This is a genomic window from Streptomyces sp. NPDC012466 (genome assembly GCF_042955215.1).
Taxonomy (GTDB): domain Bacteria; phylum Actinomycetota; class Actinomycetes; order Streptomycetales; family Streptomycetaceae; genus Streptomyces.
On the sequence record NZ_JBIBEQ010000017.1, the window covers coordinates 1 to 57,671 of the forward strand.

Sequence of the window (57,671 nt, forward strand, 5' to 3'; positions counted from 1 at the left end):
CCCCGCGGAGCGGGTACCGTATCGCTGCGCGATACGCAAGCGAACACCCGCGCTGCGCGCAGGTGTTGTGCTCCCGCTCCGCGGGAGCGCTCGCGGGACGCTCCGCGTCCCGCTCATCCCGGTTGCTGCGCAACCGGGATGACACTCCGTCCGCTGCGCTCCCGGAGCCACGAGGGCTGCGCCCCCGCAAGGGTCTTCCGCTGCGCTCCAGACCCCGCCCCCCGCAACCACGAGCCAAACTGACCATCAGGACCGGATGACCAGTCAAAGTCACACCACTCCCCGCCACTTCGCTCACCCGTGCCCTCGCTGTTCAAAATCGTGTCGCACTGCCGCACCCTTGATCTTCAACCAGCCCACCCTCATCAGGAAAGTCCAGAACCACCCCACAACGGCTACACAACTTCCCATCCTCAGCCGGCGTGCCACACGCCCTGCAAATCCGGTGGCCCTTCACGTCCTCACTCCCCTGCCTCATGACCCTCCGATGAGCAGCTTGAAAGGGATGGTGGATTAGAAGCGGAGTACCCATGACACCAAAGCCGGTTCACGAAACCGTATGCCTCATTCTTATCCACCGATAAGGTCTGGAACGCGACCTCGCTGGGGGATTCTCACACCTGCCTTCTGGGGCGAGGTCCGCAGGCCCCGGACGGCCCGGTGGCCTCATGGGCGACGGCACCATAGGTTGATCACTCGCCCTGCTCTGTATTTCAGCTGTTCAGGGTGGCTTGGGAGAAAAGTTGAAGAAAGTTGTCGTCGGATGTCGAGGACCTGCTTCCTGCTCCGACTGAAGGGTGACAGCGCGCCAACGGGGTGCGCGAGATGGGGAGGACACCCGAGATGAAGTACGTTGCGATGATCTACGGCAGCCAGGCCAAGTGGGACTCTTTCCCGGCCGAGGCGTGGCCGGAGGCGATCGCCAAGCAGGAGGCGTTCAACACGAAGTACCGCGAAAGCGGCGAGTTGGTGGGTGCCTACGGCCTCGCGGATGCCGCTGCCGCCCAGCTGGTGCGCCGCAAGGACGGGGCCCCCGCCATCACCGACGGGCCTTACCTGGAGACCAAGGAGTACATCGCCAGTTTCTACCTCCTGGATTGCGAAAGCCTTGAGCGGGCGCAGCAGATCGCCGCGGACATGCCGTTCGCCGATGTGGAGCCGGTGGAGTTGTGGCCTGTGCTGCACGAGTCCGCGGCGGACATGTGAGCACCGCGCACCACGGCGTCGAGGACCTGCTGCGCGAACTGGCGCCGCAGGTCCTCGGCACGCTCGTCCGCCGGTACGGCGCCTTCGACGCGTGTGAGGACGCCGTTCAGGAGGCGCTGCTGGCCGCCGCCCTGCAGTGGCCCGAGGCGGGCGTACCGGACAGCCCGCGGAGCTGGCTGGTGACCGTCGCTTCCCGCAGACTGGTCGACCAGGTGCGCAGCGAGGCGGCACGTCGCCGCCGTGAGGACGCCCTTGCACTGGCCACTCCGCAATCCGCACTGCTGGCCTGTGCCGCTGACGACGTGCCGGCATCGGACCGGGACGACTCCCTGGCCCTGCTTTTTCTGTGCTGCCATCCTTCGCTGTCCGCGCCGAGCCAGATCTCGCTTACTTTGCGTGCGGTCGGCGGCTTGAGTACCGCGCAGATCGCCGCGGCCTTCCTGGTGCCTGAGGCGACGATGGCCCAGCGCATCAGCCGGGCCAAGCAGGCCATCAAGACGGCCGGCACCACTCTGTCCCTGCCGGAGGGCTCCGAGGGTGCCGAGCGGCTGGCGGCGGTCCGGCACGTGCTCTACCTGATCTTCAACGAGGGCTACACCACCACCAGCGGCAGCGACTTGACCGCGCCGGGACTGTCCGCCGAGGCCATCCGGCTCACCCGGCTGCTGCACCGTCTCGTGCCCGAGGACACCGAGACCGCGGGGTTGCTCGCGCTGATGCTGCTGACCGACGCGCGCCGCCTGGCACGTACCGGACCCCACGGCGAGATGGTGCCCTTGGCGGAACAGGACCGGGGCCGGTGGGACCGTGGGCTCATCGCGGAAGGTGTGGACCTGATCAGCCGCACCCTGCCCCGCGGGCAGGTCGGCCCTTACCAGCTCCAAGCGGCCATAGCCGCGGTGCATGACGAGGCCGAGCACACCGACGCCACCGACTGGCCGCAGATCCTCGCCCTGTACGACCTCCTGGAACAGTTTGGGTCGAACCCGATGGTCAGCCTCAACCGCGCCATCGCGGTCGCCATGGTCCGAGGACCGAATGCCGGCCTGGACCTGCTGGCGAAGCTGGAGAGCGACAAGCGCCTGACGCACCACCACCGGCTGCTCGCCGCCCGTGCCCACCTGCTGGAGATGCTCGGCCGACACCAACTCGCCGCGCACGCCTACCGGGAGGCTGCCGCCCGCACCACCAGCGCCCCCGAGCGCCGCCATCTCACTCACCGCGCCCACCGCCTGGGAAAGCCGACATGACCTGGACCGAGCGCACGCAGTGCCCAGGGCGCGCATCTCCTGCCGCAATGGGGCGGATCAGGTCCCCGGTCGTCCTGCTCGCGGCACAGACGTGCCCCGTCCCTCGTAGGACGGGGCACGTCTGTGCACAGAGGCTCTGACCGGTCAGCCGGCCCGTTCGGCGGTGTGCTCGGCGAAGGACCGTGCCAGTGCGCTGAGCCGCTCGGGGTTTCGGTCGAGTGCCTTGCGGTTCAAGAGTTCGACGAGTGTGAAGAAGGCGTCGTCGTTTTCCATCCTCACGTCCAGCAGCATCGCGAGTTCACCGGGCCTGTCGAACGGCACGCGGCGGGAGGCCTGTTCCTCGCTCCCCTTGCTGCTCTTTGGTGAACGGGAGTCAGCGCGAGGTTCCGGGATCGCCTCCGCTGCCGGTGAGTCCTTCGACGGTTCCAGGTCGTTGGCCGAGGTCTCCCCCAGGCTGTCGGCTGCCGATGGCCCTTCCGTCGAGCCGGTGATTACGCCGTAATCACCGGCCGGTTGGTCCGTCGTCCCGCCCTTACCCGCATCGGCTGGCCTCTGCGGCGCGCCGCGCTTCGATGAGCGTGACTCCTCTTCCTTGGCCACGCGCTCCGCTTTGAGCTCTTCCAGAGCGGCCGCCTGCTGTTCAACCGGCTTGCCACCGACTGCGCGCAGCAGATCGATGGGCTCCTCACCGATACGGGCCTGGAGTTCCGGAGTCAGCTTCAGTAGGGCCAGGCGCTGGGAGATCCAGCCCTGGGAGCGGTGGAGGCGTTTGGCGAGGGCGCGCTGACTGCCGTGAATGTCCAACAGGCGCTGGAGTGCGCGGGCTTCGTCGAGTTCTTCGAGGTCCTGGCGGTGGATGTTGGCAACGAGAGCGGATTCGAGCAGTTCTTCGGGGGTGGTCCCCTGATCGTCGCTGACCATGACCTTGACCGTGGCCAGGCCGGCCTCCCGGGCAGCAGCGAGGCGGCTGCTGCCGTCGATCACGACATAGGTGGTGTCGGGCTCGAGGTCGGACTCCCGTTCCGGGTTGATCTTGACGTAGGCGTCGCGGTTCATGACCGTGATGGCCTGCTTCTGGCCATGGGTCTTGAGGCTGCCCGCGAGGTCGGTGAGGTCCCCGAGCGTGGAGCGGGGGTTGTCGGGGTTGGGGCTGATCCGATGGACGGGGAGCTCTGTGGGCGGGGCGATGCCCTCAGTGGGGACTCCGGTGGCGGCCGCGACGGCTTGGCGGCGGGCGCTGACCGTACGCGCCGTCCCGCCGAATCGGCCGGAGCCCAACTGGTCGGCCTTGCTCACGAGACCTCCCTTGCCAAGGCGCGCATGCCGACGGCCTGCTGCGACTTGGGCGCGTAGGACAGTAGGGGCTTCTTCACGCGGACTGCTTCCTTCTGCTCCTTGAGGTCGCCGATGAGTCCGACGACTCGCGGATCCTTTATGTCCACCCATCCCTGCAGCGAGGAGGTCGCGATGTATCCGCGGCGGGAGTCGTAGAGGTTGACGACGATGCCGAGATAGTCGATGTCGACTTGGAGGTCGCCGCGCAGGTCGTCGATCTGGGTGGTGAGCAGCTCGTAGGCGTCGGCGGAGCTGTCTTCGGCTTGCACGACGATGAGGGCGCCGGACTGGCCGGGCTTCTCACCGTCGCGTCGGCGGCCGTAGTAGGCGGCGGCGTCCATGCTCAGGCCGAGGCTGGGCGGGCAGTCGACGATGATTACGTCGTAATCAGCCTCCAGCGGGGCAAGGGCCCGCTCGAGCGCGGCTTCTCGGGCGCGTACGGCGGACAGGCGTACGTCGAGCAGGAACGCGTCGTTGCAGGCGGGCAGGAGGTGAAGGCGGCCGCCGAAACTGTCCTCGTCGACGGAGACGATGAGGTCACGCAGGTCGCCCTTGGGGTCGCCCGCCATGTGGTTGGTCAGGCTGTCGCCGTTCAACGGCAGAGGGGTGCCACCGAGTTGGTTGGTGAGGTGGCACTGCGGATCGAAGTCAACGAGGAGAACGCGCAGCCCCAGGCCGGGCAGGTTCTCGATGTCGAGCGGGTCGGATACCGCCTCGGCGTCGTCGTTGTGCGTCTCGCTGGCGCGCAGGGCCTTGGTGAGGGCTTTGGCGACGCGTACGGGATGGAGGGTGTTGGGGTCTTCGGCCAGGGCCTCGCCGAGTCCGGCGGTGACGGCGGTCTTGCCGACTCCCCCCTTTTGGTTGCAGACGATGATGCGTCGGGTGATCGCGGGGCGCTCGATCTCCGGGGCGGGGTTGGCGTCGAGCCACAACTGGACCGACTGGGCGAGGCCCTGGATGAGGGAGACGCGTCGGTCGGCGGCGATCCGACGGAACTCCTCCCACTGGCCGGGGGGGAGGAAGGTGGAGAAGGAGTCGGCGCCGGCGGTGTCGATCGAGGCAGGGGTGGAGGCGAGGCTGCACCAGTCGGTGATGCCCTGCTCAACGGCGGCCTGGATCTCGATGCCGTACTGGGCGGCTCTGATCTTGAGGTTCTGCCGGAGCCATCCCGGCAGTTTGGAGACGACCTTCTCGCGGTCGCTGGAAGTGGCTGGCGAACTCATGGAGGACACCATACTAACGCGCATGATCAAGTGCAGCATTGACACGTTAGTTAGACCAAGTTGATGAGGTGGAGGACTCCAACGGTGATTACGCCGTAATCACTCAGCGGCATCCAGGCGCCCGGGCGGGGCGTCCGTTGCGCGGCGAGCGCCGAGCAGGATGCAGCGGGGCGGGCCCGTGTCCGGGCCGGGAGCAAGTGACACCCACATCGCCGCCGCCAGGTGCGGTGATTACGGCGTAATCACCGCACCTGGCGGCGGACAGCCCGGGATTTGGTCCCGATGGCAAGCCAGGTCGTCCTATGGGTCCTGATCAGCGCGGGGTCTCTGACGCCGAAGCGGTGCAGGCCTCAGGGGACCGCGAAGCCTGCTACATCCAGTACCGCCGCGACGTGGGGGAGTGGTACGGAAGTCGGCGTCCATACGCCCAGGATCGCGCCCGACGCGTCGACGGACGCCTCGTCATCCCCATGAGCCTGGCCAGCAGTGGGTGCCGCCGCAGGAAAGACCGACAGGGCGTGATCCTGCGGAACGTCTTCGGCCAGTGCGGCTTCGTGCGGCGACGCCCATGCCTCAGATCAGGCAGGTGCCAGGCAAGATCAGCTTCCGCGTTCACCACGACGAGCTCGAGCCATCACCGGGGGAGGTCCACGACGGGAACCGGTCCAGACTCGCGGTCGATATGTACGGCTTACGTACGCGAACCGTACGGTTTGCTGCGATAGGGTGATCGCTAGGAGGTGTTTCATGTCCGAGTTGTTCGACGCGGTCGATGCGCTGGTCGCCTCCCGCGCTGCGCTGCCGTCGGTGGAGGAGCGCAAGCGTCTGCGTCAGGCTCACGGTCTGACGCTCGACGAGGTGGCTGCCGCGCTGAAGGTGCGTCGGGCGACGGTTTCCGGCTGGGAGTCGGTCAAGAAGCCGGTCGAGCCGCGTGGGCCGGAGCGGGAAGCGTATGCGCGGCTGCTGAACAAGCTCGCGGAGCTCTACCCCACGCCCGCCGCGGCACCGGCGACGGCCGGCGGCCGGCTCGGCCCGGCGGAGCAGTCTCAAGCCCCGGGTCCGGCTGTGGACGCCGCGCCCACGACGGAACGGGAGATCACTCAGACCGTCCCCGCCCCCGTCCCCCAGCCCGCCTCTCCCGCCGAAGAGGCCGCCCGGCGCCCGGCGCGCGCCGTCAGTGGCGCGTCGACGTCACGCCGCCCTGCCGTTCGGAGCGCCACCCCGGCCAACGCTCTGGCGGGCGGCACCGACGCGCGTTTCGAGAACGGGCCGCTCGCGGTGGTCGACGTCGACGCCGACGGCCAGGTCCTCGCCTACTGCACGGGCGGCCTGGTCCTGGACGTGCCCGCCAAGAGCATCGCCGCCTTGGTGGACTGGACACTGACGGAGGCGAAGCTGGGGCAGCCGAGGTTGTCCGGCCCGGGCAAGGACGCCGACCCGCTGCTCGTGCTCACCGAGGCCGCCCTGGAGCGCTACGGGCTGCCGGTCACCCTGACGGATGAGGAGCGACGCGCCGGGCGGATCCCGGAGAACCACAAGGTCATCAAGCAACTGGCGCGCGCCGACTGGAAGCTCACGAAGCGAGGGTTCGGGCCGTGGGCGCGGATCTACCGCCCGGCCACCGGGTCGGAGCGGGCGTGCGTACAACTGTGCATCCCCTCCTGGCACGCGCTGGACACACGTCACTGGGGCAACGCCGCTGAGCTTCCGCCGGCGGAGCTCGCCCGGGTGCTGGGCGTGTACGCGTCGCGGGTGATGACGCCGCGCGGCTCCACCGCCGTCACCGGCCTGGAGCTGATGACCGCGCTGCACCCGCCGACCCGCGCCTCCGAACCCGACGAGACGGGCAAGCGGCACTCCGAGCACAACCCCGGCTCCCTGGGCAAGGAGCCGGTCGACTGCGCCCCGTGCGAGGCCCCGGACGGACACCCGCTCCTGGCGGACCTGCCGCGCTTCCACGTCCGAGGCCCGGCGGAGAAACTGTTCGAGGAAGCCTGTGACTGGGCTCGGCCGATGACCGACGCCGAATGCACCCTGCGGCACCTGGTCGGCATCGACGTGAACATGGCCTTCGCCGCCGGAGCCAACGGTCTGGTCGTCGGGCTCGGCGCTCCGACTCACGTCAAGCAGCCGATGTTCGACCCGAAGCTGCCCGGCTCATGGCTGGTCGACCTGTCCCACGTGGATCTGTCCCGGGTGAAGATCGGCAAGGACAAGTGGGCCGAGCTGGACGCCGGCTTGCTGCCCAGTCCGTTCACGCCGAAGGGCGAGCGTCCCGAGGGTCCGGCCTGGTACGCGACTCCGACCGTGGCGTACGCGGTGGAGCTGGGTTACGAGGTACGGCCGATCGAGGCGTGGGTGCGTTACGAGAGCGGCCGCTACCTGGACGGCTGGTACCAGCGGCTACGCGACGCCTACTTGGCCACCATGGCCGATCTCGGTGTGCATGCGGACATGGAGCCGGCGGACTTCCTGGCGGCGATGAACGGCTACGGGGAGCACGATCCCGAGTTGGCGATCGTCGTCTCAGCGATCAAGGCGACGGTCAAGGGCGGCCTGGGCAAGTTGCGCGAACGTCCACGCGGTGAGGGCTGGCGGCCGGGCCAGCCGTGGCGGGCGCTGTCGCGCCCGACGTGGCGGCCGGACATCCGGGCAGCGGTCATCTCCCGTACCCGCGTGAACCTGCACCGGAAGATCATCAAGCACGCGGCCTTCACCGGCCAGTACCCCGTGGCAGTCCTGTCCGACTGCGTCGTGTACGCGGCCGGAGGCACCAGCCCGCTGGACTTCCTGCCCTACCGGGACGGCAAGCCGCTGCCCGGCGGCTTCAAGGTCGGCATCAACCCGGGCCTGGTCAAGCACGAGGGCACCCAGACCGTCCTGTGGGGCGAAGAGGTCCGTGAGCGGTTCAACGCTCCGGAGCTCAACCTCGCCCGGTACATCAAGGACGGCACCGTCACCGACGTCGACAACGGAGAGTAGGAGAGGGCGACGATGAGTCTGTTCGGTGACGGCCTGGAAGCCGCGGTACAGAAGGCATTCACCCGCCCGGCGCCCAAGACCGCGCCCGCGCAGATGCGGTACCTGGTCAAGCAACTCAAGAGCACCAGGGCGGTCGCCCAGATGCTGCGCATCTCCCAGCGCACCGTCGAGCGGTACGTGAAAAACCAGATCAAGAAGCCGCGACCGGATCTCGCCGCGCGCCTGGAGCGCGAGGTGAACAGGCGGTGGCAGCCGCAGATCCGGGCCAAGGCCCGGCAGAGGGCGGCGACGACCGGCGGCATCGTCATCGACACCCGTGCCCGCATCGGTTACACGGCGCCGGTGGGCACGACCGACGACGCCCGGATCCGGCACCTGACCGTGGCGTTGCCGCCGCACTACGCCGCCCGTCTCTTCGACGCACAGCAGGCCGGCGCCGGCGACCAGCAGTTGCAGCAGATCGCCGCTGAAGGGCTCAAGGAGATGTACTTCCAGGACGGCGGCCGCCGCGCCGGCTCTCTGGAGGAGGTCCGCTTCACCGACATCGAGCACATCGAGTTCGACCTCTAGCAGCCCTGGTCCGGACAGCCTGTGAGCCCGGACCGATAACCCGGCCTCACTCGACTGCCATCCCACTGCGTCCCCTCCAGCCCGCACCGCCTTCTACGGTGTCGCCCTCGTCACGGTGTACATGGATGCTGCGGGCGAGTTCTCGTACTGGAGCGAGTCTGGCGCAGAAGTCTCCTGCTGGTACAGCAAGGTGCTCGCGTGCGGGTCACCACCGGGCCGCAGCTGCCACAGCCCGTCATGAGACTGCGGGCCGACAACGAGTCCAGGGATGTGGCTGAGCAGCGTGGTACCAGGGGCCTTCGCCGGCCCCTGGACCCCGCTGCCCCGCCACATCCCGGCGCGAATCGGTTTCGTCGTGGCGCAGGCCGTACGCGCCGGGAAGTGGCGGGTACGGGTGGGCAGACGTTCCGTGGGACGAGCACCTTCAGTGGGGGTAGTCCTGCCTGTGACTGCGGACCGGAACGGGGCTCGGCCGTGGGGTGAGGTCGGTTCGTTCCCCGGGAGTGCCATTCGAGGGTGGTGACGACCTGAGCACGCCGTCCGGCCGTGCGGAAGTGCAGGGGTTGCGTGGGCCGTGGGGTGAACGGCGCGGCTCCTGTTGAGGTAAGAGAGCGCGCTCGCCAATCAGCCTCTGACCTGCGCATATACCTCGAACAACCAAGACCGCAGGAACTGGCAGGCAGTTCCTGCGACAGCAGAGGGCGACCGCAGGAACTGAGTGAACAGTTCCTGCGGTCGTGTCACCCAGTTCTGTGAGCCGCACACCACGATCTGAGGGACCGTGACCACGATCCTGAGGTCTGGCACCACGGCTGGAGGATCGTGGTACCCAGATCCTCCAGCCGTGGCAGATTGACGTGACGTACATGAGTGGGCGGCGTCGCGGTCGCATCCGGCAGGCACGAACCCTGAGCGATTCAGCAGGCGACACGGGTCGGCAGGCGGGGTTGATTGACTTCCTGCTCATGTACGTTAAGTTCATCTGGTCGGCCTCGAAGCCGCCTCTCATGAACCGTCAGACAACCCCCGTTCACGGAGGGCCCCGTTGGGAGCAGTACGCAGGCTGGTTGATGCCGAGACGGGCGAGGCGGTGCCCTATGCGCCGTATGCCTTCTCCGGCAGGCACACTCAGGTCGACAAGGCGCGCGTCGAGGCGATCACCGAATCCAAGGCGTTCACGCCCAGTCAGAAGTTCCTCGTCCTGTGGTGGATCGGAGTCTCGCCCGAGGGCATGGAACCGTTGAGGGCCACGGGGGCCGACATCGCCAAGCGGGTGGGGATGTCCACCGACGCTGTCGGGAAAATCAACAGGAAGTTGGCCAAGCACCGCATCCTGATCGTCCGCGGACGCATCGGCAACTACAACTTCTACCGGATCAGCCCGTACATCGCCTTTCACGGAACGGGACTCGAGCAGCGTGAAGCGGTGAAGACGTGCAACCCGCCGGACATCCCCGGATTCGACGAGAACGTGCCTGCACGGTGGGAGGCTCAGTGATCAGTAGCGACGACAAGCAGAAGAACCTTCAGCTGCTTGAGAAGACGGCAGGCATGACCGCCAACCAGCGTCTTGTCGTCATGCTCTACGCCCTGCATCCGACCGACCGGTCCGGAGCCGTACTCGAGACCGCGGCCAACCTGGCCAAACTCGTCGGAATGGCCGCGCCCGTCTTCTCCCGGACGCGCAAGCAGGTCATCGAGGCCGGCTGGCTCGAGGAGACCGAGAGGCTCGGCCACATCAGGTACTACCGGCTCGCCCCCAAGCGCATGGGGGAGAACGTCGTCGTCCACCTCCGCCGCGCAACCTGACGTCCCACAGACCGCTCCTCATTGACGTGGAGTACATGAGGAGCGGTCTGCAGGACCGTTGCCCTTGCCCTTCGGGCAAGGGCAACGGTCCTGCTTGGCCGAACGAGGGTGGTCGCGGGGGATGCGTCCGCGGCTCCGGTCTCGCTCGAGAGTCGCTTGAGTCGCTGGCCAGCCGCGCCTCAGGCCCGGCCGGGGGGATCCGGTCGAGAGCCGTCCGAGTCGCCGGCCGACGATCCGGACAGGGGGGGTGCCTCACCGTGCCGCCTGCGGCAGCGACTGAAGAACAGCGACGGGACGCACGGCCAGTCGCTGCTGACCGTCGCGGAGAATCCCAGGTCAGAGTGGGTTCCAAGACCGGGCAGCGACTGAAGCGACCCAAGGGGCCGATATATGGGGGAGTGGGTGGTGCCCTGTGTGCGCGCGTGGGAGTCATATATAGGGGCTTGAGTCGCTTCAGTCGCTGCCTCGTCTTGCTTGAGGCCTATGACCTGCGGTTTTGCTCAGCAGTGAAGAAGTCATCCGGACAACTCCAGTCGCTGCACCGCTCTCTGAGTCGCTCGCCATCCCGATAACGCGTTGTGTTTCAGTTTCCTCAGGTGTTTCCTTCTGCCATCCCCGTTTCGCTAGTCTGTTCCAGTCGTTCAGTCGCTTGAGTCGCTCATGGGGGATGCGCATGGCTTCTGAGCTGCCCTTTTTACGTAGCGACTCACGGGGATCGGGTGTCGAGCGGACGGGCAACTCTCGTTCACTGGCGATCGCCCGATGGTGCGCCAGTCGGGGGTGGCCGGTTCATCCCCTTGCTCCCGGCCGTAAGACGCCGGCGGGCAACTGTGCCTCCTGTCGGGAATCCGGCCACACCCACGCAGGCTGCGGCTGTCCCGCCGCGGGCCGCTGGTGCCATGGATTTCGTGCCGCCACGCTGGACGTGACCAGGATCGAGCAGTGGTGGGGTGCAAACCCGGGACTGGGCGTGGGAGTCGCCTGCGGCCCCGCGGGGCTGGTGATCATCGATATCGATGCCCACGAGAGGTGCCTGCCTGAGCGGGACCGTTTGCTGCCCGGCATCGGCATCCCGGACGACGTCGACCTGACCGGACTCGCCAACGGGTTCCACACCATAGGTCTGCTGGCCGCACTGCGGGGCGTCACCAGCCCCGCCGACGACGACACGACGCTGCGCGTCCGCACACCGTCCGGTGGTCTCCACGTCTGGTACCGGGCCCATCTCGGGCATCAGTGGCAGTGTTCCACCGGGTCGGGCGGCGGCCGCGCGCTGGCCTGGCAGGCCGACGTACGAGCATGCGGTGGGTACATCGTCGCCCCCGGCACTTCGACCGAGGCGGGAACGTACGAGCCCGTCGGTGCCGTACGTGAGCCCGCGCCCCTGCCCGGCTGGCTCGCCCGCGAGTTGGAGCGCACCGGCCACTTGCCGCCCGCGCGCGTGCCGGCACCCCGGACGGTGCCGCCCCGCGCCCGGCAGGCAGTCATCGCGGCGGGAGGCGGCCGTGGAGCCGCGGCCCGGGCTCTGGCCGTGCTGCTCACCGAAGTGGCCGACTGCGCCGCCGTACCCGAAGGGGCGGCGTTCTCCGAGAAGTTGAACCGCGCTGCTTACACCGCCGGAGGCCTCGTGGCCGCAGGGCACCTGTCGGCGGACGAGGCGGAACGAGCCCTGGCAGAGGCGGCCGAATGCGCCCGCCCCGGCCAGGAGCGGCGCTACAGAGCCATCATCCGCAGTGGCCTGGGCGCCGGCCGGCTCCGTCCACTGTCGCTGGGAGGCCGAAGATGACCTCCGGACCTGACAGCACCCTCTTCGACGCCCAAGCGGTCGCCATGCAGATCCTCGCTCAGCCCGCCCTGGCCCCCCGGCAAGGCGTCGAGAGCGTCCCCACCGCCGTCGCGGGCGGCGGCGAGGCGACCGCCGACGGACTGCTGCCCGACACGCTCAGCGACCGCGGCAACGCCAAACTGTTCGTCAAGCTGTACTCGCACGACTACCGTCATGTGCCCGGCCTCGGCTGGTTCCGCTGGGACCGTACCCGCTGGCAGGCCGACGAGGACGACACTGTCATGTGGGCCGCCGGGGACCTGGCGGAGTCCCTCGCGAGCAGTGACCCGCGCGGGGTGTTCACGCCCGCCGCGCTGCAGCAGCACCGTCGCCGCGCACTCAGCACCAGCGGCATGAACGCGATGCTGACGCAGGCCAGGTCCGCTCCGGGCATGGTGCTCAACGCGTCCATGCTCGACGCGGATCCGTACGCGCTGTGCACCCCGGCCGGCATCGTCGACCTGCGCACCGGACTGATCCGCACTCCGGACCCGGACAAGGACTTCCACTCCCGCTCCACCACCGCGGCCCCGCAGCCGATGCCCACCCCGCGCTGGGACCGGTTCCTCGCCGATACCTTCGGTGGCGGACACGAGGGCGCGGAGATGATCGACTTCCTGCATCTGCTGCTGGGCTACTCCATCACCGGGGACGTCGGCGGGCAGGTCATGCCGTTCCTGTTCGGCTCCGGCAAGAACGGCAAGTCGGTGCTGCTGGACGTACTGATGAAGCTGCTGGGGGACTACGCCGACGCCGCGCCGCCGGGGTTCTTGATGGCCCGGCCCTACGAGGGGCATCCGACCGATCTGGCCGAACTGCACGGCCGGCGCGTGATCGTGTGCAGCGAGGTGAAGCCGGGGGACCGTTTCGACGAGGCACGGGTGAAGCTGCTGACGGGCGGCGACCGGATCAAGGCCCGGCGTATGCGGCAGGACTTCTTCAGCTTCGAGCCGACACACAAGCTGTGGCTGCTGGGCAACCATCGGCCGGAGGTCGGGACCGGCGGTTTCGCGTTCTGGCGGCGTATGCGGCTGATCCCGTTCGAGCGGGTGGTGCCCGACGACCGCAAGATCGACAACCTGGCCGACATCCTCGTCACCGAGGAGGGCCCCGGGATCCTCAACTGGCTGATCCTGGGCGCGCGTCGCTATCTGAGCGGCGAGCGGGACCTCACCGGGCCGGAACGGGTGCGGATCGCCACCACGGCGTACGCCGAGACGGAAGACCACACCGGACGGTTCCTCGCCGAGTCGTGCCGGCTGGAGGGAGACCTGCGGGCGGAACAAGCCCGGCTCTACGCGGCCTACAAGGCGTGGTGCCAGAATGAGGGCGCCCCGGCCATCTCGTCACGCGCCTTCGCAGCCCGGGTCCGCGAAGTGGTGGGACTGGCGTCGCCCAAGGAGATGATCCTGTCCAACCAGCGCAAGTACTACCCGGGTATCGGACTGGTTGCCGACGAGGAGACAGAATGAGCGCTCTCATCGCCGAGCACGAGCTCGTTCACGAGACCGACTTCGTCTGGCTCGAGGACATCGCGCGGCTCGACTACGTCCGCCAGAGCCTGGACCGGCTGCCCACCCGGCGCGGCAGGCCGGCGTACCACCGCGACGGGCGCATGGTCGGGTACGCGCTGCTGGGGCCCGGCGCCAAGCCGTCGCGTTCCTCGGGGACGTTCCGGCGCCGGGTCTTCTGGCTGCTGCCGCACGACCGCGACACGGACCCGCAGGGCCTGTACGCGACCGGGGCGCCCGCCGAGGCCGTCGATCCGCGCACGCTGGCACCCGGCGGCAAGGGCTGCAAGACGGAGCGGTCGGAGGGCGGACCGCCGTCGTTGGCGATGCGGGAGCTGGGGATCACGCGGCCGTTGTGAGAGCACTCCGGCCGCCTGTCCCGGGTGGGCCGGGGACTTCGGTGCTCCACGGGCTTACAAAGAACCGGCCGACCGGTATATTTTCCGGGACTCGGTACTCCTGAGCGAGGAGCGAGTTCGATGTCCCATCCCTGGGCGGGGCCCGGGAGTGGCTGCTGCACGTGTTCGGGTTCCGGTCGATGACAGGGGGAGATCCGGAATGACGGATGGCATACAGGCACAGGTGGTGATCGCCGGCGGCGGGCCGGTGGGGATGGTGCTCGCCTGCGAGCTGGCGGGATACGGCCTGGTCACCGTGGTCGTGGAGGCCGGGAGCGCCGTGTCCCGGCGCCCCAAGGCGACCACCCTGCACGCCCGGACGGTCCAGTGCCTGGTCCGGCGCGGGTACCTGGACGGGCTGTCGCACTCGGGGGACGGGGCGGGGCAGGCGACCAGTCCGTTCCACTTCGCGGGAATCCCGGGGCTCGGCATCTCGGCGCCCGCGGCCGAACCGGAGCCGCTCCTCAAGCGGGCGCAGGAGGAACTGGAACACCACTTCGAGGAACGTGCACGGGCCGCCGGGGCGCTGATCCTGCGCGGGCACCGGGTGACCGGGGTACGGCAGGGCCCGGACGGGGTGCGGGTCACGGCCGCCGGCCCGGACGGCCCGGTGACGTGCACGGCCGAATACCTGGTGGGGGCTGACGGTGCCCGCAGCATTGTGCGCGAGCAGGCCGGGTTCGCCTCCCGGACGTATCCGGCGACCGTGTCCGCGCTGGCGGGCGACGTCCTGCTGGAGGAGCCGGGGGCGCTGGAGGAGGGGTGGCGGCGCACCCCGCGCGGGTGGATCGTCGCCAAGCACCTCCCGGGCGGCGGTACCCGCCTGCGGACGCTGAACTGCGCGGGTGCGCACAGCGAGCGTCACCGGCCGCCGACCCTGCAGGAGCTGCGCGCAGAGGTGTCCCGGATCGTCGGGCGGGACGTGCCGATGCGGGCCCCGAAGTGGCTGAGCAGGTTCAGCGACTTCTCGCGGCTGGCCCAGTCCTACCGCGAGGGGCGGATCCTGCTGGCGGGCGACGCGGCGCACGTGCACTTCCCGATCGGCGGGCAGGGCCTGAGCACGGGGTTGCTGGACGTCGTCGACCTCGGCTGGAAGCTGGCGCTCACGGTGCGCGGCCGGGCGGGGGAGGGGCTGCTCGACAGCTACGACCGCGAACGCCGGCCCGCCGCGCAGCGGGTCATCGACAACACGAGGGCCCAGCTCGCCCTGATGCGTCCCGCCCCCGAACTCGACCCGCTGCGTGCCCTGTTCGGTGAGCTGCTGGGCGGGGAGAGGGAGAGCGGCGTCCTGGCGTCCATGGTCAGTGCCCAGGACACGGTGCTGCCCCGCCGGGCTGCGGACGCCTCACCGTGGGAGGGAAGGTTTCTGCACAATGTCGGCCTGACCACCCGGCAGGGGCGGACGGATGTGATCGACCTGCTGGTGCCGGGCCGGCCGCTCCTGCTGCTCCTGGGCGCGGCGGGCGAGGGTGCCTACGCCGAGCAGGCGCGCGGATGGGCCGGGCTGCTGCGCGTGGTGCATGCCGAGCCGGCTCCCGAACTGCCCTGCGAGGCGCTGCTGGTGCGGCCCGACGGCTACATCGCCTGGGCGGCGGGCGGTGGTGCGCTGGATGCCGCCCTCACCGCGTACTTCGGCGCGGGCGGGGGCGCGGCGGATCGCGCGGCGGGGGGAGACGTGCTCGCCCCGGCCCTCAGCTGACGGGTGCCGCCTCGTGCCGGGCGGCGCGGTCCAGCAGCTCGGCGTGGACCCTGGAGCCCCGGTCCTCGGTGATGTCCACGGAGGCCAGGACGGAGGGGATCACCACGCTGGGCAGGATGTGCCGCAGCAGGGAGCTGACCCGGCCGGGCAGGTCCTGGTACTCGCACACCGCCTGGGACATGGCCTGGATGCCCGCGAAGGATCCCACCAGGACGTCGGCGGTCTCGGCGGTCGAGACATGGTCCAGCAACTCGCCCTGGGCCTGGGCCTTCTCCAGCAGTTCGTTGCCGACCTCGCTCCAGCGCACGAAGGGGCCGCTGCGGTCCAGGTCCTGGGCCTGCTGGTCGAGGGTGAGACGGACGCCGGCGCGGACCATGGGGTCGGTCTGGAGGCGGTGGGCGTGCAGCACCACCGTGTCCACGAGCTGCTGGACCTTGGAGGCACGGTCGGGGATGGGCAGGTTCTGGTCCTGCTCGGTCAGTACCCCCTCGGCCAGGTGCTCCTTGGAGGGGAAGTGAAAGTACAGCGCTCCCTTGGTGACCCCGGCCAGGGCGATGATCTCGTTGATCGTCGCCGCCTGGTAGCCGCGGTCCTCGAAGACCTTCGCCGCCGCCGACAGGATGGTCTGCCGCGTCCGGATCGCCCGGTCCTGCTTCGCCACTTCGGCCTCCTTCATTCGATGAGCCCGGAGACCCCCAATAAAAAACCGCCCAGTATGTATATTACAGATGGTGTGGCTTCGCGCAGCCCCCTGGGCGCCACCATGTTGAAAGAATCCGGGACAGCAGACGTCACGACGAGGGGAACTGCGGTGATCCTGCTGACGGGGGCCACGGGCACGGTGGGGCGGGCGCTGCTGCGCCAGCTCCCCGGCGAGGTGAAGGTTCGGGTCATGGCGAGGGATCCCGGGCGCGTCACCGGGACGCGACCGGGCGTGGAGACGGTCGCCGGGGACTACGAGGACGCCCGGTCGCTGGACCGGGCGCTGGCCGGGGTGCGGACGGCGTTCCTCGTCACCACCGCGGTCGGGGGGCGGGACGACGAGCGTTTCCTGCGGGCGGCGAGCGGCGCAGGGGTGGGGCGGGTGGTGAAGCTGTCCGCGGCGGCCGTCCTCGACGACCGCGCCCAGGACCTCATCACCCGGTGGCAGCGGGCCAGCGAGGAGGCGCTGCGCGGCTCCGGCCTGGAGTGGACCCTGCTGCGGCCGCGGGCGTTCATGTCCAACTCCCTGTCCTGGGCGGCGTCCGTCCGTTCCGAGGGGGTCGTGCGCGCGCTGAACGGGACGTCCGCCAACTCCTGTGTGGATCCCCGGGACATCGCCCGGGCCGCCGTGCGCGTGCTGACCGAGGAGGGGCACGGCGGGCGCGCCTATACGCTGACCGGCCCCGAGGCGGTCACCCCGGTGGAGCAGACGCGGCAGCTCGGCCGGCTGCTCGGCTTCCCGCTCAGGTTCGAGGAGCTGAGCCGGGAGGAGGCCCGGGCCGGTCTGGGCCGGCGCTATCCGGAGCCGGTCGTCGAGGCGCTGCTGGCGAGCGCGGAACGGCAGCGTGCGGGTGCCAAGGCCCGGGTGGACGGGGCGGTGTCCACGCTGATGGGGCGTCCGGCGGGGACGTTCCGCCAGTGGGCCCGGGACCACCTGGAGGCCTTCGCCCCGGTCACCGGATGAGTCGGTGTGAAGGCCTCCAGGTGGCGCGGGGCCGTGCTCACCGGCCGTCGCGCGGCAGGGCGGTCACCCGGTGACCGACGGCAGGGAGACGGTGCAGCGGAACACCAGCGCGTCGTTCTGGTGGGCGGTCACCAGAACGGACTCCTTGTGCCCCGACGCGGGCAGGCGCTGCGCCTCGACGACGCAGGGGGCGTCCAGCTCGACGTAGCGTGTGAACTCGCTGATGACGTCCAGGGGCAGGGACGCGCGGCCGAGGGTCGCGGTCGCCGCCTGGCGGGCCGCCTCCATCAGCACCATGCCGGGCACGTGGTCGACCATGTGGTCGAACAGCACGGGGTGGCGGGTGTCCACGCGAAGCTGCCAGCGGTTCGGCTGCCCGATCGGCGACAGGACGACGTCCGTGGGTGAGATGCGCCCGACGACCTGCGGGGCCTCCGGCGCGGTGAGCTGGATGACCTGCGGCATGCCGTCCTTGCCGAGGCGGCCGGCGCGCAGCCGCTGGTAGACCCGGGGCGTGACGCAGGTGAGCGAGCCGCCGCCGGTCGCGGCGAGCCGGCCGTCGCGGCGGATCTCCACCGCGATGCGGAACCCCAGCAGGTCCTTGCCGCGCAGCTTCACCTCCGAGCAGGTCACCTGGAGTTCCAGCGTCGCGGGGGTCCAGTCGACGCGGACGTGCCGGGGGTCGACGTGGACGCTCAGGTCGCTCACCAAGAAGTGGTGGCCGAGGGGGACGCCGAACTCGGCGTGCGCCAGGAGGATTCCGGCCTGCCGGATGGTTTCGGCGGCGATCAGCGGGTCGTGGCAGCCGTCCACATTGGTGAAGAAGCTGTGTCCGCGCGGCCACTGGGCGGCGAGCGTGTAGTGCTCGTCGTCGACGCGCGCCCAGTCGGTGAGCATCACCTCGGAGACACTGGCGCGGTGCACCAGTTCCTTGGGAACGGTGGTGGTCAGAGACGGGAAGCGCGGGACGAAGGCGCGCACCGGCGTCGTGTCGTTCTCCTCGGCGTGACGCGTGCCGGGTATCGGGCGTGCCACGCGGAACGTGCTCGCAGACATGTCTCTTCCCCCTGGGGCGCTGATGTGACGTCGATGCGGAGGGCCGCTCAGGTCTGTGAAGATACATACCACCCGGTTTAATTTCTAGCGGTACGAACCATTCCGGCTACGGGGCCCTGTCGAACGGCTTGTTCTCCCCGGATGACACTTCCGCCTCGTGTGTCCACCGAGTGGGGCCTACCAGGCCTTTCGTCGGGCCGAGTGGGGCGGGCGATGGATGCCGCGCAGTCGCGCACCGCATGTTTCGGCCGCGCGGCGGGTTTGTGGCGGCAGGGGAGAGTGCTCTCAAGCGGATCCGGAGCTGTTCTTGAGTGCCTGGGCCCACCCTTTCCTCAAACCCTGGAAGGGGGCGGCCGGATGGAGCGGGCAGAGGTGCTGCTTCGGGTGGAGCGCGGACATGCGAGCGAGGAGGAACTGGCCGCCCTAGCAGCGGTGTTGGGTGCGTTGCGCAGGAGTGGCCGAGAGGTGGACGAGGAGCCCGTGGCCCTCCCCGCGGCCTGGTGGGAGCGGCCGGCGGGCTATGTGGCGCCCGGTAGCTGGCGCTGAGGCCGGGGCCAGGCCGGAGAATTCCTTCCGGCTAGATAAACCGCGCATTCGGTTTGTTATTATTCCCATGGGCCGGGCGGGGGCCGCTTCGGCCTGTCCCGGGGAGGGACCAGATATGTCGATGACGACTGCCCCCGTACCGAGCAGGGCGGGGTCGACCGGCGCTCGCGGGCGCGTGGCCGAGCTCAACGAGATCCGTGAGCGGGCGCTGGCCGGGCCGGGCGAGAAGGCGACCGCGGCGCAGCACGCCAAGGGCAAGCTGACCGCGCGGGAGCGGATCGAACTCCTCCTGGACGCGGGCTCGTTCCGGGAGGTCGAGCAGCTGCGCCGGCACCGGGCCACGGGCTTCGGCCTGGAGGCCAGGAAGCCGTACACCGACGGTGTGATCACCGGCTGGGGCACGGTGGAGGGCCGCACGGTCTTCGTCTACGCCCACGACTTCCGCATCTTCGGCGGCGCCCTGGGCGAGGCCCACGCCACGAAGATCCACAAAATCATGGACATGGCCATCGCGGCCGGTGCCCCGCTGGTGTCGCTGAACGACGGCGCGGGCGCCCGTATCCAGGAGGGCGTCTCGGCGCTCGCCGGCTACGGCGGCATCTTCCAGCGCAACACCAAGGCCTCGGGCGTCATCCCGCAGATCAGCGTGATGCTCGGCCCGTGCGCGGGCGGCGCCGCCTACAGCCCGGCCTTGACGGACTTCGTGTTCATGGTCCGCGAGACCTCGCAGATGTTCATCACCGGCCCCGACGTCGTCAAGGCCGTCACCGGCGAGGAGATCACCCAGAACGGCCTCGGCGGCGCGGACGTGCACGCGGAGACGTCCGGCGTGTGCCACTTCGCCTACGACGACGAGGAGACCTGCATCGCCGAGGTCCGCTACCTCCTGTCGCTGCTGCCGCAGAACAACCGCGAGACCCCGCCCCGGCTGAGCAGCTCGGACCCCGCGGACCGGCGCTCGGACGCCCTGCTCGACATGGTGCCGGCGGACGGCGCCCGGCCGTACGACATGGCCAAGGTCATCGAGGAGATCGTCGACGACGGCGAGTACCTGGAGGTCCACGAGCACTGGGCGCGCAACGTCATCTGCGCGCTGGCCCGCCTGGACGGCCAGGTCGTCGGCATCGTCGCCAACCAGCCCCAGGCGCTCGCCGGTGTGCTGGACATCGAGGCCTCCGAGAAGGCGGCCCGCTTCGTCCAGATGTGCGACGCCTTCAACATCCCGCTCGTGACGCTGGTGGACGTGCCGGGCTTCCTGCCGGGTGTGGACCAGGAGCACGGCGGGGTCATCCGGCACGGGGCGAAGCTGTTGTACGCGTACTGCAACGCGACCGTGCCGCGCATCTCGCTGATCCTCAGGAAGGCGTACGGCGGTGCCTACATCGTCATGGACAGCCAGTCGATCGGGGCGGACCTCACGTACGCCTGGCCGACGAACGAGATCGCCGTGATGGGCGCCGAGGGCGCGGCCAACGTCGTCTTCCGCCGGCAGATCGCTGAGGCGGACGACCCCGAGGCCACGCGGGCGCGCATGGTGAAGGAGTACAAGTCCGAGCTCATGCACCCCTACTACGCGGCCGAGCGCGGCCTGGTCGACGACGTCATCGACCCCGCCGAGACCCGCGAGGTGCTCGTCAAGTCGCTGGCGATGCTGCGCACCAAGCACGCCGACCTGCCGTCCCGCAAGCACGGCAACCCGCCGCAGTAACGGAGCACCGTGATGGTCAAACAGGAACGTGCCCTGCGCACGCGCGAGGCACTGATCGAGTCGGCCGCCGAGGTCTTCGACCGCGAGGGCTTCAGCGTGGCGTCCCTCACCGCGATCAGCAGCCGGGCCGGTGTGAGTAACGGGGCACTGCACTTCCACTTCGCCAGCAAGGCGGCGCTCGCGGGAGCCGTCGAGGAGATCGCCGAGAACCGGCTGGACGGTGTCACCCAGCGTTGCGCCGACAAGCCCAACGCCCTGCAGACCCTGGTGGACGCCACCCACGAACTGGCCCGCGCGCTGCGCGAGGACGTGGTCCTGAGAGCCGGCTTCGGCCTGAGCGGTGAGCCTTTCCACGCGGACGGGCGGAATCTGAGACTCGTGTGGAGCCAGTGGGTCGAGGGCACCGTCAAGCGGGCCGACGCCGAGGGCGTGCTGGCTGACGTGCCCTCGCAGGACGTGATGATGGCCGTCGTGGCCGCGACCGTGGGGTTCGAGGTGCTGGGGGCGCGGGACGGAGAGTGGCTCTCGCGCCGCACCCTCACCCGATTCTGGCAGCTGCTCCTGCCGTTGCTCGCCGCCCCGGCGACGCTCGGGACGCTCACGGCGGAGGGCGCCCACCATGCGCGAACCAAGGACGCCGCCCGCAGCGGAGCGGCGGATCAGAAGGCCTGACGCCCGGCCGGCCCGGAACACCGGGCCACAGGTCCGGTCGCACCCATCCACCACGGACCCGTGCCGACCGGCGAACCCCCCATCCCCCCAGGAGGTATTTCCTTGCACAGCACCCAGCCGGAGACATCGGCACAACGTGACCCGAGGCGCTGGGTCATCCTGGGGGTGATCTGCCTGGCCCAACTCGTCGTCCTGCTCGACAACACCGTCCTCAACGTCGCCATCCCGGTGCTCACCGAGGACCTGGGCGCGAGCACGGCCGACGTCCAGTGGATGGTCAACGCCTACGCCCTGGTGCAGTCCGGACTCCTGCTCACCGCGGGCAGCATCGCCGACCGCTACGGCCGCAGGCTGATGCTGCTCGCCGGACTCGTCCTGTTCGGCCTCGCGTCCGCCGTGGCGGCCTTCGCCCAGAACTCCGGGCAGCTCATCGCAGCCCGCGCCGGGATGGGCATCGGCGGCGCGCTGCTCGCGACCACCACCCTCGCGGTGATCATGCAGGTGTTCGACGACGAGGAGCGGCCGCGGGCCATCGGCCTGTGGGGCGCGGTCAGTTCGCTCGGCTTCGCCGCCGGGCCCCTGATCGGCGGGGCCCTTCTCGACCACTTCTGGTGGGGCTCCATCTTCCTCATCAACATCCCCGTCGCGCTGTTCGGCCTGCTGGCCGCCGCCCGGCTCGTGCCGGAGACCAAGAACCCGCAGGGCGACCGGCCCGACCTCGCCGGCGCGCTGCTGTCCACGCTCGGCATGGTGGGCGTGGTGTACGCGATCATCTCCGGGCCCGAGCACGGCTGGGGCTCCACTCGGGTCCTGGTGCCCGCGGCGGTGGGGGTGCTCGCGCTGCTCGCCTTCGTGCGCTGGGAGTTGAGGGTGCCCCACCCGATGCTGGACATGAGCTTCTTCCGCAGCCGCCGCTTCAACGGGGCGATGGCGGGCGGGCTGCTCGTGGCGCTCGGCATGGCCGGTTCGCTGTTCCTGCTCACCCAGCACCTCCAGCTCGTGCTCGGTTACGACGCCCTCCAGGCCGGTCTGCGGACCGCGCCGCTCGCCCTGACCATCGTCTGCCTCAACCTCGCGGGGATCGGCGCCAAGCTGCTCGCCAAGCTGGGCGCGGCGCGCTCGATCGCACTCGGGATGACACTGCTCGCGGCCGGGCTGAGCGCAGTGGCGGTGCTCGGTTCGGGCTCCGACGCGGGCTACGGCGGGATGCTCGTCGGCCTCGTCCTGATGGGCTGCGGCATCGCCCTGGCCATGCCCGCGATGGCCGTCTCGATCATGTCGTCGATTCCGCCCGCCAAGGCCGGTGTCGGGGCGGGCGTGCAGGGCACGCTGACCGAGTTCGGCGGCGGGCTCGGGGTGGCGGTGCTCGGTGCCGTCCTGGGCTCCCGGTTCGCGGCGCTGCTCCCGGCGGGCGTGGGCGCGTCGGGGTCGCTGGCCGTGGCGCTCGCGGACGCCGGGGACGACCCCCGGCTCGTCGGGCAGGTCCACGACGCGTTCGCTGACGCGGTGAGCACCAGTCAGCTCATCGGCGCGGCGGCGGTGTTCGCAGGTGGCCTGCTGGCCGGCGCCCTGCTGCACGTGGCCGACCGGGCCGCCGGCCGGCACGACGCGGCAAAGACCCCGGCCGCTGTCGGATAGCCGCACCGGCCGGGCACGACCGACGCGCGAGGCCCCGGGGTCCATCACCCCGGGGCCCTAGCCGCGCGCCGGGTGCCCGGCTCGCGCCGGATGCTACGTCCCCGGCTTCCCCGCGATGCCCCAGCGCTGCGCGGGGATCCCGGTGAGCGTGATCCAGGTCTGCTCGCGCACCTCCTCGCCCAGGACGTCCACCGTGGCCTGCGTGAGCCGCTCGATCAGGGCGCGCTCGGACTCGGGCGTCAGTCGGCGGTCGTAGATCTTGACATCGATGAAGGGCATGTCCGGCTGCTTTCCTCTCGCTCGGAGGTCTCGTCGGGGCGGACGTGGCCGGGTCACGCGATCCGGGCCAGGCCCGCCTTCTCGTACGCCTCCCGCAGCGCCCGCGTCACCGACTCGACCACGTACTCGACCTGGTCGTCGGTCAGACCCGGGTGGCACGGCAGGTTCATGTGCTCCTCGAACCACACGCGTTCGGCTTGCGGGCACTCGCCCGGGCCGTGCCCGCGCAGCCGCCACTCCGGCGACAGGTGGAGCGGGAAGTAGCGCAGCTGGATCTCCACACCCAGCAGGTCAACGGCCCGCACGAAGTGCTCGCGCACCTCCCGCCCGCCGGACAGGAAGAACGTGTACAGGTGGTAGGCGTGCCTGCTGTCCGGCTCCGCGCGGTGCAGGCGCACACCGGGGAACGCCGACAGCGCCTCGTCGAAGCGGCTCGCGATCCACCGGCGCCGGGCCACGAAGCGGTCCAGCGAGCCCAGTTGCACCACCCCCACGGCGGCCGCGGCCTCGGACATGGTGGCGTTGGTGCCGGCACCGCGGATACCGACCGCCGTGTGCCGGTACACGGAGTCGGCGAACTTCATCCACGGCAGCAGCGCGGGACGCTCGCCCTCCGCCGTGGTGCGGGGCGTGTAGACGCCGTCCACCTCGTTGTCGCGGATGCGCAGCACTCGCTCGGCCCACTCGTCGCGAGCCAGAGTGATCATGCCGCCCTCGCCGAGCGTGGTGATGTTCTTGGTGGAGTGGAAGCTGAAGCAGCCGATGTCGGCGAGGGCGCCCGGGTGGCGCCCCTTGTACAGGGCGCCCAGGCCGTGGGCGCTGTCCTCCACCACGATCGCCCCGTGCCGCCGGGCGATCGCCGTGATCCGGTCCATGTCGGCCGGGTTGCCGCCGTAGTGGACCAGGAAGATCGCGCGGGTGCGCTCGGTGACCAGCGTCTCCAGGACGTCGGGGTCCATGTTCAGGGTGTCGGGGTCCACGTCGCAGAAGCGGACCCGTACGTCATGGTCCAGCAGGGGCTGGATCGTGGCCTGGAAGGTCTGCGGGGTCACGATCACCTCGTCGCCCGGGGCGAGGTCCAGGAGGCGGGTGGCCAGTTCCAGGGCGACCGTCCCGCTGGTGACGGTCAGTGCGTGCCGGGCGCCGATCCGCTCGCGGAAGCGCTCCTCGAACCGGTCGCGCCACACACCGGACGTCAACGTCCCCTCGGCGTGAACCAGTTGCGTCAGGGCCGCGAGATCGGCCTCGCCGAGGACGCTGCCCCGGCGGGCGAAGGGCACGCGGTAGCTGCCCCCCTGCAGGGCCACGGCGCTCATGCCGCCACCCCGGCGCGCCGCCCCAGCTTGTCCGCGATACGGGCCCGCAGCACCTTCTTGTCGACCTTGTGCAGGCCGGTCAGCGGGAAGGAGCCGACGACCTCGACGCGGTCCGGCAGCTTGTACGCGGCCAGGCCCCGGGATCGCAGCAGTTCACGCAGCACCGGCAGCCGCGGCGCCGGCCGTCCCGGCGCCGCGATCACGTACGCGCACACCTTCTCGCCCAGGACCGGATCGGGCATCGCCACCACCGCCGCCTGCTGTACGTCCGGGTGAGCCGTGAGATGACCTTCGACCTCGGTGGCCGAGACCTTGTCGCCGCCCCGGATGACGACGTCCTTGACCCGGCCCTCGATCACGATGTCCCCGCCGCGGGTGCGCCGCACCAGGTCGCCGGAGCGGTAGAAGCCGTCCTCGGTGAAGGCCCGGGCGTTGTGCTCGGGTGCCCGGTAGTAGCCGCGCAGCGTGTACGGGCCCCGGGTGAGCAGTTCTCCGATCCCGCCGTCAGGGACGTCCGCGCCGTCCGGATCCACCACGCGGATCTCGTCGGCGGGGGAGACCGGGCGGCCCTGCGTCGTCAGGATCGTCTGCTGCGGGTCGTCGTACCGGGTGAACGTCAGCAGGCCCTCGGCCATGCCGAAGACCTGCTGGAGCCGCACCCCCAGCAGCGGCTCGATGCGGGCCGCCACCTCGTCCTGCAGCTTGGCGCTGCCCACCTGGAGAACTTGCAGGCTGCCGAGGTCGTGGTCGTGTCCCTCCTCGACGGCGGCCAGCCACAGATGGACGATCGTGGGGATCACCGAGGTGAGCGTGACGCGCTCCCGCTCGATCAACGGGAAACAGGCCAGTGGCTGGGGCGTCTCGGCGAAGACGACCCGCCCGCCGGCCCCCAGCGTCCCGATGACGCCGGGGCAGCCCCAGGGGAAGTTGAAGGCGACCGGCAGGACCGCCAGATAGACGGTGTCACCGTCCAGGCCGCAGATCTCGCGAGTGATCCGCGTCTGGTACGCGTAGTCGTCGTGGGTGCGCGGGATCAGCTTCGGCAGCGCTGTCGTCCCCCCGGACAGCAGGAAGAACGCGACGTCCGAGGCGTCCGGCTCGGGAAGGTCCATCGGCTCGGCGTCCACGTCGGCCAAGGCGACGCAGCCCTCGACCCCGCCCGGGTCGCCGGCGACGAACACCTGGGAGATCTGCGGGAGTCCGCTGCGGACCGAGCGGGCCAGTTCCCGGTGGTCGAAACCGTTGCAGGTGTCCGGCACGATGTACGCGCTCGCGCCGGACAGCTCGGCCAGGTGCCGGATCTCGTTGTCGCGGTACGCGGGCAGCGCGAACACCGGGAGGGCTCCCAGGCGGAACAGCGCGAAGCAGACCGCCACGAAGTCAGGGGTGTTGGGCAGTTGCACCAGGACCCGGTCGCCGGGGGCGATGCCACGGGCTGCGAACCCCGCGGCGAGGCGGTCGCACCACTCGTCCAGGGCGCGATAGGTGATACGGCGCCGTCCGTCCGCGCCTACCAGGGCCTCCCGGTCGCGGTACTCATGGGCCCACCGCCGCAGCAGCGCACCGAGCGTCTCGCCCCGCCAGTACCCGGCCTCGCGATAACGCGAGGCCAGCTCCTCGGGCCAGGGCACGCATCCGTCCAGCATCGTCCGTCCTTCCGCCGTTCGGGTCTCGGCCAGTCTCCGCAGGGGCGTTGACACGCCGCTGATGCGCGGGTGCCGTGGCGGCCCGGCGCGTCAGGCGGCGATCAGCCCGGCGTCAGCCCGTACGGCCACGATGCGGACGTACGGGCTGAGGGAAAAGCCATGCCGAGCGCGCGGGAAGAGGGAAGCACCCCATGGAGACCTGGGTCCTGAGCAGGCACGACATCGCGGAGATCGTGGGCGCGGTCGGACGCGACGCCCTGATGGTCCGGGTCATCGACCGGCTCGCCGAGGGCTTCGCGGAGATCGGCCGCGGCGTCCGTGAACTGTCACCCCCGCGGGACGGGTTCGAGCGCACGGAGCCGGTTCCCGGCATCTTCGAGTGGATGCCGCACCGCGATCCGGGCGACAGCATCACCCTCAAGACCGTCGGCTACAGCCCCGGCAACCCCGGGCACTTCGGCCTGCCCACCATCATCGGCACCGTGGCCCGCTACGACGACAGCACCGGTGCCCTCACCGCCCTGATGGACGGCGTGCTGCTCACCGCGATCCGTACCGGCGCCGCCTCGGCCGTCGCCAGCCGGCTGCTGGCCCTTCCCGAGAGCCGGACCCTCGGCCTCATCGGCGCCGGTGCCCAGGCGGTCACCCAGCTCCACGCGCTGTCGCTGGTGTTTCCGCTGGAGCGGGTCCTGGTGTGGGACACGGACCCGGCACACCGCGAGAGTTTCGCGCGCCGCGCCGCGTTCACCGGCCTCGCGGTGGAGTGCGCCGACCCCGCAACTATCGCTGCCGAGGCGGACATCATCTCCACCGCCACCGCGGTCCCCGTCGGCTGCGGTCCGGTGCTGCCCGAGGGGCGCTACCGCGAGCATCTGCACGTCAACGCCGTCGGCGCCGACCTCGTGGGCAAGACCGAACTGCCGCTGTCCCTGCTGCGCCGGGCCTTCGTCACCGCCGACCACCCCGAACAGGCCCACCGGGAAGGCGAATGCCAGCAGCTCGCCACGCACCAGACCGGCCCGGGCCTGACCCGGCTGGTGGCCGAGCCGGCCCTCGCCCACGAGCACCGCTGCGCGCTGACCGTGTTCGATTCGACCGGATTCGCCTTCGAGGACGCGCTCGCCATGGAGGTGTTCCTGGAGGCGGCGGCCGAGCACGGCCTCGGCCGCCGTCTCCAGATCGAGCACCACCCGGCCGACGCCCTCGACCCGTACGCGCTGCACTCGCTGCCCGTCGCCGCCCCGGTCGGGCACTGAACCGGACCCCGCCCGCACCACGACCGACTCCCCCCGCGAAGGAAACCGCTCGATGGCCCAGAAGACCCTCCCCGCCCCCCGGCCGACCATCGAGGACGGCGGACACCGACTCTTCGGCTGGCTGCGCCGGATGCGCGACGAACACCCCGTTCACGAGGATGAATACGGGGTCTTCCACGTCTACCGGCACGCCGACGTGCTCGGCGTCGCCTCTGACCCGGAGGTCTTCTCCTCCGAGCTGCACCGGCTGCGCCCCGGCTCCGAGGCGCTGACCGAGGAGATCCTCTCGGTGATCGACCCGCCGGTGCACCGCACGCTGCGCCAGCTGGTCAGCAAGGCGTTCACGCCCCGCACGGTCGCGGAACTGGAGCCGCGGATCGTGGAACTCGCCGGGCAGCTCCTCGACGGGATCGAGGGCGACTCGTTCGACCTGGTGGCGGACTTCGCGTACCCCCTGCCGGTCATCGTGATCGCCGAGCTGCTCGGCGTACCGGCCGAGGACCGCGCCCTGTTCCGTTCCTGGTCGGACCGGATGCTGTCGATGCAGGTCGACGACCCGGCGGACATGCAGTTCGGCGACGGGGCGGGCGAGGACTACGAGAAGCTCGTCAAGGAACCGATGAAGGCGATGCACGAGTATCTGCTCGGGCACGTCGAGGACCGCAGGAGGAACCCGGGCGACGACCTGATCTCCAAGCTGGTCGCCGCCGAGGTCGACGGGACCACTCTGACGGATCGTCAGATCATCGAGTTCGGCGGCCTGCTGCTGATGGCCGGGCACGTCTCGACGTCCATGATGCTGGGCAACACGGTGCTGTGCCTGGAGGAGAACCCGCAGGTCGCCGCCCAGGTGCGGGCCGACCGCACACTCGTCCCCGCCGTCATCGAGGAGGTCATGCGGCTTCGCCCGCCGATCACCGTCATGGCCCGCGTCACCACCCGCGAGACCGAGATCGCGGGCGTCACCGTCCCAGCCGGCCGCATGGTCGTCCCCTCGCTCCTGTCGGCCAACCACGACGAGCGCTTCTTCCCGGAGCCCGAGCGCTTCGACCCCGCACGCGACGCCCGACGGCAGATCGCCTTCGGCCACGGCATCCACTACTGCCTCGGCGCCCCGCTCGCCCGCCTGGAGGGCCGGATCGCGCTGGAGGCACTGCTCGACCGCTTCGCCGACGTGCGCGTCACCGAGGGCGCGCACCTGCGCTACCACCGCGACGGGCTGCTCGGTGTGCGGAACCTCCCGCTGACCGTACGCCGAGCCTGAGACCGAGGGGGCAGCCGTGCGCACCGTACGAACCCTGCTGATCGACAACTACGACTCGTTCACCTACAACCTCTTCCAGATGCTGGCCGAGGTGAACGCCTGCCCGCCCGTGGTCGTCAAGAACGACGACCATGCCGGATTCACGGCGCTCGACCCGCGGGACTTCGACAACGTGGTCGTCTCGCCCGGCCCCGGCCACCCCGGCACCGACACCGACCTCGGACTCAGCCGGCGCGTCATAGAGGCCTGGGACCTGCCGCTGCTCGGCGTGTGCCTCGGGCACCAGGCGCTGTGCCTGCTCGGCGGCGGCGAGGTCGGACACGCCCCCGAACCCGTGCACGGCCGGACCAGCATGATCGAGCACGACGGGCGTGAACTGTTCGCTGAGATCCCCTCGCCGCTGCGCGTGGTGCGTTACCACTCGCTCACCGTCCACGCCCCACCCGCGGAACTGGAGGCCACCGCCACCACACGGGACGGCCTGCTGATGGCGGTACGGCATCGCCGGGCGCCGCGCTGGGGCGTGCAGTTCCACCCGGAATCCATCAGCAGCGAGTACGGCCACCGGCTGCTCGCGAACTTCCGCGACCTGAGCCTGCGAGCCCGCGGACGGGCGCCGCTGGACGTGGAGGTGCCCGGCGTGACCGGTGCGCCCGCGGCCCCCGGCCGGGACATGACCGGTGGCCCGGCGGGACTGCGTCTGCACGTACGGGAGTTGCCGGAGGTTCCGGACGCCGACGCCGCGTTCGAGGAACTGTTCGGTGACGCTCCGGCCCGCTTCTGGCTGGACAGCAGTCGTGTCGACCCGGGCCTGTCCCGCTTCACCTTCCTGGGCGCGCCCCGGGGCCCCCTCGGCGAGACGCTCACCTACGACGTGGCCGACGGGCTCGTACGGGTACGCGACCACGCGGGCGCGGTGCGGCGCCGAACCGGCACGCTCTTCGAGTACCTCGAGCGGGAGCTGGCGGCGCGCCGCACCCCGGCACCGGACCTGCCCTTCGAGTTCAACCTCGGATACGTCGGCTACCTGGGGTACGAGGCCAAGGCCGACGCCGGCGGCGACCACGTCCACTCGGCCGAACTGCCCGACGGGGCCTTTGTGTTCGCGGACCGGATGGTCGCCATTGACCACGCCGACGACCGGGCTTGGCTGCTCGCGTTGAGCGGCCCGGGGCACCCGGCGAGCGCCCGCGCGGCCGAGGACTGGCTCGCCGACGCGGCCGGTGCCCTCGCCACCGCCGTGCCCCGCCCGCCCGTCCGGCTGCTGCCCGACGAGGAACTGCTGCCCCTGGACGTTGAGTTCCGGCACGAGCCGGCCGAGTACCGGGAGCTGGTCGAGGAATGCCGGCGCCTCATCCGCGACGGCGAGACCTACGAGGTGTGTCTGACCAATCTGCTGCGCGTGCCCGGCCGGGTCGACCCGCTCACCGCCTACCGGGCGCTGCGTGCCATCAGCCCGGCGCCGTACGCCGCGTACCTCCAGTTCCCCGAGGGCACCGTGCTCTCCTCCTCGCCCGAGCGGTTCCTGCGCATCGACGCGGCGGGCACCGCGGAGTCCAAGCCGATCAAGGGCACCCGGCCCCGTGGGGCGACCCCGGCCGAGGACGAGGCCGTCGCTCGGGGACTGGCCACGGCGGAGAAGGACCGCTCGGAGAACCTGATGATCGTGGACCTGGTCCGCAACGACCTCGGGCAGGTCTGCGAGATCGGCAGCGTCCGTGTGCCCAAGCTGTTCGACGTCGAGTCGTACGCGTCCGTGCACCAGCTGGTGAGCACCGTACGAGGGCGACTGGCGGCCGGGGTGTCACGGCCCGCGGCCGTGCGCGCCGCGTTCCCCGGCGGGTCGATGACCGGGGCACCGAAGGTGCGCACCATGCAGTTCATCGACCGCCTCGAAGGCGGGCCGCGCGGCGTCTACTCCGGGGCGCTGGGCTACTTCGCCCTGAGTGGGGCGGTCGACCTCAGCATCGTCATCCGGACGATCGTCGCCACCGAGGAAGCCGCCACGATCGGCGTCGGCGGGGCGGTCATCGCGCTGTCCGACCCGGACGACGAGGTTCAGGAAATGCTGCTCAAGGCCCGCACCACGCTGCGCGCGCTGCGCCAGGCACAGGCCGCCGCCCCGGCCGGGGCGCGGGAGCTGCTGGCCGGCAGCGTGCGGTGACCGCTTCCGGGGCGCGGGCCCGGCCGCCCTCGCGCTCACCGCGGCCCGGCGAAGGCCTCGGCGCAGGCCTCGGCCAGTTCGGTCCGATGCCGATCCCCGAGCGTGGCCCGCAGCTCCTCGAACAGGGTCTCGAACGCCGCCGCGTCGCCGCTCGCCACGGCCCGCCCCAGCCGCTCCAGGCCGTGGCCCACCGCCTCACGGGCGGCCAGCGCGTGCGGATTGCCCGCCTGGACGTCCCAGTACACCTCCGGAGAGCCCGACGAGATGCGGGCGAGGAGCTGGAGCAGCGTGCGGTGCGGGGGCGGCGCAGTGGCGCGCAGCGCCCCGACGTCGACGCCCAGCCCGCCCAGCGCCAGACCGAAGGCGAGGACGGCCGCGTGCGTCGCCGCCTGCTGCGCCGCGGTCAGCCTGTCGTGCTCCGGCGCCGACATCTCCACCACCCGGGCGCCCCACCGGGCGATGAGCGCCAGCAACGCCCGCACGGCCGGCCCCTCGGTGACGACGGTTGCGGCCACCGGCCGGCCCGGCAGGGGCAGCGACGGAGCGAACATCGGGTTGAGGCTCACCGCCTGCGTGCGGGGCGCACGGGCCCGCAGGCGTTCCGCGATGCCGCCCTTGACCGACAGGGTGTCCGCGAACAGCGCGTCGGTCCGCATCAGCCGGGTCACGGGACCTACGGCGTCCAGAGCCACCGACTCCGGTACCGCCAACAACACCAGGTCGGCCGCGGCCAGAGCCCGGGCGGCGGCGGGACCCGGCGCGCGGATGTCGTCGGTCAGGGCGCCCGGACCCGCCCCGGCCGGGTCGACGCGCAGCACCGCCGCGCCCGACTCCGCCAGCCGGTCGGCGAACATCCGCCCCACCGCGCCGGTACCACCCGCCACCACACAGTGCTCGAACACCTTGCCTCCCAGCCCGTCACTCGATGATCGAAGGAGTAGTCATGTCACTACGCGTCGGACCCGTGGACGCTTCCGAGGACCTGGAGTCGCTGCGCGCCCGCCTCGACGCGGTCGACGCCGGCCTGCTCGACGCGGTGCGCGAGCGCCTGGAGGTCTGCCTGCGCATCGGCGAGTACAAGCGCGTGCACGGCGTGGCGATGATGCAGCCGCACCGCATCGCCACCGTGCAGGGCCGTGCCGCGCGGTACGCCGAGGAACACGGCATCGAGCCGGCGTTCCTGCGGCGCCTGTACGACACGATCATCGCCGAGACGTGCCGCCTGGAGGACGAGTGGATCGCGACGGGTGGCCCGGACGCCGGCGTGCCGCAGCGGAGCGCCTCGTGAGCGCCGGCGTCCGCCCGGCCGGGGCCGCGCCGGACACCCTTGCCGTCGCGCTGGACACGGCGGCCGGGCGCCTCGTCGAGGCGGGCATCGGGCAGGAGGCGGCCCGCGAGGACGTCCGGCTCCTGGCGGCCCACGCGCTGCGGGTGGTCCCCGCCGAGCTCGACGGACACCTGGCGGGGCCGGTCCCCGACGGCTTCTGGACGTACGTGGAGCGCCGGACCGCCCGGGAGCCCGCCGAACGCATCGTCGGCCATGCCTGGTTCATGGGGCACCGCTTCGAACTGGCCCCGGGGGTGTTCGTGCCCAAGCCGGAGACCGCGGAGATAGTTGAGGACGCGATAAGCAGACTGGACAGTCTGTTTCAGCAGGGTTCGCCCTCGCCTCTGGTGGTCGATCTCTGTGCGGGGCCCGGCACCATGGCGGTCACGATCGCTCGTCGCTTCCCTCGTGCGAGGGTGTACGGAGTGGAGCTGTCGGAGGCCGCGGCACGCGTTGCGATCCGAAACGCGCGCGGCACCGGCGCGCGGATCGTGCAGGGTGACGCGCGGGACGCCTTTCCCGAGCTGGACGGCACCGCCGATCTGGTCGTGAGCAATCCGCCCTATATCCCCATCGGGCTGCGCACCAGCTCCCCCGAGGTCCTCAACTACGATCCTCCGCTGGCTCTTTGGGCTGGTGAGGGCGGTCTCCAGATGATCCGGGCGATGGAACGGACGGCGAGCCGGCTGCTGCGGCCGGGTGGGGTCCTGCTGCTGGAGCACGGGCGGTACCAGTTGGATTCGGTCCCCGCGCTGTTTGCCGCGACGGGCCGCTGGAGGACCGCAGAGTCGCTTCCCACCTGCAATGACGGATGCTTGACGGCGGTCCGTGGCGAGACGGTTGCGGAGGCGGCCCGACGGGCGCTCCAGGGGGGTGCGCGAACTCATGAGGGACGAGATTACAGCCTGGACGATTGACAAACCAACCGCGCTGTTTTTTTATTCATCAGGGCCCTGATGCCGCAGCACGCTGAGTCCGTGGCGAGGCGGGCGGCCCCGTACGTGCTGACCTGCCTGCACCGACCAGGGGAGAAACGATGGACATCGAAGTACTGGGCCCGTTGTCGGTGCGGGAGCATGGCATCTCGATCGCGCCCACCGCACCCAAGCCCCGCCAGGTCCTGGCCCTGCTCGCGCTCAACGCGGACCGCGTCGTACCGGTGGCCATGCTCACCGAGGAGCTGTGGGACGAGCACCCGCCGCGCAGCGCACGCACCACGCTGCAGACCTACATCCTGCAACTGCGGGAACTCATCGGGGAGGCGCTGCGCCGGGGCGGCGACGAGCGGACCAACGCCAAGGACATCCTCGTCACCCTGCCGGGCGGATACCGGCTGGAGACCCGCGGCGGCTCCCTCGACTTCAAGGAGCTGGAGCGGCGGGCGGGCGCCGGGTACCGCTGCATGGACACGGAGGACTACTCCGGTGCAGCCCGGCGGCTGCGCGAGGCGCTGTCCCTGTGGACGGGAGCCGCGCTCGCCGACGTCCAGGCCGGCAGCCAGATCGCCCTGGAGGTCAGGCGCCTGGAGGAGACCCGCCTGTGCGCCCTCGACCAGCGCATCGAGGCGGACCTGCGGCTCGGCCACCACCGTGAGCTGCTGTCCGAACTGACGGTGCTGGTCAACCGGTACCCGATGCACGAGAGCCTGCACGGGCAGTTCATGCTCGCACTGCACCGCTCGGGCCGTCGCGGTGAGGCCCTCAACGTCTACCAGCGGCTGCGCACCACCCTCGTACGGGAGCTGGGCCTGGAGCCGTCGACCTCGCTGGGCCGGCTCCAGCGGTCCATACTCATGGCGCATCCGGAGCCGATCGTCGCGGTCGGACCGGAGGCCGTCGGTGAGCGCCTCGTCGCCCGGTGAGCCGTCCCGCCCACCGGGCCGGCCCGCACATCCGCCCCGCCCAGGACACCCCTCCCTCCCAGGACACCGATTCCGGGTGCCCCCCCTTCCCGGGAGGGAGGGGTCACTATTTTCCCGTAGCCGAATCAACCGGCACTCCCTCTTACGAGGGATCACGATGGTGCGAATGGTTGGTCGTTGGGGGCGATGCGGCGACCATGGCGACAGGGCAGCATTCGGTTGTGACGAAACGGAAGAAAGAATCCGGGCTTTCCGGGATACCCGCCGACCGACGGGTTGACTTCCTCGAACTGATGCTGCTGTCCCGTGAATGCGACCGCAGATCGGGCCTCGTGCTGCGTCAGGGCCACGCCTGGTTCCACATCTCCTCCGCCGGGCACGAGGCGTTGGCCGCCCTCTGTGAGCTGCTGGGACCCGAGGACCTGATCGTCCCTCACTACCGTGACCGCACGCTGCTGCTGGCCCGTGGAATGGACCCCGAGGCACAAGCCCGCGATCTGATGGCCAAGGCCGGTTCACATTCCGGCGGACGCAATATGAGCGCCCATTTCGGCCATCGCGAAGGGAATGTCTTCTCGGTCGCGAGCCCGACCGGAAGCCAGTGCCTGCCGGCCGTTGGAGCAGCCTGGGCCGCGCAATTGCAGAACCGGCAGCAGGTCGTCGTCTGCTCCATCGGCGACGCCTCCACCCGGCAGGGCGAGTTCTTCGAAGCGGTCGCCTTCGCGGTGGAGCGCGGCCTGCCCGTCCTCTTCCTGGTCGCCGACAACGGCTACGGGATCTCCACGCCGACCGAGCACATGTCACCGCAGGCCCTGGGACTGCTGCCGCGCTCGCGTACCACCGTCGTCGACGGAGCGGACCCCGACGCCGTGCACGCCGCCGCCCGGAGCGCCCTGGGCGCCGTGCGGGCCGGCGAGGGCCCCCGCGTCCTGTGGTGCGAACTCGACCGGCTCGACTCGCACACGTCCTCCGACGACCACCGCGTCTACCGCAGCCAGGAGGACCTGAGCGCCCTGCGCGACCCCGTGGACATCTTCACCACGCGGCTGCTCGCGGAGGGAGCCGTCGACGAGGCATGGCTGGACCACACCCGGGCACGGCACGCCGAGGAGATCGAGGCCGTCTACGAGAGGGTCGCCGCGGAACCGGCCGCCGACCCCAAGACGATCATGGAGCATCTGTTCGCGCCGGCCGGGCAGCCCGAGCCGTCCGCCCTCGAGGCGGACACGGCCGGCGCGCCGCTCACCGAGCCGTGCGGCGGCACCATGGTGTCCGCGGTCAACCGGGCCCTGGCGACCGGACTGGCCCGCCACCCCGACCTCGTCCTGTTCGGTGAGGACATCGATGATCCCAAGGGCGGCGTCTTCGGCTTCACCAAGGGACTGGGCGAGGTGGCCGGCGACCGCATGACCAACGCGCCGCTCGCCGAGGCCACCATCGTCGGCGCCGCCGTGGGGCTCGCCGCCGCAGGGCTGCGGCCCGTCGTGGAACTCCAGTTCGTCGACTTCGCCGGACCCGCCTGGAACCAGATCGCCGCCCAGCTCACCACGCTGCGCTGGCGCACCGTCTCCGCGTGGCAGTGCCCGGTCGTCATCTACGCGCCCTGGGGCGGCTACCTGCCCGGCGGCGGGATCTGGCACAGCCAGAGCAACGAGAGCCTGTTCACCCACCTGCCAGGCCTGCGGGTGGTCGTCCCCTCCACTCCCGAGGACACCGAGGCCGCCTTCCTGGAGTCGTTCACCGCCCCCGACCCGACGCTCATCCTGCTGCCCAAGCACCTGATGCGGCAGCGCCGCGAACCGGCCGCGGGGCCCACGCCGGCCCTGGGCGCCCGCACCCTGCGGCCCGGTGCCGACGTCACCGTCGTCAGCTGGGGCAACGGCACCGAACTCGCCCTGGACGCCGCCGACGCCCTCGCGGCCGACGGGGTCACCGCCGACGTCATCGACCTGCGCTGGCTGGTGCCCCTGGACCGGGAGACCGTCGCCTCCTCCGTGCGCCGCACCGGGCGCCTGGTCGTGGTGCAGGAGGACAACCGCACGAGCAGCTTCGGCGCCGGACTGATCAGCGAACTCCTCTCACACGACGACGAGTTCTACTCGCTGCTCGCACCGCCGCGGCTGGTGACCCGCGAGGACGTGCACGTCCCGTTCCACCCCGACCTCGAGCGCGCCGTGCTGCCCGCCGCCGACGACGTGGTCGCGGCCGTCCGTTCCGTACTGGCCTGACCGCAGAGAGAAGGAAGCGCAGATGACCACGGAAACGGTGCTGTCCGTTCCGCGCCTCGGCGAAGGGATCGTCGAGGTGCGCATCGTCCGCTTCCTCAAGCGGCCGGGCGACGCGGTCGCCAAGGACGAGGTCGTCTACGAGATGGAGCACGACAAGGCCGCCGTCGAGATCGAGTCCCCGGTGGCCGGGTTCCTCGACGACTGGCTCGTGCAGACCGGAGACACCGTGCCGATCGGCGGCGCCGTGGGCCGCATCGTGGCGGATCGGCGGCAGCCCGGCCCGGCCGGGCCGATCGCGTCCGACGAACCTGCGGCTTGCGGGGCGTCCGTGCGGGGCGTGCCCGGGCGGCAGCCCGCCGGGACCCGGCGCATTCCTCCGCGCACCCGGGCCCACGCCCGCCGGCTCGGCATCGACGAGGACCTGCTGCCGACGATTCCGGCGGCGGGCACCAGCCTGATGCCGGCCGATCTGCAGCGCTACGTCGCCCAGCGGGACGAGGGAGGGGCGGAGGAGGGATTCACCGACGTCACCCAGTCCGACCGGCAGCGCGCACTGAACCGTGCCCTGCTCGGGGCCCGCGACCAGGTGGTCCCCGCGGTCGTCGCCGCGCTCGTCGACGAGGAAACGCTGCAACGTGCCCTGCGACAGCACCGCGGCGCCCGCTTCTCGACCCTCTTCCAGGCCTTCGCCCATCACGCGGCACGCTGCGCGGCGGCCCCCGAAGCGGCCCGGCTGCGCTCACGGCGGCTCGACGAGAGCACCCTGCGGGTGTACGAGCACGTGGACCTCGGGATCGCCGTGGCCACCGACGACGCGGACCTCACCGTCGCCGTGGTGCGCCAGGCCGACGCGCTCCCGGCCGAGGACTTCGACGCGCACTACGCGCGGGCGGTCGAGGACGCGCTCGACGGCCGGTCGCAGGCCGACGGCCGGGTCACTCTGATGCTCTCCCACTTGGGGGACCGGGGGCCGACCCTCGCTGTCCCGGTGGTCGTGCCGCCGGCCGTGGCGACGCTGTTCCTGGGGGCGGTCGAGGACACCGGTTCGGGCGCCGCGCGCAGGATGGTGCTCGCCTTCGACCACACGGTGCTCAACGGGCGTGACGCCTCCGCCTACCTGGACGCCGTGACCGATTCCCTGACGGCGGCCGGGCACGGCACGGGCCGGCCCGCGACCGCCCCCGAGGTGCCGGCGCACGCCGCGGCGGCCGAGCCCGGCGACGAGGAACGGACCCCTGCACCCGGTGTGCTGGACCGGCTCGTCGCCCTGGCGTCCGAGGTCCTCGGGCATCCCGCAGACCCCGCCCGCCCGCTCGGCGAGCAGGGACTCGACTCCGCCCTGGCCCTGCGCCTGATCCGCGAGGCCCGGGACGCCTTCGGTGCACAGCTGCCGGCCACCGCCGTCTGGCGCCATCCGACGCTCGAGGAACTGGCGGCGCAGCTGCCCGGCCGGCCGCGGGATGAGCAACCCGTTCCCGCGTCGGCGCCGGCCCTTGCCGCGCCGGCCCTTGCCGCGCCGGGGCCGCTTGCCGCACCGGCCCCGGCCGTGTCTGCTCCGGCCGTGTCTGCCCCAGCGCCCGTGTCTGCCCCGGCGCCCGTGTCTGCTCCGGCGGCCGTGTCTGCTCCGGCGCCCGCCTCCGTATCCGCGCCCGCCTCCGCGTCCGGTGCGGCCACGGACGACGCCACGGCCACGGGCGTCGCGGCCGGCGACGCAGACGCCGTCGCCGTCATCGGCATGGCTTGCAAGGTGCCGGGGGCGGTGGACGTCGAGGCCTTCTGGCGGCTGCTGAGCGCGGGGGAGTGCCACATCAGGGCCGTGCGGGACGGACGGCTCGCAGGTGAGGTGCCCGAAGGGTTCCGGGCCGGACTGCTCGACCGCATCGACCAGTTCGACGCGCCCTTCTTCGACGTGACTCCCCGCCAGGCCGCCTCGATGGACCCCCAGCAGCGCGCCCTGCTGGAACTCAGCTGGCACGCCCTGGAACACGCCGGGCTCGCCCCCGACACCCTCGCGGGCACCCCCGTCGGTGTGTACGCCGCCGCGTGCAGCTACGACTACCGCGAGCGACTGGTGGAGCGGGCCGCCTCGGCCGACGGATACGCCACCACCGGCACGTTCCCCGCCTTCCTCGCCAACCGGATCTCCCACCTGTACGACTTCACCGGGCCCAGCATCACCGTCGACACCGCCTGCTCCGGTGCGCTCACCGCGCTGGCCCTCGCCGAAGCCGCGGTGCGTTCCGGCGAGTGCGAGGTCGCGCTCGCCGGTGCCGCCAACCTGCTCAGCAACGGATTCAACGCCCGCGCCTACCGCCGGGCGGGCATGCTCTCGCCTGCGGGGGACAGCCGGGTGTTCGACGCGGACGCCGACGGGTTCGTGCGGGGCGAGGGTGCGGGCTGGCTCGTCCTCAAGTCGCTGCGCCGCGCCGTCGCCGACGGCGACCCCGTGCTCGCCGTCATCCGGGGCACCGCCGTCAACCACGGGGGTCGCGCCGCCGCCTTGACCGCCCCCAACCCCCGCGCGCAGAGCCGGCTGATCCGCACCGCGCTCGACCGGGCCGGCCTGCGCGCCGCCGACCTCGGTTTCCTCGAGGCGCACGGCACCGGCACCCCGCTCGGCGACCCGATCGAGCTGGACGCCTTCCGCGAGGTGCTCACCGCCGGCGGGCAGGACACGCCCCCGCGCGCCGCGGGGCCCGAGGGCCGGGTGTGGGTGGGCTCGGCAAAGGCCAACATCGGCCACCTGGAGGGCGCTTCGGGACTGGCCGGCGTCGTCAAGGCGGTCCAGGTGCTGCGGCACGGGCTGATACCGGGTACGCCGGGCTTCACCCGCCTCAACCCGCACATCGAACTGGAGGGGACCCCGGCCCGGGTCGCCACGCGGCCGGTGCCCTGGCCGGCCGGGACCGCAGCCGCGCCGCGCCGGGCGGCCGTGAGCGCGTTCGGGTTCGGTGGCAGCAACGCGCACGTCGTCCTGGAGGAGGCACCGCCGCTTCCCGGGACGCACGTCCCCGGGGACGGGCCGTTCGCCGTGCCGCTGTCGGCCGCGACGCCCGGCTCGCTGACCCGGCTGGCCGCCCGTCTCGCCGAACTCGTCGCCGCGCCCGCCGCGCCCTCGCTCGACGAGATCGCCTGGACTTTGCAGTCCGGCCGCCGTCATCTGCCGCACCGGGCCCTGTTCGTCGTCGCGGACCTGCCCGAACTGGTCCGTCTCGCAGAGGATTTCGTCACCCACGGCACCCAGGCGGAGCCTGACGACCCGTGGCTGCGCGACTGGCTCGACGGCGCCGCCACGAGCGCCGCGGACTGGGCGGCGCGACTGCCCGAAGGTCCGCTCCCGCGGCGCGTGCCGCTCGTTCCCTACCCCTTCGAGCGCCACTCGTACTGGCTGCCCGGCACCGAGGCCGCCGCCCCGGGTGACGGCTACGTCGTCGGCCACGGCGACCCGCTGGCCGAACACCGTGTCGGTGGTCTGACCACGCTGCCGGGCGCCGCCCTGATCGACGCGCTCGCCGACGGCGGCCCCGTCGCCCTGAAGCAGGTGCGCTTCCAGCGGCCGGTGGCCGTGCCCGAAGGCGGCTCGGTGCGTCTGCTGCGCACGACCGAGGACACGGGCGGCACCGTGCGGGTGAGCATCGAGCACGAGGGCACCGTCGTCGCCCTCGCCGTGCGCGCGAGCGGCCCGGCGGCACCGATGTCCGCCGAGCCGCCTCAGGGCCCGGCGCGGGACGTCGACCTCGCCGCCGCCCTCGCACGCAACGGCGTCGTGACCGGGCCCGTGTACGACGTCGTACGCGAGGTGCGCCGCCAGGGCGCGCAGGCCGTCGCCCGGCTCGTCGCCCCGGCCACCACGGACGCGCGGACCCGGCGGGTGGCATGGCTGGACGCGGCGCTGCAGACCTCCTGCGCCCTGCTGGACCATTCCGGTTCCCAGGTCGCCGCGGCGGCCGAGCACGTGGAGTGGTCCGGCCTCGTCCCGGACCAGGCGGACCTGAGGGTCCGCCGCACCGCGCAGGGCGCCTCGTACACCGTCGTGGATCTGGAGGCGGAGACCGACGGCCGCCCCGTCCTGCGCGTCCGCGGGCTACGCCTGCACGCCGCGACGCCCACGTCCCTTCCCGCCCCCGTGCCGCAAGAGCCGCACGACGCGTCCGCCCCGCAAGCGGACGGCGTCCGGGTGCTCGTGCCCGAGTGGCGCCCGGAGCCGCGGGGGCCGCTCCCGCCCGGGGCGGGAGCGGGCGGCGGGGTCGTGCTCGTGCACGACACGGCCGGCACGCACCGCGTCGAGGGCGTCGGCGTGCGGACCGTGAGCAGTGACGCACCCGGTCTCGCCGAGGCCGTGCGCGGCGCCGACCACGTCGCCTTCCTCGTGGACGGTTCCCGCTGGGGCGAGGACACGGCGGGGATCCGCGAGCTGCGCGGCCGGCTCGAAGCCCTGCTGACCGTGGCACGAACACTCGACGCCGCGCGCCTCACCCTCGTCACCGTCGGCCTCACCGACCCGGACGGCGGCGCCCCGGCGCCCGGCGCGGCGCTCCAGGGCGCCCTGCTCGGCGCCGTCCGCACACTGCCCGGCGAGATCGAGGGCCTCACCGCCGCCGCCGTCGACCTCGACGCCACCGCCGGGCCGTCCGAGGTCACCGCGGCCCTGGCCGAACCCTGCGCCCGGTCCGTGCCGCTCATCGCCCTGCGCGGCGGGCGGCGCCTGCGCCAGGTCTACGCCGACCGCCCCGCCCCTGCCCCCGCCGCCACCGGCGACGGTTTCGTCACGGGCGGGACGTACCTGCTGTTCGGCGGCGCCGGAGGCATCGGTGCGGAAGTGGCCCGGCACCTCGCGCGCCGGTACCGCGCACGGCTGCTGCTGGTCGGACGCTCACCCGCGGACGAACGCACGACCGCCCTGCTCGGCGAGCTCACGGAACGGGGCGCACAGGCCCGGTACCTGAGCGCCGACATCACCGAACCCACCGCCGTGGAGAGGGCCCTGGCCGCCTGCCGAGCCGCGTTCGGCGAACCGGACGGCGTGGTGCACAGCGTCGGTTCGATCAGCCCCGCGCGGCTCGCCGAACTCCGCCCGGAGGACCTCGACCAGGTCCTCGCGACCAAGGTGACCGCCGTCCTGGCCCTGCGCCGCGCCCTGCGCGCCCGCCCGGCAGGCCGGCCCGCAACGCTCGTTCTGTTCTCCTCCGCCGCCGGTCTCTTCGGCAGCGTCGGCGGCCTCAACTACGCCGCCGCCAACGCCTTCCTCGACCACTACGCCACCGCCGTGGACGGCGACCCCCACCTCGCCGTCCGCACCTTCGACTGGGGCCTGTGGCAGGGCACCGGTCTGGCCCGTCGCTACAGCGCGCACGTCGCACGCGAATATCCCGGCATCACCGCATTCGTACCGGAAAGGGGAGTGGCCGCCTTGGAAGCGGGCATGTCCGGCAACCGACCGCAGTCCCTCGTGCTCGGCGGTGACCCCGAGCCGCTGCGCCCGCTCACCGCGCCCCCCACGCCCGCCGCCCCGCAGGACGACCGGGACGCAGCACACCGGCTCGAGGCGTACGCGCGGGGCGCGCTCGCCCATCGGATGACGGAGCTGGGTCTCGCACCGGCACTCGCCGCCCGGCCCGGCACCGGCACGGAGGAGGCGTCCGCGCTGCTCGCGGTGGTACCGGAGCACCGCAGACTGCTCGCCGCGATCCTCGAACTCCTCGCGGAGCACGCCGCGGCGGGTCTCGGCGTCCCCACGCGGGCCGAGCTGGACCGGATCCGCGACACCCTGCTCGCCGACCACCCCGACCTGGCCGGGCACCTCACCCTCCTCGACCGGGTCATGGAGTCCTACGGGCCCGTCCTGCGGGGCGAACTCCCCGTCACCGCCGTCCTGTTCCCGGGCGGCGACCTGAGCGGCGTCACCGCCGTCTACAGCGGCAACCAGCTCTTCGACCCGGTCAACGCAGACGCCGCCGCAGCCCTTGCCGCCGCCGCCGCGACGCTCAGCGCACCGCGTGTCCTGGAGATCGGCGCGGGCGTCGGCGGCACCACCGGCGCCGCGCTCGCCGCGCTGGACGCCCGCGGCGTGCGGGGCACCGCATACACGTACACCGACGTCTCCCCGGCCTTCCTCCAGCACGGACGCCGCCGCTTCGGCGATCGCGTCCGGCCGCGCCTCCTCGACATCGAGAAGAACCCCGAGGCCCAGGGCTTCCCCGCCGCCGCCGCCGACCTCATCGTCGCGAGCAACGTGATCCACGCGACCCGCGACCTGTCCCGCACGCTCGACCACATCGGGCGGCTGCTCGCCCCGGGCGGACGGCTGCTGCTGGTCGAGATGGTGGCCCCGGCCGCCGTCTACACCCTCACCTTCGGCCTGACGGACGGCTGGTGGCGCTACGTCGACACCGACCGGCGCATGCCGCACGGCCCGCTCCTCGACGTGCCGCGCTGGCGCTCGCTGCTGGAGGAGCACGGCTGGCGCCTCACCGACGTCGGCCGTCTGCACGACGCCCCGGGGTGCGTGGCGCTGCTGACCTGCCTGCCGCCCGGCGCCCCCACCGCCGGCGACGAGGCCGCCGCGGCCGGCTCCTCGGCCGAGGACATCGCCGAGGGACTGCGGGCCGTCGTACGCGACCTGCTCGGTGACGCCGATGCCGAGGTGCCCGGCTATCTGCCCTGGCAGGAACTCGGCGTGGACTCGCTGCTCAACATGGAGCTGGTCCAGGCGGTGTCGCGCCGGTACGGACCGGTGGGCGCGACCGCGCTGTTCGAGCACCGGACCGTCGACGAGCTGGCCGCGATGCTGGCCGGGCGCGGTGCCACGGGTCCGACCGCCGCCGCGCCGGCCCATGCCGCCGCGCCGGCCCACGCCGCCGAGCCTTCGCCCGGAGCCGACGACGACACCGGTCCCCTGACGGACGTGCTGCGGCTGGTCGCCGAACTGACCGCCCGTGACGACGCGTGGCTCGACCCGGACACCGACTTCCCCGCACTCGGCGTGGACTCTCTCCTCAACGAGGAGTTCTGCGAGCGGCTGCGCGGCATGTTCCCCGAGCGGGCCGTCGTCTCGACCCTGCTCTTCGAGCACCCGACCCCCAGGGCGCTGGCACGCCATCTCGCACCGGTCCGGCTGCTGCCCGCGCCGGCCGGGACCGGCCGCGGTGAAGCCGTACCGAGCGAGTCGGCCACGCGCCCCGTCGCGCAGCCGCGCGTGGCACCGGCGGCGCCCGTCCCGGCGCACCCCGACCGGGCCACCCGCGCCGACGCCATCGCCGTCGTCGGGCTCGCCGGACGCTATCCCGGAGCCCGCGACCTCGACGCGTTCTGGGAGCTTCTGAACGCCGGGCGCACCCCCGTACGCGAGGTGCCCGCCGAGCGGTGGGACTGGCGCACAGCGCGCACCCTGGGCGGCGGATACGCCCGCTGGGGCTGCTTCGTCGACGGCATCGACGCGTTCGACCCGGCGATGTTCCGCCTCACCCCACGGGACGCCGCCCTGATGGACCCGCAGGAGCGGCTGTTCCTGGAGATCGCCAAGGAGGCCTTCGAGAACGCCGGTTACGCCCGGCACACCCTCGCGGGCACCCAGGGCGGGCCGCGCGTCGGGGTTTTCGCCGGCGTCACCGCCAACAGCCACCTGCTCGCCCAGCGCGATGCCCGCGCCGCGGGCGCCGACAACCCGGAGTACGCCGTCACGGCCGCCGCGTCCGTCGCCAACCGTGTCTCGCACGTCTTCGACCTCAGCGGCCCCAGCCTCACCGTCGACACGATGTGCTCGTCATCGCTGACCGCCCTGCACCTGGCCTGCCGGGCACTGGAGAGCGACGAGGCGGACCTGGCGCTCGCCGGTGGCGTCAACCTGTATCTGCATCCCGACCGGTTCGCCGGCCTGTGCGCCCTCGGCATGCCCTCGCGCGGTGAGCACACCCGGGCCTTCGGCGCGGGCGGCGACGGCTTCGTGCCCGGTGAGGGCGCGGGCGCCGTCGTTCTCAAGCGCCTCGACCGGGCTGAGGCGGACGGCGACACGATCCACGCCGTGATCCGCGGCACCGGCCTCAACCACGGCGGCGGCACCGGCGGTTACACCGTCCCCAACCCGCGCGCCCAGGCCGCCCTCATCGGCGCCACGCTGCGCCGCGCCGGCGTCGACCCGTCGAGCGTCGGCTATCTGGAGGCGCACGGCACGGGCACCGAACTCGGCGACCCGGTCGAACTGCGCGCCCTCGCCCTGGCCTTCGAGGAATCGGGCACCCACGGCCCGCTGCGGGTCGGCTCCGTCAAGTCCAACATCGGCCACGCCGAGGCGGCCGCCGGCATCGCCGGACTGACCAAGACCATCCTCCAACTGCGGCGCGCGCACCTGGTGCCGACCCTGCACGCCGAGCGGCCCAACCCCAAGCTCGGCCTGGACGGCACCGCACTGCGCATCCAGACTGCCGCCGAGCCCTGGGACCCCGGCAGCGGCGTCCCGCGCCGCGCGGCCGTCAGTTCCTTCGGCGCGGGCGGCTCCAACGCCCATGTCGTCCTCGAGGAGTACGCCGGGCGGCACACCGCCCCGCCGACGACGCCCCGGCCCTCCGGCCCGGTCCTGATCCCGCTCGCGGCGCCGGACGCCGGGCGACTGGCCGACACGGCCCGCGCGCTCGCCGCCGCAGTCGAGGGCCTCGACCTCGCCGACATCGCCCACACCCTGCACATGGGCCGCGACCACGGCCCCTGCCGGGCCGCCGTCACCGCCCACGACCCGGCCGAGCTGCGCGCCGCGCTGCGGGCGCTGGCCGAAGGGGCCGCTCACCCGGCGCTGCTGACCGCGCCGGCGGCACCCGGCGCGGACGCCGCCGCCCGGGCCTGGGTCGCCGACGGCACCTACACCGGACGGGCCGGCGGGCGGCGCGTTCCTCTGCCCGGCACGCCGTTCGCCCGGGTCCGCTGCACCCTGCCCGAGGCCGCCACCTCCCCGATGCCGCTCACCGACACCCTGACGGTGCCCGCCTCCCGTACCGTGACCGCCCGCCTGGGCGGCGCCTCGCACTGGGTCGCCGACCACGTCGTGGACGGTGAACCGCTGCTGCCCGGGGCGTTCCACCCCCAGCTGGTGCACGAGGCGCTGCTCGGCGCGGGCGAGGACCCGTACCGCACCGTCCTGCGCGACCTCGTCTGGCCCCGGCCGGCCAAGGGCCTGCCGATGACGGTCAGCACCGTCCTGGAGGAGCCCGACGAACGCGGCTCACGACGCTTCCGTACGGTGGTCGCCGACACCGTGGTCGCCCAGGGCTGGGCCGACCCGGCGCCCGGGCCGGTGCGGCAGGTCCTGGTCTACCGGACCAAGGAGCTCGACGCCCACCTGGGCGACGTCGGCCAGGAGGACTTCTACCGGCTGTTCGCGTCCCAGGGATTCGCCTACGGCCCCCTGTACCGCACCGTGCGGCGCGCCGTCGCGCAGGGCGAGGAGGTCACCGCGGAGCTGCGGCTCACCGACGGCGAGGACCCGGACGGCCGTCACGTCGTGCATCCCGCCCTGCTGGACGGGGCGTGCCAGACGGCCGCGTATCTGCTGTTCGCCGAGGAGCCCGGAAGCGCACGCACGCTGCGGCCGCTGTCCTTGGGCCTGCTGACGGTCCACCAGCCGGTCACCGGCCGCGCCTATGTGCACGCACGCCGGGTGCGTCGCGACGACGCGGCCGGGATCCACGTCTTCGACATGAACCTCATCGACCCGGACAGCGGCGACGTGCTCGCCGAGGTGACCGGCTTCCGCATCCGGGTGGCGGCGGGCTCCCGGCCGACCGCCCCGCGGGCCGGGACCACGGCCGACGACGTGCCGGCCCCGGTACCCGTCGCCGGTTACCGGATGGACTGGCGGCCGGCACCGGTCGACGACGACGCCCAGGCCCCGCCGGGGACACCGCTGTGGATCGTCGGCGACGCGGCGCCCGGGTGGGGTGAAGGGGCCGCGGCCACCCTCGGGTGGGGGCCGGCCTGCGATGAGGAGACCCTCGCGGCGACGGCCCGGCGCACCGGGACCCCCGGGGTGGTCCTGGTCGACCTCGCACACGGCGCTGCGGCGAGCCGACTGGGCATCGCGCCGCTGTCCCCGGACGACGTGACGGGGGAGTGGACCCGCTTCGCCGACGGAACGCTGGCCCCCGTGTTCGGTCTGCTGCGGGCGTTCGTCCGCAGCCGCGCCCTGGACGGCGCCCGGGTCCTGCTGGTGACCCGGGCCGAACCGGACGGCGGCATCGCGCCGCTGGTGCACGGTCTGCACAGCCTGGCGCGGACCGTCGCCGGCGAGACCGGCCGCTTCGCGCTGCGGCTGGTCACCCTCGACGAGGGCGGGGCCGGCACGGACGTCGCGGATCTGGTGGCCGAGGCGATGCTGCCCGCCGAAGGCGCCGACTGGGTGCGCCTGGGGGCCGCGGGGCGCCGGGTGTCGGTGCTGAGCCCGCTCGGGGCCTCGGCCCCGGCTGAGCCCGACACGGCGTGCCCCCCGCTCCGCCCCGAGGCGACGTACCTGGTCACCGGCGGACTCGGCGGGCTGGGCCGGCACGTCGCCGCCGACATCCTGGCACGTGTCCCAGGGGCACGCCTGGTGCTGGTGGGGCGTTCGGAGCCGGACGACGCGGCGCTGCGGGAGCTGCGCCGGGCCGGTTCGGTCACCTACCGGCGCTGCGACGTCGCCGACGCGGACCATGTCGCGGGTCTGGTGCGGTGGCTGGCACAGGAGGGCGTGCGGCTGCGGGGCGTCGTGCACACGGCCGGCGTGCTGCGCGACGGGTTCCTGCGCTGCAAGACGCCCGAGGCGGTGGAGGAGGTGTGCCGGGCCAAGGTGCTGGGCGCCCTGCGCCTGGACGCGGCGCTCGCCGGACACCCGCTGGATTTCTTCGTCGTGGCCTCGTCGCTGGCCGCGCTGGTCGGCAACCAGGGGCAGTCGGACTACGCCTTCGCCAACGGGTTCCTCGACGGCTTCGCGGCCTGCCGCACAGCGGCGGGCCGGCCCGGCCGCACCCTGTCCGTCGGCTGGCCGGTCCTCGCGGACGCGGGCATGGCGCCGGAGCCGGAGACCCTGGCCTACCTGGCCGGCGACTACGGACTGCGACCGGTCGCCACCCGCGCGGCCCTGCGCTCGGTATGGCCTCTGCTGGACGAGGCCGCTCCACACGCCCCGGTGCCGTACGCGGCGTTGGTGGCAGGCGACGCCACGGTGTGGGACCGGGCCCTGCGCGTACGTCACGACGTACACCACGAGGCGCCCCCCGCTCCCGCCCCCGCACCCAGTCCCACCCCGGCTGCCGGCGGGCTGCCGGAGGCGGCGCTGCGCTGGATCACCGGACGCGTCGCGCACACCGTCGGCCGTCAGGCCGGCGAACTCGATCCGGACACACCCCTCGCCGACTACGGAGTCGACTCCATCGCCCTGATGCGCCTGGCCCGGCTCCTGGAGGACGACCTCGGCCGGGTACCGCTGTCCGTGCTCCTGGACAGCAACGGCCTGCGCGACCTGACCGAACGACTGCTCCTCTCGCACAGCGCCCGGTTGACGGCAGTCGTCGCAGCCGGGGCCGCCACCGCGCCCGCGACCGGGCCTTCGGCCGAACCTCCGGCCGAACCTCCGGCCGAACCCTCGGCCGCCGACACCTTCCCGGTCGCCCTGCCCGACCGTCTGGTGGGCATGTGGGCCGCGGACCAGGCCGCCGCGCCGCACGCGCCGTACAACATCTCGCTGTCCTGGCGGCTGCCCGCCGGCGCCGACCGCGAGGCAGCGCGGGCCGCCGTCGCGGATCTGGTGCGGCGTCACCCCGTGCTGGGCTGCTGCGTGCGTACCCACCACGCGAGCCCCGCCTTCGTGCCCGCCCCCGACACCCCGGAACTCGTCACCCGGACCGTCGACGCCGACTCGCTGGACCGCGCCCTCGCCGAGGAGGCCGACCGCCGGCTGCGCGTCTCCGCCGAGCCGCTGCTGCGGGCCGTTCTCTGGGACGTCGCGGGGGAGCGGCGCCCCGTGCTCCAGCTGACCACGCACCACATCGCCGTGGACGGGCGCTCCGCCGACCTGCTGGGCCGCGACCTCGCCGCCCTGTACGCGGCGCACAGCCAGGGGGTGCCGGCCCCGCTGCCCGTCCCCGGCTCGCCGGCCGCGGCGCTGCGCCGCGAACGGGACGGTGCCGCGGCCGCCGAATGCGCCGAAGCCGAACGCCACTGGCGCGCACGACTGGCCGAGGGCGGCACCCCCGCCGGCGTGCTCTTCCCCGGGGGCGGCGAGCGGGCCGGCGCGGCCGGCGCCCACCGCGAATACGGTCTGCCCAGCGCCCTGTCCCGCGCGCTCGCCGACATCGCGCGCGCCGCCGGCGTACCTGCGTTCACCGCGCTGCTCGGCACGTTCGCCGTGGCCCTGGCGCGGGCCACCGGCCACCACTCGTTCCTGGTGGCCGTCCCCACCTACGGGCGCGGCTCCGCGCACGACGAGGCCACCGTCGGCTGCTTCGTCAACACGGTGCCGGTGCGGATCGACCTCGACCCCGCACGCCCGCTCGCCGACTGGCTGAAGGACCTGGGCCGCGGTGTGCGCGACGCCCTCCGGCACGCCGCACTGCCCTACCCGCGCTTCGCCGCGCTGTGCCGCGCCGCACACGGCGACGACGCCCTGCCGACCGTCACCCTCGCCTACCAGAACTGGGAGCACGACGGCGCGGGAACCCCCGACGGATGGGAGCCGGTGCACCGGCGCGGCCAGCGCGGCCACTTCGATCTCGGCCTGGAGGTCACCGACACCCCCGACGGTGTCGAGATCCTCGCCAACCACCGCACCGCCGTCCTCGATGGCGCCGCCGTGGACCGCTTCGTGGACGACCTGCGCCGCACCGTCGTCGAACTGGCGGGCGGTGTCCGGGCCACGGCCGGCGGCCGGGTCGGCGACCTGCTCGACCCGGCCGCGGGCACCCTCGTGACGCGCTTCGCCGCCACCGCGCGGCGGTGCCCGGACGCGACCGCCGTCGAGGACCACCACGAGCGCCTCAGCTACGCCGAACTCGACGCCCTCTCCGACGCCGTGGCCCGCCGCGTCGAGGCGACGGCGGAACCGGGCCGGCCCGTCGCCGTCCTGATGCACCGCTCCGCGCGGCTGCCCGCCGTGCTCCTCGGCATCCTCAAGAGCGGCCGCCCCTACGTCCCGCTGGACGACTCCTACCCCAGCGAGCGGCTGGCCATGGTCGTCGAGGGAGCCGGCTGCGAAGTCGCCCTCGCCGACCGGGACCTGGCCGGGCTGCTGCCGCGGCGACTCACGATCGTCGACCCGGCGGACGTCCACGGCGACCCCACCGCGCCGGCCGGCACCCCTGCCGCGCCCACCGATCTCGCGTACCTGATGTTCACCTCCGGCAGCACCGGCACGCCCAAGGGGGTCGGTGTCACGCACGGCAACGTCGTCCACACCCTGGAGGCCATCGCGGCGACCGTCGGCATCGACGAGCACGCGCCCGGCAGGCTCCTCGCCGTCACCACGGTGTGCTTCGACATCTCGGTCCTGGAGCTGTTCCTGCCGCTCCTGGTGGGCGGCACCGTCGTCGTCGCCGAACGCGCCGACGTCGTCGACGCCCGGCGACTGGCCCGGCTCGTCGAAACCCGGGGGATCACCGCCATGCAGGCCACCCCGGCCGGCTGGCAGCTGCTCGTCGAGGGCGGCTGGAGCGGTGCGAGCGGACTGATCGCGCTGTGCGGCGGCGAGGCCCTGCCGCGCAACCTCGCCACCGCCCTCGTCGAACGCACCGGCACCCTGTGGAACGTCTACGGCCCCACCGAGGCGACCATCTGGTCCACCATCGCGCGCGTCACCGAAGCGGGGCCCGTGCACCTGGGCGAGCCGATCGGCGCGACGGAGCTGGTCCTCACCGAGGTCGACGGGCACCGCGCCCCGGCGCCGGGGGAGCCGGGCGAACTGTGGATCGGCGGGGCGGGCGTGGCCCACGGTTACTGGCGGCAGCCCGGCCTCACCGCCGAGCGCTTCACCGGACACCCGGTCCGCGCGGCCGGCGGCGGACGCTGGTTCCGCACCGGGGACCTGGTGCGCCGCGACGAGGAGGGGCGGCTGCTCTTCCTCGGCCGGGCCGACAGCCAGGTCAAGATCCGTGGCCACCGGGTCGAACTGGGCGAGATCGAGGCGGTGCTGAGCGCGCACCCCGCGCTCGCCCGCGCGGTCCTGGCCGTACACGGCGAGGGTTCCTCGGCCCGTCTCCTGGTGATCGCCGTGCCCCGGGCCGGCACGCCCCTGCCCAGCCTCGCCGAACTGCGTGACTTCGCCTCCGCGACACTGCCGCTGTGGATGCTGCCCGACCGGCTCGAGGCGGCCGAGACACTGCCGCTCACGCCCAACGGCAAGGTCGACCGCAGGGAAGCCGTCCGGCGGGCCACCCAGGACCTCCCACCGAGGAGGCACCCCGAGGCGCTCCGGACGCCCGCCCCCGACGCGCCTGCCGCGCCCACCGACGCGCCCGCCGGCGCCCCGGCCGTGCACACGGCCCGGCTGCGGGACCACGTCCTCGCCCTGTGGCGCGAGGTACTGGAAACCGACGACGTTCCGAGCGACCGCAGATTCTTCGACATCGGCGGCAACTCCCTGCTGCTCGGGAAGCTGTTCGCGCGCCTCGACGAGGCGTACCCGGACACCCGCATCGAACTCGCCGACCTGTTCGCCCGGCCGACCGTCGACGACATCGCCGGCCTCCTCGCCGCACGGCTCGGCGCCGGCCCGCCCGGGCCCGTCGAGGTCGCCGCCGCACCCGACCGACCCTCCCGCCGTGAGCTGCGGCGCGCGTTCCGACTCGGAGACGAACGATGACCCACGACGCCCCCGGTATCGACCCCAACGCCATCGCCGTCGTCGGCATGGCCTGCCGGTTCGGGCCCGCGACCTCCGTCAGCCGGCTCTGGCGGCTGCTCGAGGAGGGCCGGTCCGGCATCCGCCGCTACAGCGAGGCCGAGCTGATCGGTCTGGGGCACGACCCCGACACCGTGGCACGCGAGGAGTTCGTGCCCGCCGGGGTCGTCCTGGCCGACGCGGACGCCTTCGACGCCGAGTTCTTCGGCTACAGCGCCCAGCACGCGGAGTGGCTGGACCCGCAGCAGCGACTGCTCCTGGAGGTGGCCTGGCACGGCCTGGAGGACGCGGGCTTCGCCCCCGACCGCACCGGGCTGCGCACAGCCGCCTACGTCTCCGTGGGCCAGCCGGTGCAGCCGCCCGTGGGCATCACCGAACTCGACGCGGCCGGCATGATCCGTTTCTCCTCCTCCGACAAGGACTTCGCCGCCACCCGCCTCTCCTACAAGCTCGGCCTCACCGGCCCCAGCCTCACCGTGCAGACCGCCTGCTCCAGCGGGCTCGTCGGGGTGCACCTGGCCGCCGAGGGCCTGCTCGGCCACGAGTGCGACCTCGCCGTGGTGGCCGCCGCCTCCCTGCACTTCCCGCAGGCCGGATACCTGGCCGCACCCGGCATGATCCTCTCGCCGAGCGGTGAGTGCCGCCCCTTCGACGACACCGCCGACGGCACCCTCTTCGGCAACGGCGGCGGGGCCCTGGTCCTGCGCCGCCTCGCCGACGCGGTGCGCGACGGCGACCCGGTGCGCGCCGTGCTGCGGGGCAGCGCCGTCAACAACGACGGCGGCCGCAAGATGGACTACCACGCGCCGTCCCCCGAAGGGCAGGAGGCCGTGATCCGCGAGGCCCTGGCCGTCGCGGGCACCGACCCGCACTCGGTCGGCTACCTGGAGACCCACGGCACCGGCACGCACCTCGGTGACCCGGTGGAATTCGCCGCGCTGGAACGGGTCTACGGGGGCGAGCGCCCGCACCCCGCCGCCGTCGGCTCGGTCAAGGCGGTCCTCGGCCACCTCAACACCGCCGCCGGGATCGCGGGCGTCGTCAAGGCGGTCCTCGCGCTCGAGCACGGCACCGTGCCGCGCCAGACCCCGTTCTCGGAGCCCAACCGCGCGCTGCGCGGCGCCGGCGGACTGCGCATCGCCGACGGCGACGTCGTGGCCGGCGGCTGGCCCGTCCCCCACGGGCCCCGGCGCGCCGCCGTCAGCTCCTTCGGCATCGGCGGCACCAACGCCCACGTCGTCCTCGAACAGGCCCCGCCGGCCCCGGGGACCGGGGCGAAGGACACCGACGGCGACGCGGACGGCCCGCGGTGGTTCGTGCTGTCCGCCCACACCGAGGCCGCGCTGCGCGACATCGCCGGTGACCTCGCCGACGCCGTGCCGGCGCACTCGCTCGCCGACGTGGCGTACACCCTGCGCACGGGCCGGAGCCGGCGCCGGGTCCGTGCGGTGCTCGGCGCCACCTCCGTGACCGAACTGGCCGGTGCGCTCAGGGAGATCGCGGCCGGAGCGGAACTGGTCGCCCCCGCCGCGCCGGAGGAGTACCGGGCGTGGGCAGCGGGCGCGGGTGACCTGCCGGAACAGCACGCACCGCAGGCCCGGCGGGTGCGACTGCCCGGCTACCCGTTCGCCCGCACCCTCTGGCCCCGGCCCGGCGCCGCCCCCGCCCGCACCGTGCGCCCGCAGGACCCGGTCGCCGCCGACCACGTCGTGGCGGGCCGGCCCGTACTGCCCGCCGCCGCCCAGCTCGACCTCGCCCTCACCGCCGCCCGGCGCACCGCCCCCGCCACGGCCGGTCTCGCCGACATCGCCTTCCACCGGCCGGTCGAGGTCACCGAACCGGTGACCCTGCGCGCCGCCGTCACCGGCGACACCGTCCGCGTCCTGTCCGACACCGCGCACACCGAGGCACGCCTCATGGGCGACGCCCCGGCCGCCCCGGAGCGACTCGACCCCGCCGCACTGCGCGCCGCCTACCCGGATACGGCCGAACCGGCCGCGCTGTACCGGTACTTCGCCGACCACGGTGTCGTCTACGGCCCCGCCTTCCAGGTGCTGCGCGAACTGCGCCACGGCAGCGAGGGCGCGCTCGCCCGGGTCGAGGCCGACGGCCCGTCCGGCGGTGACACCCTGTGCCCGTACGTCCTGGACGGCGCGCTGCAGACCGTCATCGGATGTGTGCTGCGCGAGGACCTGGGCGGCGAGACGTTCATCCCGTTCGCCGTCGACACACTGACGCTGCACGGCCCGCTGCCGCGCGAGGCATGGGTACGGGTCCGTCCCGCCCGGCTCGCCGGCGGCGGGCGACGGGTGCGCAAGTACGACGTCACGGTCGCGGGCCCGAACGGCGCCGTGGTGCTCACCCTGGCCGGCCTGGCGCTGCGCCCGGTCCCGCGCGAGACCACCGCGCCGGCCGCCGCCACCAGCCCCGCGGCCGCCGGACACCTGGCGGAGGGCGAGGCGCAACGGACCCCGGACGAGATGCCCGCGAGCTCCGAACTCCCCGCCGGGGTGCACCTCTTCGCGCCCGCGAGCGTCCCGTTCGACGTCGCCGACGGGCACGAGAGCGAAACCGCCTCGCTCGTCGTCATCGGCGACGCCCCCCTCGAAGGGGCCGCCGTGCGGCTGGCCGACCCCGAGGACGCCGAGCGGGCCGCCGCCGCCGGCGAGGAACTCGTCGCGCGCCTCGGCGAAGGCACCACCCCGCCCGTCGTGGTCTGGCCGCTCACCCAGGGCGCCCTCGGTTCCGCGGCCGACGCCCTGCGCCTGCTCGCCCTCCTCCGTGCCCTGCTGCGCCCGCTGTCCCGGCGCGGGGCCCGGATCCTCGTCCCCTTCCCGGCCAACGCCCTCGACGACGCGGCGGCCGTCACCGGCCACGGCGTCGCCGCCCTGGGCCGCTCGCTCGCCGGGGAGAACCCGCGATTCGAACTGACGGCCCTCGCCCTCGACGCGGAAGCCGGGCCGGACGCCCTCGCGTCCGCCGTGCGCGCGGCCGTCACCCGGCCCCCGGCGGCGCGTTGGCTCGGCGTGGCCCGCGACGGCACGCTCACCACGTCCGTCCTGCGCCGCACCGACGCCCCGGCTCCCGGCCGCGCCGCGTTCCGCAGCGGCGGGCGGTACTGGATCAACGGCATGGGCGGACTGGCCACGCTCCTCGCTCGCCACCTGCTCGACACCCGTGCCGCCCACATCGTCCTGACCGGCCGCTCCGCGGCCGAGGGGGAGCGCGGCGCTGAGATCGCCCGGCTCGCGGAACACGCCGCACGCAGTGGCGGATCGGTCACGTACCACCGGCTCGACAGCACCGACCCCGCGGCCGTGCGCGCCCTCGCCGACCGGCTGCACGCCGAAGGACCCGTCCACGGTGTCCTGCACTGCGCAGGGACCCTGCGCGACGCCTACGTGCTGCGCAAGGAGACCGCCGACGCCGCCGCCGTGGTGGCGGCCAAGCTGATCGCGGCCACCGCGCTCGACGCGGCCACCGCCCACTGGGCCCTCGACTTCTTCGTCGTCTACTCCTCGGTCTCCGGGGCCCTCGGCAGCCCCGGCCAAGCCGACTACGCCTTCGCCAACTCGGCCGTGGACGCGTTCGTCGCCCGCCGGGCCCGCCGCGTCAAGTCCGCCTCCCGCACCGGCCGCTCGCTCTCCGTCAGCTGGCCGTACTGGGCCGGGGGCGGCATGCGGACCGGTGCGGACGCGGAGCAGCAACTGCATGAGCTCGGTATGCGTCCGATGCCCTCCGCCACCGGGATCGCCGTGCTGGAAGCGCTGCTCGGCGCACCCGAGCGGGACGGGGAGGAGAGCGCACCCGTCGTGCTCTACGGGGATCTGGACCGGCTGCGGGAGTCGTTCCCGCTCCTCGAACGGCGGCCCGCCGCCGGCCCCCTGCCCCCGGCGGCCGCCGAGCCCGAGCCCGCCCACGCCCCAGCCGTCGCCGCCCCGGCCACCGAACCCGCCCGCGGCCTGCTGGAGGAGAGGCTTCGGGCCGTCGTCGCCGAGGCCACCCGCACCCCCCTCGAACAGATCACGCCGGAGCGGCCCTTCGACGACCTCGGCATCGACTCGCTCCTCGCCATCCGGGTCGTGGAACTCCTGGCACCCGACTTCGGCCGGCTCTCCAAAACACTGCTGTTCGAGTGCCGCACGGTCGCCGAACTCGCCGAACACCTCGTCGAGGAGTTCCCCGAGCGGTGCGCCGACCTCACCGGCACCACCGGCACCGCGCCCGCCACGGTCAGCGCCGAGCCGCCCGCCTCGTCCACCGCGCCGCTCGACGCCGGCCACCGCGACGAGCCGGCGCCGGCCGAGCGGACGCCCGCCCCGCACACCGGCATCGACGCCCGCGCGGTGGCCATCATCGGCGTGGCCGGACGCTTCCCGCAGGCGGACGGCCTCGACGAGCTGTGGGCCAACCTCCTCGCCGGCCGCGACAGCATCACCGAGGTGCCACCCGAACGCTGGGACGCCGAGGCCCTGTACGACCAGGACAAGTCCCGCGTCGACCGCACGTACACCAAGTGGGGCGGCTTCGTGAAGGGGGTCGAGAACTTCGACGCGCCGCTGTTCAGCATCTCCCCGCGCGAGGCCGGTACCGTCGACCCGCAGGCCCGCCTGTTCCTCGAGGCCTGCTGGGCAGCCCTCGACGACGCCGGCTACACCCCGGACACCCTCGTCACCGCCGCCGACCCCGTGCACCGCAAGGACGTCGGGGTCTTCGTGGGCGCCATGTACGGCGAGTACCAGCTGCACGAGGCGGAGGAACGGCTGCGCGGCAACCACGTGCTCGCCAACAGCGCCTACTGGTCCATCGCCAACCGCGTCTCGTACTACTTCGACTTCCAGGGCCCGAGCACCGCCGTCGACACGGCGTGCTCGTCCGCGCTGACCGCCATCCATCTCGCGGTCGAGTCGCTGCGCGCGGGCAGTTCGAAGGTGGCCATCGCGGGCGGCGTCAACGTCCTGATCCACCCCAACAAGTACTTCATGCTGGGCCAGGGCCGGTTCGCGGCGAGCGACGGCCGCTGCCGCAGCTTCGGCGCGGGCGGTGACGGCTATGTGCCGGGCGAGGGCGTCGGCGCGTTCGTCCTCAAACCGCTCGCCGACGCGGTGCGGGACGGCGACCACATCCACGGGGTGATCCGGGGGACCGCCGCGAACCACGGAGGACGGACCAACGGCTACACCGTCCCCAACCCGCGGGCCCAGGCCGACCTCGTCACCAAGGCGCTGCGCGACGCCGGCCTGAGCGCCGGCGACCTCGACTACGTCGAGACCCACGGGACCGGCACCGCGCTCGGCGACCCCATCGAGATCCGTGGCCTGACCGCCGCGTTCTCCCGGGACGGCGTCAAGGGCGCGGGTGAGGTGCCGATCGGCTCCGTGAAGTCGAACGTCGGGCACCTCGAATCGGCGGCCGGCGCGGTCGCGCTCGCCAAGGTGCTGCTGCAGATGCGACACCGCACACTCGTCCCGTCGCTGCACGCCACCCCCGCGAACCCGGAGATCGACTTCGACCGGGTGCCGTTCTCGGTCCAGCAGGAGGTCGCGCCCTGGACCACCCGCGACGGCGTCGACCGGCCGCTGCGCGCCGGCATCAGCTCCTTCGGCGCGGGCGGCGGCAACGCCCATGTCGTCGTCGAGGGACCGCCGCCGCAGGGCCCCCGCCCCGCCGAGGAACCAGGACGCTTCGTGGTGTTCCTGTCCGCGCGCACCGACACGGCCCTGGCGGCCTACGCCTCCGCGCTGCGTGAAGACCTGACCGCGGCAGCGGAGCGCGGCACGCCGGTCCGGATCGCCGACGTCGCGTACACCTTCGCGGCGGGGCGCGCCGACCTGGAGCGCAGGGCCGCCGTGGCGGCGGGCTCGATGCCGGAACTGCTGTCCGGCCTCGCCGCGGTCGCGGCGGGCCGGCCCCGCCCGTGGCGCCGCACCGAGGTCACCGCCGACGATCCGGTACGGGTGTGGCTCGACGGCGGCCGGATCGACCGGGTCGAGGTCTGCGGCGCCGGGAGGCGGGCACGGCGCGTACCGCTGCCGCACTACCCCTTCGAACGCGTCCGCTGCTGGTACGACCTCCAGATCGAACGGCTGCACCGCCAAGGCCTCGGCACGGCTCGCCCCGAACCGGTGCCGGACCGCGGACACTTGCGCGACTTCGGCCGCACGCCGCCCACTCCCGCCCCGCCGCCGACGGGTGCGGCACTCGCTCCGCCTCCGGCAAAGACGGCCCCTGTGCTCACCCCCGCGCCCGCGTCCGTGCTCCGTCAGCTGAACGCGGCGGTGCCCGTGACGAACACGACCATGCCCCAGGAGACGCCCTCCATGACTCGTGACCGCAAGATCACTCTCAGGCCGCTGGACGCGGCCCCGGCCCCGGCTCCCGT

The 57,671-nt window shown here is 72.7% G+C and carries 32 protein-coding genes (1 of these 32 running past the window's edge); 24 read left to right on the top strand and 8 right to left on the bottom strand.

The genetic code is table 11. The features are described from left to right. Positions 1–843 precede the first annotated feature (843 nt). Positions 844–1,206, top strand: coding sequence for a YciI family protein (locus ACFY9E_RS38610; RefSeq protein ID WP_390993007.1), 363 nt, complete (start codon positions 844–846; stop codon positions 1,204–1,206). Further along, positions 1,203–2,456 carry a DUF6596 domain-containing protein gene (locus tag ACFY9E_RS38615; protein WP_390993009.1) on the top strand — a complete coding sequence of 418 codons (1,254 nt, stop codon included), beginning with the start codon at positions 1,203–1,205 and terminating at the stop codon, positions 2,454–2,456. Before ACFY9E_RS38610 ends, ACFY9E_RS38615 begins: the two co-directional genes overlap by 4 nt. A gap of 144 nt (positions 2,457–2,600) precedes the next feature. On the opposite strand, the gene ACFY9E_RS38620 is transcribed toward ACFY9E_RS38615, so the two are convergent. Then, positions 2,601–3,752, bottom strand: a complete 1,152-nt coding sequence (locus ACFY9E_RS38620; protein WP_390993012.1) for a ParB/RepB/Spo0J family partition protein — start codon at positions 3,750–3,752, stop codon at positions 2,601–2,603. Further along, entirely contained in the window at positions 3,749–5,014 is a 1,266-nt protein-coding gene (locus tag ACFY9E_RS38625; RefSeq protein ID WP_390993015.1) for an AAA family ATPase, read from the bottom strand. The genes ACFY9E_RS38620 and ACFY9E_RS38625 overlap by 4 nt, the downstream gene beginning before the upstream one ends. Before the next feature lie 747 nt (positions 5,015–5,761). On the opposite strand from ACFY9E_RS38625, the gene tap reads away from it, so the two are divergent. From tap to ACFY9E_RS38665, 8 genes are all read left to right on the top strand, one after another. Further along, positions 5,762–7,996: a telomere-associated protein Tap gene (tap, locus tag ACFY9E_RS38630; RefSeq protein ID WP_390993018.1), complete on the top strand. Its 2,235-nt coding sequence runs from the start codon at positions 5,762–5,764 to the stop codon at positions 7,994–7,996. A gap of 12 nt (positions 7,997–8,008) precedes the next feature. Beyond that, the gene (gene tpg / locus ACFY9E_RS38635; RefSeq protein ID WP_390993021.1) at positions 8,009–8,566 is read left to right on the top strand and encodes a telomere-protecting terminal protein Tpg; all 558 of its coding nucleotides are present in this window, start codon (positions 8,009–8,011) and stop codon (positions 8,564–8,566) included. A 1,045-nt stretch (positions 8,567–9,611) separates the two neighbouring features. After that, positions 9,612–10,064, top strand: a complete 453-nt coding sequence (locus ACFY9E_RS38640; RefSeq protein WP_390993024.1) for a MarR family transcriptional regulator — start codon at positions 9,612–9,614, stop codon at positions 10,062–10,064. After that, positions 10,064–10,375: a replication initiation protein, RepL2 gene (locus ACFY9E_RS38645; protein WP_361311843.1), complete on the top strand. Its 312-nt coding sequence runs from the start codon at positions 10,064–10,066 to the stop codon at positions 10,373–10,375. Before ACFY9E_RS38640 ends, ACFY9E_RS38645 begins: the two co-directional genes overlap by 1 nt. A gap of 754 nt (positions 10,376–11,129) precedes the next feature. Beyond that, positions 11,130–12,161, top strand: coding sequence for a bifunctional DNA primase/polymerase (locus ACFY9E_RS38650; RefSeq protein ID WP_390993201.1), 1,032 nt, complete (start codon positions 11,130–11,132; stop codon positions 12,159–12,161). Continuing rightward, positions 12,158–13,672: a phage/plasmid primase, P4 family gene (locus ACFY9E_RS38655; RefSeq protein ID WP_390993027.1), complete on the top strand. Its 1,515-nt coding sequence runs from the start codon at positions 12,158–12,160 to the stop codon at positions 13,670–13,672. The genes ACFY9E_RS38650 and ACFY9E_RS38655 overlap by 4 nt, the downstream gene beginning before the upstream one ends. After that, positions 13,669–14,070 carry a DUF6009 family protein gene (locus ACFY9E_RS38660; RefSeq protein ID WP_390993030.1) on the top strand — a complete coding sequence of 134 codons (402 nt, stop codon included), beginning with the start codon at positions 13,669–13,671 and terminating at the stop codon, positions 14,068–14,070. Before ACFY9E_RS38655 ends, ACFY9E_RS38660 begins: the two co-directional genes overlap by 4 nt. Before the next feature lie 199 nt (positions 14,071–14,269). Further along, complete coding sequence (locus tag ACFY9E_RS38665; protein WP_390993033.1) at positions 14,270–15,808, top strand: FAD-dependent monooxygenase; 1,539 nt, start codon at positions 14,270–14,272, stop codon at positions 15,806–15,808. On the opposite strand, the gene ACFY9E_RS38670 is transcribed toward ACFY9E_RS38665, so the two are convergent. Next, on the bottom strand, positions 15,801–16,469 hold the full coding sequence (locus tag ACFY9E_RS38670) for a ScbR family autoregulator-binding transcription factor (protein WP_390993036.1): 669 nt from the start codon (positions 16,467–16,469) through the stop codon (positions 15,801–15,803). The genes ACFY9E_RS38665 and ACFY9E_RS38670 overlap by 8 nt on opposite strands. 150 nt (positions 16,470–16,619) lie before the next feature. Between ACFY9E_RS38670 and ACFY9E_RS38675 the strand changes: the two genes are divergently transcribed. Further along, positions 16,620–17,474, top strand: coding sequence for an NAD(P)H-binding protein (locus ACFY9E_RS38675; RefSeq protein ID WP_390993039.1), 855 nt, complete (start codon positions 16,620–16,622; stop codon positions 17,472–17,474). A gap of 63 nt (positions 17,475–17,537) precedes the next feature. On the opposite strand, the gene ACFY9E_RS38680 is transcribed toward ACFY9E_RS38675, so the two are convergent. Continuing rightward, complete coding sequence (locus ACFY9E_RS38680; RefSeq protein ID WP_390993042.1) at positions 17,538–18,530, bottom strand: ScbA/BarX family gamma-butyrolactone biosynthesis protein; 993 nt, start codon at positions 18,528–18,530, stop codon at positions 17,538–17,540. Between the two features lie 357 nt (positions 18,531–18,887). On the opposite strand from ACFY9E_RS38680, the gene ACFY9E_RS38685 reads away from it, so the two are divergent. The 4 genes from ACFY9E_RS38685 to ACFY9E_RS38700 all read left to right on the top strand — a co-directional run bounded on the left by ACFY9E_RS38685 (position 18,888) and on the right by ACFY9E_RS38700 (position 23,094). Then, a complete protein-coding gene (locus ACFY9E_RS38685) occupies positions 18,888–19,076 on the top strand; it encodes an acyl-CoA carboxylase epsilon subunit (RefSeq protein ID WP_390993045.1) in 189 nt (62 codons plus the stop codon). 115 nt (positions 19,077–19,191) lie between these two features. Continuing rightward, entirely contained in the window at positions 19,192–20,784 is a 1,593-nt protein-coding gene (locus ACFY9E_RS38690) for a carboxyl transferase domain-containing protein (protein WP_390993048.1), read from the top strand. Positions 20,785–20,796: 12 nt separating this feature from the next. Then, a complete protein-coding gene (locus ACFY9E_RS38695; RefSeq protein WP_390993051.1) occupies positions 20,797–21,456 on the top strand; it encodes a ScbR family autoregulator-binding transcription factor in 660 nt (219 codons plus the stop codon). 102 nt (positions 21,457–21,558) lie between these two features. Beyond that, a complete protein-coding gene (locus ACFY9E_RS38700; protein ID WP_390993054.1) occupies positions 21,559–23,094 on the top strand; it encodes a DHA2 family efflux MFS transporter permease subunit in 1,536 nt (511 codons plus the stop codon). Between the two features lie 93 nt (positions 23,095–23,187). Here ACFY9E_RS38700 and ACFY9E_RS38705 read toward each other — a convergent pair whose 3' ends face one another. The 3 genes from ACFY9E_RS38705 to ACFY9E_RS38715 are packed head-to-tail and all read right to left on the bottom strand — an operon-like array spanning position 23,188 to position 26,335. Further along, a complete protein-coding gene (locus ACFY9E_RS38705) occupies positions 23,188–23,373 on the bottom strand; it encodes a tautomerase family protein (protein WP_390993057.1) in 186 nt (61 codons plus the stop codon). Positions 23,374–23,426: 53 nt separating this feature from the next. Continuing rightward, positions 23,427–24,689: an aminotransferase class V-fold PLP-dependent enzyme gene (locus ACFY9E_RS38710; RefSeq protein ID WP_390993060.1), complete on the bottom strand. Its 1,263-nt coding sequence runs from the start codon at positions 24,687–24,689 to the stop codon at positions 23,427–23,429. Further along, complete coding sequence (locus ACFY9E_RS38715) at positions 24,686–26,335, bottom strand: AMP-binding protein (RefSeq protein ID WP_390993062.1); 1,650 nt, start codon at positions 26,333–26,335, stop codon at positions 24,686–24,688. Before ACFY9E_RS38715 ends, ACFY9E_RS38710 begins: the two co-directional genes overlap by 4 nt. A gap of 191 nt (positions 26,336–26,526) precedes the next feature. Here ACFY9E_RS38715 and ACFY9E_RS38720 point away from each other — a divergent pair, with 191 nt between their 5' ends. Genes ACFY9E_RS38720 through pabB form a run of 3 tightly spaced genes read left to right on the top strand, consistent with a single transcriptional unit; the run spans position 26,527 to position 31,019 of the window. Further along, complete coding sequence (locus ACFY9E_RS38720) at positions 26,527–27,591, top strand: ornithine cyclodeaminase family protein (RefSeq protein WP_390993065.1); 1,065 nt, start codon at positions 26,527–26,529, stop codon at positions 27,589–27,591. Positions 27,592–27,643: 52 nt separating this feature from the next. Next, positions 27,644–28,855: a cytochrome P450 gene (locus ACFY9E_RS38725; protein ID WP_390993067.1), complete on the top strand. Its 1,212-nt coding sequence runs from the start codon at positions 27,644–27,646 to the stop codon at positions 28,853–28,855. 16 nt (positions 28,856–28,871) lie between these two features. Continuing rightward, positions 28,872–31,019 carry an aminodeoxychorismate synthase component I gene (gene pabB / locus ACFY9E_RS38730; RefSeq protein ID WP_390993070.1) on the top strand — a complete coding sequence of 716 codons (2,148 nt, stop codon included), beginning with the start codon at positions 28,872–28,874 and terminating at the stop codon, positions 31,017–31,019. 35 nt (positions 31,020–31,054) lie between these two features. Here the strand turns inward: pabB and ACFY9E_RS38735 are convergent, their stop codons facing one another. Next, positions 31,055–31,921, bottom strand: coding sequence for a prephenate dehydrogenase/arogenate dehydrogenase family protein (locus tag ACFY9E_RS38735; protein WP_390993072.1), 867 nt, complete (start codon positions 31,919–31,921; stop codon positions 31,055–31,057). A 41-nt stretch (positions 31,922–31,962) separates the two neighbouring features. On the opposite strand from ACFY9E_RS38735, the gene ACFY9E_RS38740 reads away from it, so the two are divergent. The 6 genes from ACFY9E_RS38740 to ACFY9E_RS38765 all read left to right on the top strand — a co-directional run. After that, a complete protein-coding gene (locus tag ACFY9E_RS38740; protein WP_390993075.1) occupies positions 31,963–32,307 on the top strand; it encodes a chorismate mutase family protein in 345 nt (114 codons plus the stop codon). Next, positions 32,304–33,263 carry a HemK family protein methyltransferase gene (locus ACFY9E_RS38745; protein WP_390993077.1) on the top strand — a complete coding sequence of 320 codons (960 nt, stop codon included), beginning with the start codon at positions 32,304–32,306 and terminating at the stop codon, positions 33,261–33,263. Before ACFY9E_RS38740 ends, ACFY9E_RS38745 begins: the two co-directional genes overlap by 4 nt. 119 nt (positions 33,264–33,382) lie before the next feature. Then, entirely contained in the window at positions 33,383–34,207 is an 825-nt protein-coding gene (locus ACFY9E_RS38750) for a BTAD domain-containing putative transcriptional regulator (protein ID WP_390993079.1), read from the top strand. Between the two features lie 293 nt (positions 34,208–34,500). Next, positions 34,501–36,435 carry a thiamine pyrophosphate-dependent enzyme gene (locus ACFY9E_RS38755; RefSeq protein ID WP_390993082.1) on the top strand — a complete coding sequence of 645 codons (1,935 nt, stop codon included), beginning with the start codon at positions 34,501–34,503 and terminating at the stop codon, positions 36,433–36,435. 22 nt (positions 36,436–36,457) lie between these two features. Then, positions 36,458–51,250 carry an amino acid adenylation domain-containing protein gene (locus ACFY9E_RS38760; RefSeq protein ID WP_390993085.1) on the top strand — a complete coding sequence of 4,931 codons (14,793 nt, stop codon included), beginning with the start codon at positions 36,458–36,460 and terminating at the stop codon, positions 51,248–51,250. Further along, on the top strand, positions 51,247–57,671 hold the 5' portion of the coding sequence (locus tag ACFY9E_RS38765) for a beta-ketoacyl synthase N-terminal-like domain-containing protein (RefSeq protein WP_390993088.1). Its footprint extends 886 nt past the window's final position; the window shows 6,425 of its 7,311 coding nt (coding positions 1–6,425); the start codon lies at positions 51,247–51,249; its stop codon lies off the right edge, out of view. Before ACFY9E_RS38760 ends, ACFY9E_RS38765 begins: the two co-directional genes overlap by 4 nt.

What these genes read in the sequence shown, in the direction of transcription:
- ACFY9E_RS38710 (WP_390993060.1), bottom strand. Translation starts at nt 24,689, where the DNA reads ATGAGCGCCGTGGCCCTGCAGGGGGGCAGCTACCGCGTGCCCTTCGCC.
- ACFY9E_RS38665 (WP_390993033.1), top strand. Translation starts at nt 14,270, where the DNA reads ATGACGGATGGCATACAGGCACAGGTGGTGATCGCCGGCGGCGGGCCG.
- ACFY9E_RS38755 (WP_390993082.1), top strand. Translation starts at nt 34,501, where the DNA reads ATGCTGCTGTCCCGTGAATGCGACCGCAGATCGGGCCTCGTGCTGCGT.
- ACFY9E_RS38690 (WP_390993048.1), top strand. Translation starts at nt 19,192, where the DNA reads ATGTCGATGACGACTGCCCCCGTACCGAGCAGGGCGGGGTCGACCGGC.
- ACFY9E_RS38725 (WP_390993067.1), top strand. Translation starts at nt 27,644, where the DNA reads ATGGCCCAGAAGACCCTCCCCGCCCCCCGGCCGACCATCGAGGACGGC.
- ACFY9E_RS38705 (WP_390993057.1), bottom strand. Translation starts at nt 23,373, where the DNA reads ATGCCCTTCATCGATGTCAAGATCTACGACCGCCGACTGACGCCCGAG.
- ACFY9E_RS38740 (WP_390993075.1), top strand. Translation starts at nt 31,963, where the DNA reads ATGTCACTACGCGTCGGACCCGTGGACGCTTCCGAGGACCTGGAGTCG.
- ACFY9E_RS38720 (WP_390993065.1), top strand. Translation starts at nt 26,527, where the DNA reads ATGGAGACCTGGGTCCTGAGCAGGCACGACATCGCGGAGATCGTGGGC.
- ACFY9E_RS38685 (WP_390993045.1), top strand. Translation starts at nt 18,888, where the DNA reads ATGGAGCGGGCAGAGGTGCTGCTTCGGGTGGAGCGCGGACATGCGAGC.
- ACFY9E_RS38760 (WP_390993085.1), top strand. Translation starts at nt 36,458, where the DNA reads ATGACCACGGAAACGGTGCTGTCCGTTCCGCGCCTCGGCGAAGGGATC.
- ACFY9E_RS38695 (WP_390993051.1), top strand. Translation starts at nt 20,797, where the DNA reads ATGGTCAAACAGGAACGTGCCCTGCGCACGCGCGAGGCACTGATCGAG.
- tap (WP_390993018.1), top strand. Translation starts at nt 5,762, where the DNA reads ATGTCCGAGTTGTTCGACGCGGTCGATGCGCTGGTCGCCTCCCGCGCT.
- ACFY9E_RS38625 (WP_390993015.1), bottom strand. Translation starts at nt 5,014, where the DNA reads ATGAGTTCGCCAGCCACTTCCAGCGACCGCGAGAAGGTCGTCTCCAAA.
- ACFY9E_RS38655 (WP_390993027.1), top strand. Translation starts at nt 12,158, where the DNA reads ATGACCTCCGGACCTGACAGCACCCTCTTCGACGCCCAAGCGGTCGCC.
- ACFY9E_RS38610 (WP_390993007.1), top strand. Translation starts at nt 844, where the DNA reads ATGAAGTACGTTGCGATGATCTACGGCAGCCAGGCCAAGTGGGACTCT.
- ACFY9E_RS38750 (WP_390993079.1), top strand. Translation starts at nt 33,383, where the DNA reads ATGGACATCGAAGTACTGGGCCCGTTGTCGGTGCGGGAGCATGGCATC.
- ACFY9E_RS38715 (WP_390993062.1), bottom strand. Translation starts at nt 26,335, where the DNA reads ATGCTGGACGGATGCGTGCCCTGGCCCGAGGAGCTGGCCTCGCGTTAT.
- tpg (WP_390993021.1), top strand. Translation starts at nt 8,009, where the DNA reads ATGAGTCTGTTCGGTGACGGCCTGGAAGCCGCGGTACAGAAGGCATTC.
- ACFY9E_RS38680 (WP_390993042.1), bottom strand. Translation starts at nt 18,530, where the DNA reads ATGTCTGCGAGCACGTTCCGCGTGGCACGCCCGATACCCGGCACGCGT.
- ACFY9E_RS38660 (WP_390993030.1), top strand. Translation starts at nt 13,669, where the DNA reads ATGAGCGCTCTCATCGCCGAGCACGAGCTCGTTCACGAGACCGACTTC.